The organism is Anaerotignum propionicum (assembly GCF_024461735.1).
Taxonomy (GTDB): domain Bacteria; phylum Bacillota; class Clostridia; order Lachnospirales; family Anaerotignaceae; genus Chakrabartyella.
This window is the reverse complement of the sequence record NZ_JANGAD010000007.1, coordinates 173,015-213,756: the sequence shown is the minus strand read 5'-3', so window position 1 is coordinate 213,756 and position 40,742 is coordinate 173,015. Positions and strand designations below refer to the sequence as shown.

The 40,742-nt window shown below is 39.4% G+C and carries 38 protein-coding genes (1 of these 38 cut by a window edge); 8 read left to right on the top strand and 30 right to left on the bottom strand.

Features of this window, described 5'->3' with window-relative positions; all coding sequences use genetic code 11:
* Positions 1 to 471 precede the first annotated feature (471 nt).
* From NE558_RS11000 to yneA, 5 genes are all read right to left on the bottom strand, one after another.
* Positions 472 to 633 (bottom strand): hypothetical protein, encoded by a 162-nt coding sequence (locus NE558_RS11000; RefSeq protein WP_256150109.1) that lies wholly within the window; start codon positions 631 to 633, stop codon positions 472 to 474.
* Between the two features lie 70 nt (positions 634 to 703).
* On the bottom strand, positions 704 to 1,519 hold the full coding sequence (locus NE558_RS10995; protein ID WP_256150108.1) for an EcsC family protein: 816 nt from the start codon (positions 1,517 to 1,519) through the stop codon (positions 704 to 706).
* Between the two features lie 176 nt (positions 1,520 to 1,695).
* Positions 1,696 to 2,709 (bottom strand): flotillin-like protein FloA, encoded by a 1,014-nt coding sequence (gene floA, locus NE558_RS10990; RefSeq protein ID WP_256150106.1) that lies wholly within the window; start codon positions 2,707 to 2,709, stop codon positions 1,696 to 1,698.
* Positions 2,710 to 2,732: 23 nt separating this feature from the next.
* Entirely contained in the window at positions 2,733 to 3,197 is a 465-nt protein-coding gene (locus NE558_RS10985; RefSeq protein ID WP_256150105.1) for an NfeD family protein, read from the bottom strand.
* 413 nt (positions 3,198 to 3,610) lie between these two features.
* Complete coding sequence (gene yneA / locus NE558_RS10980) at positions 3,611 to 3,916, bottom strand: cell division suppressor protein YneA (RefSeq protein ID WP_256150104.1); 306 nt, start codon at positions 3,914 to 3,916, stop codon at positions 3,611 to 3,613.
* Between the two features lie 216 nt (positions 3,917 to 4,132).
* Between yneA and lexA the strand changes: the two genes are divergently transcribed.
* Together lexA and NE558_RS10970 are read left to right on the top strand one after the other, a co-directional pair.
* Complete coding sequence (gene lexA / locus NE558_RS10975; protein WP_256150103.1) at positions 4,133 to 4,744, top strand: transcriptional repressor LexA; 612 nt, start codon at positions 4,133 to 4,135, stop codon at positions 4,742 to 4,744.
* Between the two features lie 12 nt (positions 4,745 to 4,756).
* A complete protein-coding gene (locus tag NE558_RS10970; RefSeq protein WP_256150102.1) occupies positions 4,757 to 6,697 on the top strand; it encodes an NAD(+) synthase in 1,941 nt (646 codons plus the stop codon).
* A 130-nt stretch (positions 6,698 to 6,827) separates the two neighbouring features.
* On the opposite strand, the gene NE558_RS10965 is transcribed toward NE558_RS10970, so the two are convergent.
* Complete coding sequence (locus NE558_RS10965) at positions 6,828 to 8,243, bottom strand: HAMP domain-containing sensor histidine kinase (RefSeq protein WP_256150101.1); 1,416 nt, start codon at positions 8,241 to 8,243, stop codon at positions 6,828 to 6,830.
* 113 nt (positions 8,244 to 8,356) lie between these two features.
* On the opposite strand from NE558_RS10965, the gene NE558_RS10960 reads away from it, so the two are divergent.
* On the top strand, positions 8,357 to 8,710 hold the full coding sequence (locus NE558_RS10960; RefSeq protein WP_256150100.1) for a hypothetical protein: 354 nt from the start codon (positions 8,357 to 8,359) through the stop codon (positions 8,708 to 8,710).
* Positions 8,711 to 8,811: 101 nt separating this feature from the next.
* Here the strand turns inward: NE558_RS10960 and NE558_RS10955 are convergent, their stop codons facing one another.
* From NE558_RS10955 to NE558_RS10940, 4 genes are all read right to left on the bottom strand, one after another.
* Positions 8,812 to 9,498 (bottom strand): response regulator transcription factor, encoded by a 687-nt coding sequence (locus NE558_RS10955; protein WP_256150099.1) that lies wholly within the window; start codon positions 9,496 to 9,498, stop codon positions 8,812 to 8,814.
* Positions 9,499 to 9,589: 91 nt separating this feature from the next.
* On the bottom strand, positions 9,590 to 11,959 hold the full coding sequence (locus tag NE558_RS10950) for an endonuclease MutS2 (RefSeq protein ID WP_256150098.1): 2,370 nt from the start codon (positions 11,957 to 11,959) through the stop codon (positions 9,590 to 9,592).
* A gap of 280 nt (positions 11,960 to 12,239) precedes the next feature.
* Positions 12,240 to 14,213, bottom strand: coding sequence for a fructose-1,6-bisphosphatase (locus NE558_RS10945; RefSeq protein ID WP_305145048.1), 1,974 nt, complete (start codon positions 14,211 to 14,213; stop codon positions 12,240 to 12,242).
* A gap of 321 nt (positions 14,214 to 14,534) precedes the next feature.
* Positions 14,535 to 15,353 (bottom strand): hypothetical protein, encoded by an 819-nt coding sequence (locus NE558_RS10940; RefSeq protein WP_256150097.1) that lies wholly within the window; start codon positions 15,351 to 15,353, stop codon positions 14,535 to 14,537.
* A 152-nt stretch (positions 15,354 to 15,505) separates the two neighbouring features.
* Here NE558_RS10940 and ymfI point away from each other — a divergent pair, with 152 nt between their 5' ends.
* Together ymfI and NE558_RS10930 are read left to right on the top strand one after the other, a co-directional pair.
* The gene (gene ymfI, locus NE558_RS10935; RefSeq protein ID WP_256150119.1) at positions 15,506 to 16,237 is read left to right on the top strand and encodes an elongation factor P 5-aminopentanone reductase; all 732 of its coding nucleotides are present in this window, start codon (positions 15,506 to 15,508) and stop codon (positions 16,235 to 16,237) included.
* The gene (locus tag NE558_RS10930; protein WP_256150096.1) at positions 16,237 to 16,926 is read left to right on the top strand and encodes a YjjG family noncanonical pyrimidine nucleotidase; all 690 of its coding nucleotides are present in this window, start codon (positions 16,237 to 16,239) and stop codon (positions 16,924 to 16,926) included. The genes ymfI and NE558_RS10930 overlap by 1 nt, the downstream gene beginning before the upstream one ends.
* Before the next feature lie 162 nt (positions 16,927 to 17,088).
* On the opposite strand, the gene NE558_RS10925 is transcribed toward NE558_RS10930, so the two are convergent.
* Genes NE558_RS10925 through NE558_RS10915 form a run of 3 tightly spaced genes read right to left on the bottom strand, consistent with a single transcriptional unit; the run spans position 17,089 to position 19,591 of the window.
* The gene (locus NE558_RS10925) at positions 17,089 to 17,616 is read right to left on the bottom strand and encodes a GNAT family N-acetyltransferase (RefSeq protein WP_256150095.1); all 528 of its coding nucleotides are present in this window, start codon (positions 17,614 to 17,616) and stop codon (positions 17,089 to 17,091) included.
* A gap of 15 nt (positions 17,617 to 17,631) precedes the next feature.
* Positions 17,632 to 18,660, bottom strand: coding sequence for a tRNA (adenosine(37)-N6)-threonylcarbamoyltransferase complex transferase subunit TsaD (gene tsaD, locus NE558_RS10920; RefSeq protein ID WP_256150094.1), 1,029 nt, complete (start codon positions 18,658 to 18,660; stop codon positions 17,632 to 17,634).
* Entirely contained in the window at positions 18,650 to 19,591 is a 942-nt protein-coding gene (locus NE558_RS10915) for a ribonuclease Z (protein WP_256150093.1), read from the bottom strand. Before NE558_RS10915 ends, tsaD begins: the two co-directional genes overlap by 11 nt.
* Before the next feature lie 364 nt (positions 19,592 to 19,955).
* On the opposite strand from NE558_RS10915, the gene NE558_RS10910 reads away from it, so the two are divergent.
* Entirely contained in the window at positions 19,956 to 20,126 is a 171-nt protein-coding gene (locus NE558_RS10910; RefSeq protein WP_256150092.1) for a hypothetical protein, read from the top strand.
* Between the two features lie 76 nt (positions 20,127 to 20,202).
* Here the strand turns inward: NE558_RS10910 and rpmB are convergent, their stop codons facing one another.
* From rpmB to NE558_RS10830, 16 genes are all read right to left on the bottom strand, one after another.
* Positions 20,203 to 20,406, bottom strand: a complete 204-nt coding sequence (gene rpmB, locus NE558_RS10905; RefSeq protein WP_066051717.1) for a 50S ribosomal protein L28 — start codon at positions 20,404 to 20,406, stop codon at positions 20,203 to 20,205.
* Between the two features lie 112 nt (positions 20,407 to 20,518).
* Positions 20,519 to 21,157, bottom strand: a complete 639-nt coding sequence (locus tag NE558_RS10900; protein ID WP_256150091.1) for a thiamine diphosphokinase — start codon at positions 21,155 to 21,157, stop codon at positions 20,519 to 20,521.
* Between the two features lies 1 nt (position 21,158).
* Positions 21,159 to 21,824, bottom strand: a complete 666-nt coding sequence (rpe, locus tag NE558_RS10895) for a ribulose-phosphate 3-epimerase (protein WP_256150090.1) — start codon at positions 21,822 to 21,824, stop codon at positions 21,159 to 21,161.
* Position 21,825: 1 nt separating this feature from the next.
* Positions 21,826 to 22,707: a ribosome small subunit-dependent GTPase A gene (rsgA, locus tag NE558_RS10890; RefSeq protein WP_256150089.1), complete on the bottom strand. Its 882-nt coding sequence runs from the start codon at positions 22,705 to 22,707 to the stop codon at positions 21,826 to 21,828.
* Between the two features lie 12 nt (positions 22,708 to 22,719).
* Positions 22,720 to 25,092 (bottom strand): protein kinase domain-containing protein, encoded by a 2,373-nt coding sequence (locus NE558_RS10885; RefSeq protein WP_256150088.1) that lies wholly within the window; start codon positions 25,090 to 25,092, stop codon positions 22,720 to 22,722.
* Entirely contained in the window at positions 25,092 to 25,835 is a 744-nt protein-coding gene (locus tag NE558_RS10880) for a Stp1/IreP family PP2C-type Ser/Thr phosphatase (RefSeq protein ID WP_256150086.1), read from the bottom strand. Before NE558_RS10880 ends, NE558_RS10885 begins: the two co-directional genes overlap by 1 nt.
* A gap of 75 nt (positions 25,836 to 25,910) precedes the next feature.
* Complete coding sequence (rlmN, locus tag NE558_RS10875) at positions 25,911 to 26,960, bottom strand: 23S rRNA (adenine(2503)-C(2))-methyltransferase RlmN (RefSeq protein WP_256150085.1); 1,050 nt, start codon at positions 26,958 to 26,960, stop codon at positions 25,911 to 25,913.
* A gap of 2 nt (positions 26,961 to 26,962) precedes the next feature.
* The gene (gene rsmB / locus NE558_RS10870; RefSeq protein WP_256150084.1) at positions 26,963 to 28,309 is read right to left on the bottom strand and encodes a 16S rRNA (cytosine(967)-C(5))-methyltransferase RsmB; all 1,347 of its coding nucleotides are present in this window, start codon (positions 28,307 to 28,309) and stop codon (positions 26,963 to 26,965) included.
* A 272-nt stretch (positions 28,310 to 28,581) separates the two neighbouring features.
* A complete protein-coding gene (locus NE558_RS10865) occupies positions 28,582 to 29,256 on the bottom strand; it encodes a zinc metallopeptidase (RefSeq protein WP_256150083.1) in 675 nt (224 codons plus the stop codon).
* Positions 29,257 to 29,346: 90 nt separating this feature from the next.
* Complete coding sequence (fmt, locus tag NE558_RS10860; RefSeq protein WP_256150082.1) at positions 29,347 to 30,276, bottom strand: methionyl-tRNA formyltransferase; 930 nt, start codon at positions 30,274 to 30,276, stop codon at positions 29,347 to 29,349.
* 14 nt (positions 30,277 to 30,290) lie between these two features.
* Positions 30,291 to 30,752 (bottom strand): peptide deformylase, encoded by a 462-nt coding sequence (gene def, locus NE558_RS10855; RefSeq protein ID WP_256150081.1) that lies wholly within the window; start codon positions 30,750 to 30,752, stop codon positions 30,291 to 30,293.
* A gap of 182 nt (positions 30,753 to 30,934) precedes the next feature.
* Positions 30,935 to 33,385, bottom strand: coding sequence for a primosomal protein N' (gene priA / locus NE558_RS10850; RefSeq protein ID WP_256150080.1), 2,451 nt, complete (start codon positions 33,383 to 33,385; stop codon positions 30,935 to 30,937).
* A gap of 103 nt (positions 33,386 to 33,488) precedes the next feature.
* On the bottom strand, positions 33,489 to 33,782 hold the full coding sequence (gene rpoZ, locus NE558_RS10845; protein ID WP_066051749.1) for a DNA-directed RNA polymerase subunit omega: 294 nt from the start codon (positions 33,780 to 33,782) through the stop codon (positions 33,489 to 33,491).
* Positions 33,783 to 33,784: 2 nt separating this feature from the next.
* The gene (gene gmk, locus NE558_RS10840) at positions 33,785 to 34,393 is read right to left on the bottom strand and encodes a guanylate kinase (protein WP_256150079.1); all 609 of its coding nucleotides are present in this window, start codon (positions 34,391 to 34,393) and stop codon (positions 33,785 to 33,787) included.
* Positions 34,394 to 34,395: 2 nt separating this feature from the next.
* Positions 34,396 to 34,653, bottom strand: coding sequence for a DUF370 domain-containing protein (locus NE558_RS10835; protein ID WP_066051757.1), 258 nt, complete (start codon positions 34,651 to 34,653; stop codon positions 34,396 to 34,398).
* A 13-nt stretch (positions 34,654 to 34,666) separates the two neighbouring features.
* The gene (locus NE558_RS10830) at positions 34,667 to 35,554 is read right to left on the bottom strand and encodes a YicC/YloC family endoribonuclease (protein WP_256150078.1); all 888 of its coding nucleotides are present in this window, start codon (positions 35,552 to 35,554) and stop codon (positions 34,667 to 34,669) included.
* 306 nt (positions 35,555 to 35,860) lie between these two features.
* On the opposite strand from NE558_RS10830, the gene NE558_RS10825 reads away from it, so the two are divergent.
* Together NE558_RS10825 and NE558_RS10820 are read left to right on the top strand one after the other, a co-directional pair.
* The gene (locus NE558_RS10825; RefSeq protein ID WP_256150077.1) at positions 35,861 to 37,627 is read left to right on the top strand and encodes an Rqc2 family fibronectin-binding protein; all 1,767 of its coding nucleotides are present in this window, start codon (positions 35,861 to 35,863) and stop codon (positions 37,625 to 37,627) included.
* A gap of 239 nt (positions 37,628 to 37,866) precedes the next feature.
* Positions 37,867 to 39,198: an MATE family efflux transporter gene (locus NE558_RS10820; protein ID WP_256150076.1), complete on the top strand. Its 1,332-nt coding sequence runs from the start codon at positions 37,867 to 37,869 to the stop codon at positions 39,196 to 39,198.
* A gap of 50 nt (positions 39,199 to 39,248) precedes the next feature.
* On the opposite strand, the gene rny is transcribed toward NE558_RS10820, so the two are convergent.
* Positions 39,249 to 40,742, bottom strand: partial view of a ribonuclease Y gene (gene rny / locus NE558_RS10815; RefSeq protein ID WP_334303608.1) — the 3' portion only. 45 nt of this gene lie beyond the right edge of the window; 1,494 of the gene's 1,539 nt are visible here — the last part of the coding sequence; the start codon falls outside the window, past its right edge — the gene reads right to left on this strand; the stop codon is at positions 39,249 to 39,251.

Genomic DNA, 40,742 nt, shown 5'->3' with positions numbered 1-40,742 from the left:
AATGTCTGGCTTACTTTCCGATTTTTTCGAAATCGGTAAACTCTTTGTCTTTTTTCTTTTCCGCAAAGCGGAAAAGTTGAATTGACTATGGGTTGTGTGTTTGTATCTCTACTGTTTAGTTTTCAAGGATCAAGTGTTTTTTTCTTGCTGTCGTCTTTCGTTGTCAGCGAAGATTAGTTTATCAGAACAATTCCTTTTTGTCAAGAACTTTTTTTCCAAATTTTTTATTTTTATTTGACATTTTTTTGTTCTTAGAATTTGCCTTTTTCTTTTATCTTCCTGCCTTCTAATCGGCAGTGACAGTTATTTATTATACACTGTTTTCCAATCTTGTCAACACTTTTTCGACATTTTTTTAAACAAATTATATTTTATGTCGAATTCGGTAAAAAGCCTTTTTAAGTATACATCTTAATCTATAAGAAAATCCCTTCCTTATACAAGAAGGGATTTTCTAAAGATATTTCTTAATTACTTTGTGCTGCTTGATTTGTTTGTCTTATTTGTTTTGTTTGTTTTATCACATTTGCTGTTTGTTTGAGAACCTGTATCAATGCTGTATTCCTGAGCAAACTCGGTTCTGTTCATACCCTTTTGTGTTTTTTCTGATTCTTTATTTGTTCTCTTGTCCATAGTCTATGACCTCCCTAGTTTCATTTCAGTCTTTATTAATCGAGGAATATCCTCGCAATCATAGTATGGATTATCTTTCGTTTTTTATACCCAATCTTTTTTGAAAGAGATATCTTTTTTTATATTTAAGGGATACATATTTCATAACTTTATGATAAACAATTGGATTAACCATACCGCCAACAATTCCTATCACAAAAAAGCCTTGCACAAACTTAGATAATAGTAATGCCTTAGACAGTGCATATGATGCTTTTTTTATCTCATCTTCAAAATCATAAGATATTTGACTTTCATTCATTTTCATTATCCAGAAATTAACGTTATCATTTAAATTTCTAATCTCTTCGTCTGCGCTTAAAGCTGCAGTAATCATCTTTAAAATAAGTATTTGTTCTTTTTCTTCTTTATAATTAAAGCCGTAACCAATGGCAGTTTCGTAAATACCTTTTAAAAGAACACCAAGGAAAAGTGGGATATCTGGCAAGCCAATACCTAATGCCCCTAAGCCCATTCCTTCAGCCAATGTGACGTAGCTATTAAAACGTTGTCCTTTTTTTACTTCCTTGTCCAAAAGTTTTAGTGACTTTTTATCGGGCCTTTGGTTTATTCTAAAGTCATTCACTCTAAAAGTGATATCCAGCTCTTCCTCACGAAAAGTCTTTTCTATGACCTCAATTCCTTTTGTAAAAATCAATTGAAAAGCCTTATAAAAACCTTTATCCAATGTATGAATCATTTTTTCCGGTATTTTGTTTTCTAGCTCTTGCTTCAATTCATCCAACTTAGTAAAGTTTTGATATATGTTTTTTTGCTGCTTTCTTTGGAGCATAGCTTCTTCACTTTTCAGGATTTTCTCCCACAGATCATCAAGGTCTCTTGGCATAGAATTCCTCCTTTTCAATTTTCTATTCTTCTCTTCTTTGACTTTGGTTAAACAGAAATTGTGTAAAACCGTTTGCTTAAAGCATATTTAGGTAAGATTATATTCTTAACAATTCAAATTCCTATATTTAAAAGAAAGACCGTCTAATATAGGCGGTCTTTCTTCCGTTTAACTTCTTAATTTATGCTTTTATCGTTGGGATCATTTTGAGACTTAAATATTTTGCCGATATCCGTCATGCCAATATTATTTTTCATATTAGTATCAGATTGAATATTCTGCATGCGGTAATAATCCATAACCCCCAAGTTACCATTGCGTAATGCTTCTGCCAACGCCATAGGTACTTGCGCCTCTGCTTCCACAACCTTTGATTTCATATGCTCAACTTCTGCCTTCATTTCTTGTTCCTTCGCAATAGCAGTAGCACGACGTTCCTCGGCCTTTGCCTGAGCAATTTGTTTGTCCGCCTCAGCCTGCTGAATCTGCAAGTGAGCACCAATATTTCTACCAATATCTACATCTGCAATATCAATTGATAAAATCTCAAATGCTGTTCCATTATCCAAACCTTTTGCTAAAACAGTTCTGGAAATCAAATCGGGATTTTCCAAAACGCTCTTGTGACTTTGAGACGAACCAACAGTAGTAACGATACCCTCACCAACTCTTGCAATAATGGTTTCTTCTCCTGCACCGCCGACCAATCTGGCTAGATTGGTACGAACAGTTACTTTTGCAACAACCTTTACCTCAATACCATTTATGGCCACTGCTGAAATCCATGGAGTTTCAATAATTTTAGGTGTTACGCTCATGCGAACCGCTTCAAAAACATTACGTCCCGCCAAGTCAATCGCTGCAGCTCTTTCAAATGACAGATCTAAATTGGCTCTATGCGCCGCAATCAACGCATCAACAACATTGTCTACACGTCCACCCGAAAGCAAGTGAGACTCCAACTGATTTGCATTTACATCCATGCCGGCTTTTTGTGCTTTGATTAATGGGCGAATAATTTTGTCCGCACGAACACGACGAAGTCGCATACCAATTAATGAAAAAATTCCTACTTTAACACCTGCGGATACTGCAGAAATCCATAAGCCTAAGGGTACAAAGCTTAAAAAAATCATGATGATAACAATAATGACAATGAGTGGCATAACCACCGGTATCAAATCAAACATTTATCGTTCCTCCTTATTCTGTTTTACTCTTCCCATTCCTTTACAGTCACAGTTTTCCCTGAAATCTGAACAACTTTCACTTTTGTTCCTTTGTCAATAAAATCTCCCAAAGAACAAACATCATAGTTGATTTCATCAATTTCAGCAACACCATAGGGTCTCAGTGTAGTTTGGGTAATACCAATTTTACCAATTAGTCCCTCAAGTCTGGTTTCATCGAAATCTTTAGAATCTAGTCGATCATGCAGGATTACTTTATTATACAAGCCGCTTTTTTTTGCAAGCATCAACATGATAATAAATAGAGCAACCAATGCTACAAGCAAAATCATAAATACGATAACACCATAGATTTTTGCCGCCATAATTGTGGAGCATAATAATGAGAGAATGCCAAACACGCCAAAGACACCAAAACCAGGAATAAGCATTTCTGCAAAAACCAGAATTAGTCCGAGTATGGCTAACACGACAATCCAAGGTAACATAATTTACCCTCCCTTCTCTATATCTTCTATCGATAGCGCTCGCCAGAAAATATCATACTTTTTTTAATCTTAACACAATTGAATCTGCATCACAACGAAATTCTTATAAAAGTAAAAAAGGCTTAAGAAATCCACTATGTCATTTATTTTATTTCGAAATCCATTCCTCAACAAGGTTTCTGTTTCTTTCATATACTTCCCTATTACACAATTTCAAGTTATTCAGGTTTTTGTATTTACTACATTATAATCTCCAAAAAAAACAACTATATGTTTATAAAAAATAGAGCCTTTTAGGCTCTATTTAATTAGAAAATTTGAATATTTACAAAAACTATTAACTTCTGTAAAAAGCAAATGAAATACCATTTTTGATACATATTCAGCATATTAAAATATATTACTTACAAATATCATTTTTTGATTGGAACAATTAAGCTTTCACCAGATATTATGTTCTCAGAACGCATTCCGTTAATCTTCATGATTTCTGAAATCATATGTTCTATTTTTTCATTATCCGCCTTATATTCTTTTGCTATTTGCCACAAAGTATCACCAGAATGAATAAATACAGCTTCATAGTACACTCGTTGTGCTTGCTCCCTTTGTGCCCCCAAAGCCATAGTTCCCAAGCATAATATCATTCCCAATGTAATCAATAAAAATGCCTTTCTACGTATTCTTCTCATTACTTTTGAAACCATACAATAATTCATAACAACGCCCCCAATACGAACAAACTTTCTTTTATTATCCTTTATATTAATCGAACCTATATTCTTTGTCAATATTTTTTTCGTATTTTTCCGAACGTAGGTTTGATTTTATTCTATCTCTGTGTTATACTGCAAAAAAAGGAAATACTTATTTATATGATTGTTCCGTATAAAAGTTTTTCATTTACAAAGTCTATCTGTAAAGGAGTGTTATCAATGGGCGATTTGTCACCAAAACAAAGACAAATTTTAGAATATATGAAATCCGAAGTGAGAGAAAAGGGCTACCCTCCATCGGTAAGGGAGATTTGCGAAGCAGTTGGTCTAAAGTCCACCTCAACTGTTCATGGGCATCTTGCCAGATTGGAGAAAAAAGGCCTTATTCGACGTGACCCAACCAAGCCACGAGCAATTGAAATATTGGCCCCTGATTTTTATGATTCCCCTCAAAAAGAATTGGTAAATGTACCTATTATAGGTACTATTACCGCAGGCACACCAATTCTAGCTGTAGAAAATATTGAGGATACCTTTCCCATCCCCGTGGAATACATCCATAATGATACTGTGTTTATGCTGCGGGTAAGGGGAGAAAGTATGATTGAGGCAGGAATTTTTGATAAGGATTTGATTCTTGTCAGGCAGCAAAATTCTGCCAACAATGGAGATATCGTGGTGGCTCTAATTGAAGATTTTGCTACCGTTAAAACCTTTTATCGTGAAAAAGATTTTATCCGATTACAGCCGGAAAATGCAGCCATGTCACCGATTATTGTTCGTGACGTGACAATCCTAGGTAAAGTAATTGGCTTATTCAGAAAATTCTAAGGAGTGTATATCATGTTTAACTATGTTAAAGTTGCAGTGGCCATTCCAAAATTAAAGGTTGCAGACTGCATTTATAATAAACAAGAAATGATTGCAATAATTAACAATGCGGCGGAAAAAAAGGTGAAAATCCTTACATTTCCTGAGCTATGCGTTACGGCATATACCTGTGGGGATTTGTTTTTTCAAAGCCCTTTGCTTGCTTCTGCAGAAAAAACCTTAGCAGAAATTGCGGCAGCAACAAAAGATTTAGATATGCTCATATTAATTGGCGTCCCTGTTTTGGCTGATAACCAAACTTTTAATTGTGCTGCACTCCTTCATAAAGGGAAAATATTGGGTCTTGTTCCAAAAACGTTACTTCCTAATTATAGCGAGTTTTATGAGGAACGCTGGTTTGCATCAGCCGATGATTTAATTCAGGAAGAAATCACTTATGCAGGACAAGTTGTCCCCATTAGTGGGGACCTTATTTTTACTGCAGAAAACTTCCCAAATCTTAAAGTAGGTGTGGAAATTTGTGAGGATTTGTGGGGACCAATCCCTCCAAGTTCCTATTTGAGTTTATATGGAGCCACAGTAATATTAAACCCCTCCGCCAGTAATGAATTGGCGGCAAAACCAGGATATCGCCATCAACTTGTTGCACAGCAATCCTCTCGTTGTTTGTGTGCATATGCTTATGCTTCCGCTGGGATTGGCGAATCCACACAAGATACCGTTTTTAGTGGCCATAGCCTGATTTATGAAAATGGCGTTTTGCTTGGAGAATCAGAATCTTTCTCTCGTGAAAATCAGCTAATCTATGCAGATGTAGACTTAGAGTTATTGGCGAACGAACGTCGCAAGCATACCACCTATATGTCTCATCTTTCTAGAGCCCATGCCCAAAAGTTTTATCGTGAAATTAAGTTTTCCATGGGTGAGGATGAGTTGAACGATTTTAAGCGTCCAATTTCTGCAAAACCCTTTACTCCTGCGGATGATGCCTCACTGAGCAAGCGTTGTCATGACATCTTTATGATTCAAACAACGGGTCTGGCACGTCGAATGGAACATACCAATGCCAAAACCCTAGTAATTGGAATTTCCGGTGGCTTGGACTCAACACTGGCACTTTTGGTTTGCGTAAAGGCTTGTGATTTTTTAAATATCCCTAGAGATCATGTTTTAGGTATTACCATGCCAGGCTTTGGCACTACTGATCGAACATATCAAAACGCAGTTCAGTTAATGAAATCCCTTGAAATTTCCACTAGAGAAATATCCATCCGTGCCGCATCGTTGCAGCATTTCAAAGATATCGGCCACGATGCATCTGTCCATGATATTACTTATGAAAATACACAGGCTCGTGAGCGTACCCAAATCCTGATGGATATTTCGAATCAAACAGGAGGAATCGTTGTGGGCACGGGAGATTTATCAGAGCTTGCATTGGGCTGGGCAACCTATAATGGTGACCATATGTCCATGTATGGCGTAAATGCTGGTATTCCGAAAACATTGGTTCGGGTTCTGGTAAATTGGGTTGCATCCACAGGGGAATTAGATCAAAAGGCTTCCGATATTCTTCTTGATATTTTAGATACACCTGTAAGTCCTGAGTTATTGCCTCCTGATGAGAATGGAAATATTAATCAGAAAACTGAGGATTTAGTGGGGCCTTATGAGCTTCACGACTTCTTCCTATATCAAATCATTCGATTCGGCTTTTCACCAGCCAAGGTCTTATTTTTGGCAGAGCAAGCCTTTGGAAGTGCATATTCTAAAGAGACGCTTTTGAAGTGGCTGAAAAACTTCTACCGCCGCTTCTTCATGCAGCAGTTTAAACGTTCCTGCTTGCCCGATGGGCCAAAGGTTGGTGCTTTATGTCTGTCTCCAAGAAGTGATTGGCGTATGCCAACGGATGCTTCCAGTCGAATCTGGATGGAAGAAGTGGAAAAATTATAATCTGAAGTCTAATCTTTAAAGAATAAAATAAAGACTGTATAACGTGGTTTTTTCAAGTTCCTCGTTATACAGGCTTTTCTCATATTTATAAATATTATTTTGTTTTAATACAGAACAAGTGCTATCTTGTCTATTCATCCGACATCTTAAGGGAAAAAACAAAGGTACTGCCTTCACCTGGCGTGCTTTTTACAGTAATGCCTTCATTGTGAGCCTGAAGAAACTCTCTCACGATTGCCAAGCCAATCCCGCTCCCCTGCATATCCTGATTACGGGTTCTGTCAGCCTTATAAAAACGATCAAAAATATACTTTTGATCCTCTGTACTAATGCCTATTCCATGATCTTTGATGGAAACCAAAACCTTTTTCCGATCCGTTTTTGTGGTTTCCACCTCTATCAAACCACCCGTTGGTGAAAACTTTACAGCATTACTCAATAAATTTTGTATAACTCTGGAAATCTTATCAATATCCCCATGAACCATAGTAATTTGGTCTGCAAAAATAGCCTTTATCACTGCATTCTTATCATTTAGCTGTGGTTCTAATAGATTAATGTTAACACGAATCTGCTCGTTTAAATCAAAGTCAGACTCGTCCAAAATAATTTTACTGCTTTCAGCTCGACTTAAATCAACAATTCCTTCCGTCAATCGAGTAAGTCTTAAGGTTTCCTCCAAAACAATATGCAAATATTTTTCCTGCTTTTCCAAAGGTACCGTTCCATCTAGCATGGCAGTAAGAAACCCTTGCATAGAAGTAAGGGGGGAGCGTAAATCATGAGAAACATTTGCTATAAAATCTCGTCGTGTCTTGTCGTTGTTTTGTAAACTTTCTGCCATATAATTAAAGCTTTTTGCCAATTCTCCAAACTCATCATTGCTTGTTATTTCTACTCGATGTTCAAAATTTCCGCTGGCAATTACCTTGGCAGCATCGTTCATCTCTTTAATGGGTCTCGTCATCTTTCTGGAAGTCAAATAGCTAAACAAAATTGCAAAAAGGAAAACAACAACTATGCTGGCAATACCCACTTGATACATTTGATATAGAGACTGCTCCATTTCGGGCATGGAACGGCACATAAAAATGCCTGCCATTTTCCCCACAGAAAGGGGATATCCAACCACCAGTGTAGGCACATCAAATATCGTCGTTGCTTTTCTCTCACTGGAAACAATGTTGCCTGCCTTTACACCTTCCACCAAATCTTGAAAGGCAAAAGATTGCCCAATCATCATTTCATCAAGTCCCGGTGATGCCAAAACAACAACTCCGTCAGCATTCACCATTAAAATTCCCGCACCCATATATTCCTCTAGCACTTGCAGTTCATAGCTCAAATTGCTTAAGTTCCCAGTTCGGTATGCATTTGTAAACGCCACAGAAATCTTTCGCCCTTGCTGAATCAGCTCATTGCGCTTTTCTTTCATATAATGCTGAGTATAAACTATTGATAGGATTCCCCCTAATATCAAAACACAAATAAGAATCGTAGCAATGTATTGCAGCATTTGTTTTTTTACAATTGATTCTTTGCGCATGATTTTACCTCCAAAAATCCACCAAAAAAGCTTCCAAAATTTCGGAATGATGGTATAATAAATATATTGCATCAAAAAAGAAAGGAGATAACGGTATAACCGTTTACAATCCAATGAATCTTAAAAAACCTCAATCCAATCCTGACAAAAAGAAACTCTCCACTGCTGATATTGTTTTAATCGGCGTAGGATTATATGTTTTAATCAGAACACCTTGGGGAAACATGAATAGCTTTCATTATCTCCTGTTTTTCCTTTACGTTTTCTGCATGATGATGCGCCTGACGAATATCAGAAAACAACAATCTCAGAAGGAAAAAATGGAGCAAGAAAAACAAAGGCTTGCCCTCCAAACCCATGAAGAAAACAAAAATGCAGAGGTTACTGAAATAGAAGAACCCAAAGATGGACAACTTCCGTCAGTTGAACAGGAACACATTACCTCTGAAAAAGACTCTCAATCATAATTTCATTTGATTCATAGCAGTATTTTAAATTGAAAGAATATTTATGTAAGACGACTGATAATCAGCCGTCTTATTTTTTTATATTCTGAATAATACATCTGTTACTTCTGACCAAATTTGTACCCAACACTCCAAACCGTCAAAATGCCCCATTCATCTTCTTGGTTCAACTTTTCTCGAATGCGCTTTACATGCACATCCACAGTTCTCGTATCACCAATATATTCATAACCCCAAATTTGGTCTAAAAGCTGCTCTCTCGTAAAAACCCGATTGGGATGCTCCGCCAAATAGAATAAGAGCTCAAACTCCTTTGGGGGAAATTCTAAGCTTTTTCCATGATACGTTACGGAATAGTTTGAAATATTAATTTCTAAATTGGGAAACCGTAGAATATTGGCATCATCCTGTTGTTTTGGTTCATAACGACGCAAAACTGCCTTCACTCTTGCCACCAGCTCCTTAGAATCAAAAGGCTTCACAATATAATCATCAGCTCCAAGCTCCAACCCAAGAACCTTATCAAAGGTTTCACCTTTTGCTGTCAGCATAATAATTGGGACATTGCTTGTTTTCCGAACCTCTGCACAAACCTGATATCCATCCATGCCTGGTAGCATTAAATCTAAAATAACCAAATCCGGCTTAATTGCGCCTATCTCCTTGATTGCCTCTCTTCCATCGTATGCTTCCCTGGTGTCAAAGCCCTCTTTCTCTAAGTAAAGAGAAATCAGCTCTGCAATATGCTTATCATCATCTACAATCAAAATCTTTTGTTTTCCGCTCATGAAGATCTCCCCTCTTGTTGAAAGAAATACTGAATCTATCGAAACTCATACGCTCAGCGGATGGTTTTGTTAACCCACAACGCCGATAGTATTACTTTAGCTCAACTACTGTGACACCTGCTTCACCTTCACCGTATACCCCTGGTCTTTGGCTTTTTACATGAGAGTTTGTTTTCAAATAACTCTGCACAGCTGTGCGCAAAGCCCCCGTTCCTTTTCCATGAATAATCACAATCTGCTTTAACCCAGATAAATATGCATCATCGATATATTTATCTATGTTTGCCAACGCTTCATCCACCAATTGTCCTCTGCAATCAATTTCAGCCGAAATGAATTGGCTTTTTGAAATCTTGGCCCTTGGAGCCGGCTGTTTTTGTTTCGTTTCCTTAGGTGCAGAATCATCCAACATAAGCTCAGCCAATGGAATTTTGGCTTTCATGCTGCCCATCTGTACCATAACTTCTTTGTTTTTATCAGGAGGAGAAAGGACAACACCGTTTTGATCGAAGGAAATAACATAAACACGATTGCCCGCCAGCAAATTTTCAGGCACTTTATGGCTGGGTTTAATCTTTTTAGATTTCAGAAAATCCTCTTGCACAGAAGATAACTTCTCCTTTAGCTTGCTCCTGTTTTCCAAAAGCTTTTGCTGATTTCCCTTTTCTTTTGCTTGACGGTTCATTTCTTTTATAATGCTATCCGCCTCTTCCTTGGCCTGGGCATAAATCAGCTTTGCTTCCTCTCTGGCTTTTTGCAAAATCTTTTCTTTTTGCTCTCTGGTTATTTCTTTTTGTCGTTCTACCTCAAGCTTTAAATTTTCCGCTTCTTTGCGATACTGCTCAGCTCGCTCTTGCTCAAAGGCAACAGATTTCTTGCTGATTTCCAGGTCAGTGATTACATCTTCAAACCTAGCCTCATCTTGGCTGATGAATTCCTTTGCACTATCAAGAATATACTCCTGTAAGCCTAAACGCTTAGAAATGGCAAAAGCATTACTCTTACCGGGAATACCAATTAACAAGCGGTAAGTTGGTCGAAGGGTTTCCACATCAAACTCACAACAGGCATTTTCAACACCCTGTGTAGAAAGCGCATAAACCTTAAGCTCACTGTAATGTGTTGTCACAGCTGTGCGAATTTTCCGTTCTTTTAGAGCCTGAATAATGGCAAGTGCTAAAGCAGCTCCTTCCGTGGGGTCCGTCCCTGCGCCCAATTCATCAAAAAGAACCAACGAATCGTCTGTCACTTCATCCATTATTTTTACAATATTGGTCATGTGGGAAGAGAATGTGCTTAAGCTTTGCTCAATACTCTGCTCATCTCCAATATCAGCAAATACATTATCAAAAATAGCTAATTGGGAATTGTCAAACGCAGGAATATGAAGTCCTGCCTGTCCCATCAGTGTAAACAAACCAAGGGTTTTCAGCGCAACCGTTTTCCCTCCGGTATTTGGCCCTGTAATCAATAATGTTGTAAATTCCTTGCCCAAATAGATATTGATTGGTACAACAGCCTTTGCATCTAAAAGGGGGTGTCTTGCTTTTTCAATATGAATATATCCCTTTGTGTTAAAGAAAGGTCTGGTTCCACCCATGGAAACAGATAACCCTGCCTTTGCAAAAATGAAGTCCATTTGAGTTAAAAGCTCCAGATCTGCTTCCAAAACCATGGTGTTTTCGGTAACCAGACGGGAAAGCTCAACCAAGATTTTCCGAATTTCATCTTTCTCTTTTGCTTGAAGCTCCTTTATTTTATTATTCAGCTGAATAACACTTAGGGGTTCCATAAATAACGTGGAACCTGTGTTGGATTGGTCATGTATCATACCGGGAAAGGTGTTTCTGTATTCACTTTTTACAGGAACACAATAACGGTCATTTCGAATGGTAATTACAAAATCCTGAAGCATATTGCGATATGCCGAGGAAGAAATCACTCCGTTTAAGTGATCTCTTACTTTTTCATTGGAAATTTTAATCTCCTTGCGGATGTTCCGAAGCTCCCCACTTGCATCATCAGAAATCTCTGTTTCAGAGAGGATGCATCGATTAATCTCATTTTCTAAGGAAGCTATAGGTGCCAATAATTCAAAATACTCATCCATTCGTTCATAGAATTCTGCTTTATTTTCATGCTTACCGTAATTTTTCATCTTTCGGCACACATAAAGAAACTCCCCAACCTCCATCAATTCGGAAATAGAGAGAACCCCTGCCATGCCTGCCCGCTTTAACTGGGGTCTTATTTCACGAAAACCACCAAAGGACGGTGTGCCTTTTCTTAAAATCATATCTGTCGCTTCCGTAGTTTCTTGCTGCCATAAAGCAATATCGCTCATCACCGTAGCTGGCTGCAGTTCTCTGGCTCTTTCCTTTGCCATTGGTGAAACCGCAAAAGAGGCTAATTTTTCGATAATCTTATCATATTCCAACTTGTGTAATGCTTTTTTGTTCATTTTTATCCCTCATTCATTTCATAGAGAATATCTATATTATATCTATTATCCTTTAGTATACCATAAAAGAAAGAAAGCTAATAGAATTCCTTTTAAATTTAACTTTTAAGATTTTATAAAGCTTTTTCGTTCCATTGCTTTTTTCTTAGTTCCTGTCATTGCATAGAAAATTGTATAAACCTTTGAACATACACCATTTTACTATCTAGGAGCGTGTTGTTATCATGCTAAACAAAAAGCAGACCGCCAATCCTCTTTATGAGAAACAGCGGTCTTTTCATTATTGTTCTTTGATTAAGCCATTCTTATATGCATAAAGCAACTTTTCCAACTCATCAATGCTTTCTAATAACTTTTTACCAATGTCCGTATCTCTTACACGAATACGATCCTGGGTATATTGCAATGCAACAGTTGAAGATAAAATGTCCTTTTCCTCTGCAATGGCCACTTCCGTTGAAACAAAGGGCTCATGGGAAACCAGTACCAAGCCATGGGAGTTATAAATCAATGTGTAGCCTGCAATACCCGTCACCTTCTGATACGCCTTGGCAAACCCACCATCAATAACAAACAATCTTCCCTTCGCCTTAATCGGGCTTTCTCCCTTGGATACCTTCACAGGCACATGCCCATTGATAATATGTGAAGCATCAGGGTCAAGACCAAAAGCAGATAATACCGTTTTGCAAACATTCTCTTCGTTTCGCAGTGTGTAATAAGGATTGCTGACTTCCTTATGGGTAGTTTTATCATCTATAAAATATCGCTCAAAGGTAGTCATCTTTTTCTTGCCAAACAGAGGAGAATCCTCCCCACACCATAGATACCAAATGATGTCCATACATTCACGTTTATTTTCACTATGGGGTTTGCTAAAGTAGCCCTCTCTCGCTGTTCTTTCCACTTCATCCAAGTATTCCTTACCGGAGTATTGTTTCCCTCGGAAGGTTACGGTTTTCAGTGTACCGTCTTCATTCATGGGAATACCACCGTGGAATAAAAGATTAGAGTTGAAAATGGTATACATACTGCCTTTGCTGAAAAGAACCCTTGTGTGTGCCTGTAATCTCTCGCTGTTTACAAAGGAGGATTTCACCTTGTCCATTACAATCTGTTCCTCTGGGGTCAGCTTATAGGGATCCTTGGGATCAACAGTTGGGAAATTCATATCATTCATCTGATATTCTTTTCCCTCAATTTTAATAGTTCCTTTTTCTAAATTAATTTTGTCCAAAAGCAAACGATTTTCCATCTTGAACTCTGGATGGCGCTTAATAATCTGGGCTTCCATTTTCCATTGAATAATGGAAATTGCCTTATGCATTTTGGCAATCATATTAAAATCCTTATCGCTCATTTCTTCTGTGCCCTTAGGCGCAAATTGTGCACAAGGATCATCGGCATATTTCTCCATCGCAAAGGTCGCCAATGGAATCAGGTTAATTCCATAATCCTCTTCAATGGTATCCAGATTTGCATATCTGGTCTGAATTCTCAATACGTTACAAATAAGGGCTTGGCAGCCTGCCGCAGCACCCATCCATGCAATATCATGGTTGCCCCATTGGATATCAACAGAATGATATTTTGCTAAAATATCCATAATTTGCGCCGCATTAGGCCCTCTATCATAGATATCTCCAATCACATGCAGCTGGTCAATTGCCAGTCTTTGAATTAGATTCGCAAGAGCAATAATAAAACGGTCTGCCTGATCCAAATCAATGATTGTACGAATGATTTCGTTATAATACATTTCCTTATCACGGCTGACACTGTCTTCATGAAGCAGTTCTTCAATAATATAAGCAAACTCCATGGGTAGGGCTTTTCTCACCTTTGAGCGTGTATATTTTGATGAAATCACCTTGCAAATACGCACCAGTCTATGTAACGTAATTTTATACCAATCGTCCAAATCCTCTTCCAGCTCCGTCATCATTTCCAGTTTTTTCTCCGGATAATAGATGAGGGTCGCCAAAGCCTTTTTTTCGCTTTCCCGCAGGCTGGCACCAAAGATTGCGCTGATATGGTTTTTAATAACACCGGAAGCATTTCTAAGAACATGGCTAAAGGATTCCGCTTCTCCATGAATATCTGATACAAAATGCTCTGTGCCCTTGGGTAAATTTAATATGGCTTTAAGATTCATTACCTCTGTTGCCGCACTATTAATATTTTTATATTGATTCGCCAATAATTTTAAATATTTCATTTCTTCCTTCGTAAAGGTACAATCTGTCGAGTACATTTTCTGCCACCATTCTTTCCAATTTAAAAATTGTCCTGTTTTATTATAGCAGAGGGTTTTTTCTTTTCCTAGACCTTTTTCAAAAATATTTTCTTTTTTCGGGACATTATTCGTCCCACTTCGTGAATTATTGACTTGCAATTGATTGATATTATAGTTTAGGTTTACAAACAAATCTCAGAAAAAGTAAACTAATCGATATTTCTTCTCAGTATTTATGGATTTACTTTTTAAAAAAAAGAACCTTGTTCAAAAACAAATCAGTTCAAAGAGTAAAATCTTTAAACGTCAGTCATTTTACTTGAAAAAGGCTCTCATATTTTAATTTTTCTCGTCCTCAGTAGTACTATACTCTTTTACTTGTTTTACCCCCAGTAAAACCGCCTCCCGATTCATATACAAAACAGCTAATGTCATACTGGCAAAACAAGCAACAATGTAGGACAATGTGTAAGATAATATATCGGTTGCTATGTGTCGAGGGAGAATTAATTTTACAGTGCCAAAAATCCAATCCCAACTCAGTGTGATAAGAAAAATAGTTAAAATCATCAAAACTGTTTTCCAAAACCTCCCCTTGGTCAACTTGGCACTATATTCTAGGGCTTTCCATCCCTTTTTTTGCCTTAGTCCAATGGCATAAACATAAAAAGTCCAAATCACTCCCAAATAAACTCCTGGAATGATAAAAAACATGCTTGCAATAAAAACCAGAATAAGGTATGGAATTGCTGTTATTATAACGCTCCAAAGGCAATCCATTGCCTCCCCAATGATTTCCTTCATGTGGATGGGTTCGCCACACACACTTTTCTTCGCAATTTTTGCAATAGATATGACTCCAATTGGCTCTAAAAAAAGATACAATGCAATGAGCAATAAATAATTCTCAAAAAAATTTAGAGCTGCTCCCTTAAAAGCAGGCATATTTTCTAAAATTGCTCCTGTATTATTAAAGCTGTCTAAAAGTTGCACGCCAATGTTCAAGCGGTCCATAATCATTGCATTTAAAATACTAATGGGAAAAAACAAAAAAGCTACTACAACCATTACCATAGAGAAATTATCAAAAAATAATTTCGTGGCAATAGATAAAATATCCGTCAATTTTAATTCCTTATTATTAATCGCTTCCAGCATTACTTCCACCCTTCCTGACTAAAAAGTCAACAGAACTAGTATACCGCATTCCCTAAAAAAAACCAACTGCTTTCTGCCTTGTATTTCTTAATTATTTCCGATACAATAATTAAAATATAACAATTTAGAAAGTAGTGATCATTTTGAGTCTAATGGGTAAAACCGTTTTTATAACCGGCTCCTCCCGAGGCATCGGGCAGGCAATTGCCTTTGCCTTTGCCAAAGCAGGCTGTAATATTGTTTTAAATGCATCAAAAAGCAAAGATGCTCTTTTGGAAATGGAGAAACAGCTTGCAGAAGATAACATCCCCGTGCTCGCCCTCCTTGGAGACGCTTCCGATTATGATAGCTGCAAGAAAATGTTTCAGGTGATAGAAAATACCTTCGGTAGTGTTGATATTTTAGTCAACAATGCGGGAATCTCTCATATTGGTCTGTTTTCTGATATGACACCCCAAGAGTGGCAAAAGCTCATAGCTGTGAACCTTTATTCTGTATTTAACTGCACCCATCTTGCAGTGGTTGATATGGTTCGAAAAAAAAGTGGCTCAATCATCAACATCTCCTCTATGTGGGGTGAGGCAGGGGCATCCTGTGAAGCTGTTTACTCTGCATCTAAAGGTGGCATTAACAGCTTTACAAAAGCCATGGCAAAGGAGCTTGGTCCTTCCGGAATCCGTGTGAATGCCATTGCCTGCGGTGTCATTGAAACACAAATGAATGCCACATTTGATGACGAGGAACGAAAAGCACTAGCAGAAGATATATCTCTCATGCGTTTCGGTACACCCGAGGAAGTGGCAAAATTGGCACTTTTTTTAGCCCAAGAGGCTTCCTCCTATCTTACCGGACAAATTATCACCTTAGACGGAGGCATGCTATAATGATTAAAAGATTTCTATTATTTGATATTGATCACACCCTTATGGATTTTTCAGCCACGGAAAAAAAGGGATTAAAAAAGTGCTTTGATTCTTTTGGAATCCCCTTTACCGAAGAAATTTTCTCTTGGTACCTTTCCCATAACCGTAAGCTTTGGTCACAATATGAAAGCGGTAAAATTCCTCGTGATATCATTTTTCAAAACCGCTTTACCGATACCTTTGCAGAATTTTCAATTAAAGCCGATGGAAATCTGATGGAAAAGGCGTATCGACAAGCCCTTTCAGAAGGCATTGATTTGATTGAGAATGCTCTGGAGGTAGTGAAAAAACTGCATAAAACCCATGAACTATATGTAGTAACCAACGGCCTTGCCTCTACTCAGGAGAAACGTTTAACCGACAGTGGTCTTGCACCTTACTTTAATGCAATCTTTGTTTCGGAGGTTATTGGGCTTCAAAAACCAATGCCAGAATATTTTGACTACTGCTTTGAACGTATCCCAAATTTTCAAAAGGAAGAGGCCATCATTATTGGCGATTCCCTATCCTCTGATATTCAAGGTGCCTTACATGCAGGCATAGACAGTTGCTGGTTTAATCCGAACAAGGTTGTCAATGAAACTGCCTTTCAGCCCACCTGTGAAATCCAAAGCTTGATTGAATTGCTCCCACTGTTTGAAATCCATTGACATACATAAAAATATAAACGGTATCTGCAGTTTTTTTGCAGATACCGTTTTAAGTTTTTTCACTTCTCAGATATAACAAAAACAAGTTACCTTTTGTTTTGTAAAATCCAACACCGCATTACAGAAAGAAATAAACAAGACCTACCCAAATAAATGGCTAAACTATTCGTGCATGCTCTTTTCCATACAAACCAAATTTTCCCAAATAACATTCTGAAAATGAAAAAGACACTTTCCAGCCAACTCATACCCTAAATTAGAATATAAACCAATAGCCGGTTGATTTCCCTCATATGTATCAAGTCTTATGACTTTACACCATCTTTTGCGTGCATATTCCTCAGCAAATGCAACAAATTCTCTGCCATAACCCTTCCCACTGGAATTTGGGCGGATACAAAGCGTATGAATCACTAAAACGTCGTCATTTTCAGCTGAAATCTTCCAAGGAATATTGGCGTATTCCTTGGGCTGAATATGGTTCAAAATTATGCTTCCATACAACCGCCCTGCCTCATCCTGCCCAACAAAAAGAGTGCCTTCCCTCAGAGCCTTTTCAGCATCTCCTTTTGTTGGATAAAGTCCTTTCTGCCAGTTGGTATAGCTGCCGTTTGCCGCTTCGAAATCCAAAACTTCGTGATAGATTGCTTCAACTTCATCTAAATCTTTCTCCAATGCTTTACGTATCAAAATATCACTCCCCCGTTATCGTTGTCCCAATTTCAAGCTTGGATTCGCATTCAAATCCAAACCATCCCTTACGCCTGCTAAATATTCATAATACGCCGCACACCCAATCATTGCCGCATTATCCGTGCAAAGAATAGGGGAAGGGATGCTAAGCTGAAAACCTTCCTTTTTACATGCCTCTTTCATTCTCTCTCGCAGAGCGCTGTTGGAAGCCACTCCACCAGCTAAGGCAATCTTCTGTAACCCTTTGCCCTTTGCGGCCTTAATAGCTTTTCCCACCAATACCTCCACAACGGATTGTTGAAAACTTGCTGCAATATCAAAAGGGTTGATTTCCTCACCCAACATCTTTTGCTTATTCACATAATTTAGAACGGCGGATTTTAAACCACTGAAACTAAAATCATAGCTATCTTCTTCTAAAAATACACGAGGAAATTTTATTGCATCAGGATTTCCTTGTTTTGCAGCAGCATCAATTTTAGGTCCCCCCGGGTAGCCCATTCCAATGACTCTGGCCACCTTATCATAAGCCTCACCTGCAGCATCATCTCTGGTTTTACCTAAAATTTCGTATTTGCCATAATCAGAGACATAAACCAAGTGAGAATGTCCTCCTGAAACAACCAAAGCCATATAGGGCGGTTCAAAATCCTTATTTTCAATATAGTTTGCGCAAATATGCCCTTCAATATGGTGTACACCAATCAATGGTTTATTAACCGCAAAAGCTATGGCTTTTGCCTCAGCCAAACCAACCAAAAGCGCTCCCACCAAACCAGGCCCATAGGTAACCCCAATGGCATCCACTTCTTGAAGGGTTACGCCTGCCTCTAGCAAGGCTTGGGTTATTACCCCATCGATTGCCTCTATATGTTTTCTGGATGCAATTTCAGGCACAACACCCCCATAAAGGGTATGCAGGGCAATTTGAGAGGAAATAACGTTAGACAGAACCTCCCGTCCGTTTTTCACAACAGCAGCCGCTGTCTCATCACAGGAGCTTTCAATTGCCAATATATAAATGTCTTTTTCATTTTCCATATTTATTGTCCTCCAAATTATCCTTGGGAAACAGGATGGTGGTACTCATTCTTTCCACACCCAAAACCGTATTGGGGAAAATATTCTGAGCAACCTCTAAAAATAGCTCAGGCTCGTTGAGAGATGGACTGAAGTGGGTCAGCCAAAGAGCTTCTGCTTCTCCGTCCTTAGCCAGCTGTGCCGCCTCAGAAAACAGCATATGCTTATTCTCCTTTGCTTTTTGTATTTTTTCGTCCTCGCCATACATCCCTTCGCAAATAAAAAGCTGAACACCTCGAATAAAGTTGCGTAATCTATCCGCAGGTCTGCTATCTGTACAATAAGCTACACTTATTCCCTGTCTTGGGTTCCCCAGCACCATATCAGAGGTATATGTCTTTCCTTCGAACGCTAAGATACCTTCCTTTTGCAAACTTCCCCATAAGGTTTTTGGAAGACCCAAGGCTTCTGCCTTCTTTATATCAAACTTTCCTCTGCGCTGTAAATCTATACGATACGCATAACATTTCACCATGTGATCCGCTAAGCAATGAGATATTATAAAATTGCCCACCTGAATGGGATTTGGCGTATCCTTTCCAATTTCAATATATGTTAGTGGAAATGGCAATTCAGGACAAATCCTGCAAAGTCCTTCCACAATATAAGCAAGCCCCTGTGGCCCAATGATCGTAAGAGGTTCCGTCCTCCCCGCATTGCCAATGGTCAGCAAGAGCCCAGGAAGACCTGAGATGTGATCCGCATGGAAATGGGTGATGCAAATCACGTCAATAGATTTAAAGCCCCATCCTTGCATCTTCATGGTTACCTGCGTGCCCTCGCCACAGTCAATCAGCAAAAGCCGCCCGTTTATCCTGGCCAGCATTGCCGTTAAAAATCGTCCGGGCATAGGCATCATTCCGCCTGTTCCCAGCAAACAAATATCAAGCATAACTTTCTCCTTTGAATTTAAAAATTACCGTTACTTTTCATCATATCGTATTCCTCGTTAAAATACAAGTTTTGCCACAGAAATGCGTCAATATACTTTTCCTCTTTCTAATTTCTTGAAATGCATTTCTGTTCTTTTTGGGAAATCATAAAAGATATGCAAATAATTTGTACAAAGCTCTTTCTTCCCAACACCTCTTCACCAATATTATTTTGTACAATTCAAATCAATGTCTATAGAAAAAAGGAGCTTCTAAACATCTTTTTTGGCTCCAAAACAAAATATTCAAAATAATACGAAAAAATTTTATTTTTCAGGTACAAAAACGTATTCATCGGAATAGAAATACTAAGGGGGGGTTCTTATGCGTAGGAGATTTCGATATACACCATTAAAATGGATATGCGGGGTTATTTTCGTTTCTTTAGGCATAGGAATGCTTCTGGCCGTATTGATACCCTATTGCATTCCTCTGCTAGCACTTCTGTTTATTGGTGCAGGTATTTGGCTTATCTTTAATTTCTATCAGTGTTAAGAAAAGTGCCATAATTTAATAAAACGAAAAAAAGCCTTTCTCCAAACTAGGAAAAAGGCTTTTAGCTCTCGGTCAATTAGATTGCACGTGTAACTTTATTTGCACGCATACATTTTGTGCAAACGTAAATAGATTTTACATTGCCGTTATTTTCAACGATTTTAACTTTCTTTACGTTGGGTTTCCACTTTCTATTCGCACGTCTACTAACCTGACTACGGTTAATGCTGATTCTATGACCTTTCATCTGGCCCTTTTCGCAAATTTCACATTTAGCCATGTCTGCACCTCCTCCACTACTGCTTTATGTGACATAACAAAGATATTTTAGCAGAAAAGACAAAGTTTTGCAAGGAAAATCAGTGGATAATTTGAGTTTTTTTTCCTCTGCCTCAATCCTTGGAACGAATTACATAAAGATATCCTTCTGTAAAATCAATTGTTGCCACTTCCTTTGCCAATACATTGCTCACCGCAACCATATCATCATCTAATGCCAAATCCCTGTTTATTAAGGGATATTCAAAACCCGTAAGGGTAATCCCTTTAACCATCATCGATAGTGGTATGGTAGAAACTAAGTCTCCAATCTTTCCGTATATCGTAATAGGTCTATCCACTAGCTCTACACAATTATTTTCATCCACCAGTCTTGCACGTATTCCTTTTTTCAAAAGTCCTAAAAGCAAATGAGCATTGGCAAGGGAATGATCAAATCGGGAACCCAGTCCCCCCAGTAAAATTATATCTGTAGCGCCCTTTTCCAAGGCTAAGGCAATCCCCAATTGCATGTCCGTTTCATCTTTTCTGGCAGGAAACTGACGAATAGGTATGCCTTTTTCTTTATAATAGTCCAAAACTTCTTGGCTCACCGAGTCAAAATCACCAACAATATAGTGGGGCATTAAACCCAACGCTTTGGTATGATGCAAACCGCCATCACAGCAAATAAGAACATGGGCACCTTCTAAATAATCTTTGCAAAATGCATAATTAGAAATTTTCGCTCCCGCAAAAATGACTGCCTTCATTTTACTCATACTCCTTAAAAATTTCAAAGAAATCTTTAGCAGCTTTGGCAATATCCTCTTTTCCGAATACTGCAGAACCTGCAACGATTACATTTGCTCCAGCATCTAAAACAATTTTCACATTTTCCTGAGTAATACCACCATCAACCTGAATATCATACCCCAGATTCATTTCTTTTTTCCAAATTGCCAATTGACGAATTTTAGAAACCTGATTTTCCATAAATTTCTGCCCGCCAAAGCCAGGTTCCACCGTCATAACCAGAACCATTTCCACATCGGCTAAGTATGGCTTCACTGCTTCCACAGGTGTATTTGGCTTAATGGTAATGCCAGCCTTGGCCCCTGTGCTATGAATCAAGTCAATTACCTTCTTGGGGTTCTCTGTAGCTTCCAAGTGGAAGTTTATAATATCCGCCCCAGCTTTGCCAAATTCTTCAATATATTTTTCAGGCTCAACAATCATCAAATGAGCGTCAAAAACCATATTGCTCGCCTTACGAATTCCTTTGATTACAGGAATGCCAAAGGAAATATTGGGTACAAAAACACCATCCATTACATCCAAATGAATATAAGGAGTACCTGCTTGCTCAATGATTGCCAGCTGTTCCCCGATTTTTGCAAAATCGATGGAAAGCATTGATGGAGAAAGATAAATTGCCATTTTATTTCTTCCTTTCCTCTTCCTTTTTCAGTTCATGAACTATATTTACATACCGTTCGTAGCGCATAGGATGAATTGCCTTTCCAATTTGTGCCTTTACAGCACAATCCGGCTCATTTACATGTATGCATCCATGATAATAGCATGCATGGACAAACGGTTCAAACTCTCTGAAATAGTATTGCAATTTTTCCGATGGAATATGATTTAAAAACAAGGAGGTAAATCCAGGGGAATCTACAATATAGCTGTTCTCACTAATCCGTATCAACTCTGCATGTCTGGTGGTGTGGCGTCCTCGCTGTATCTTCTGGCTGAGTTCCCCGGTATTTAGCTCTAACCCAGGAAACGCCGCATTAATTAAGCTGCTTTTCCCCACGCCTGACGGTCCTGCAAAAACAGAAATTCTATTTTCCAACGCCCCTTTCAAATCTTCCACACCACTGCCAAGCTCTGCACTGGTGCATATCACCAAATACCCTGCCTGTCTGTATATTCTTGCAGCTTCTTCATAATCCTGATTGTTATCCTTGTCAATTTTATTTAACACGATGACAATATCCAGTTCCTGCTCCTCCGCAAGGAGCAGGAACCGATCCAACAAGTCTAAGTTCATATCTGGACTTTTTGCCGCAAAAACAATAACCGCTTGATCAACATTGCTCACTCTAGGGCGAATTAGTTCAGTTCTTCTTGGCAGTATTTCATCCAAGCTGCCTTTTTTGTTTTCTTCATCCAAAACGGAAATTTTCACATGATCACCAACCGTAGGTCGGATGCCCTCTTTTCTGAAAATCCCCCTTGCACGGGTTTCAAAAACGCCTTTTTGGGTATCTATATAATAAAACCCACCGATTCCTTTTACAATTACGCCTTCAAGCATATGCCCTCCATCTTATTCCGAAAAATTCACATTTTGTGTCCATTGCAGTTCATCATCAATATAACAGCTTACGGTGCCACTACCCCTACCTGTTAAGTTAACTGTATAAGGGAATTGAGTTGAATTTCTTGTCTCATCTATGGCAGGGAAAAGACCATCCGCATCATTTTTCACAACACGAACATATAAATCTCCATCCGCACCACTGGGTGCACTGATGGTAAAGGCCTTGGTTCCTGTTGTTGCCTCACCGCCACTATTATTTCCACCACCATTGTTCATATTCCCATTATTAGCATTGCCATTATTACCATTTTGCGCTGGCTCGTTTGTTACAGCTTTGCCAGAGCTGATTACCAGGTTCACAATGCTTCCACTTGGTGCCTCTTGCCCTGCACTTAACGTTTGGGTCATAACCTTGCCCTTATCCACAGTTTGGCTTTCTGCATAAGATACACTGCCAACCGTTAATCCAACTGCCGTCAAATCTTTTTTCGCCTGCTCTTCAGAAAGCCCCATGACGCTTGGCACAGAAACACTCTGATTTTCATCACCTTTGCTTACCTTTAAAGTAATGGTAGTCTTTGCATTAATGCTTGCACCCACATTAGGAGTTTGATCTAAAACAACGCCAACTTCTTTATCCTTGTCAAAAACATACTCAATTCTAGGCGTTGTCCCTACAAGAGAGATTATTTTGCTGGTAGCTGCTTTTTCTTCCTCACCAACCAACGAAGGCATATCCTGAGAAGTCAACCCAAGGCTGGTTTTGATGCCAATCTTTGTGCCGGAGGAAGCCATTGAGCCTTCCTGAACTGACTGATAAATAATATATCCTTCATCATAATAACTGCTGTAATCTTGTCCTTCCTCCACCAACTCTAAACCCATTTGCTTTGCAGCCGCTTGGGCATCACTAAGAGGCACACCAACGAAGGCAGGAATTTCAATGTTTTTTTCTGACAAAATCAAACCGCCACTTAAAAGCTTCATCCCTAAAACGGATATTACCCCAATAATCACCAAAGCCGTTGCAATTGCAGCAATGATTACTTTCTTTTCTGCTTTACGGTCATGTTCATTTCCATAATCCCCCTCTTTTCTGGGGTTTCTACGCATTCTATTGGGCCTTTTACTTGTTTTCACAGGCTCTGCCTCCACATATTCATTTTCATAATCGTCTTCTTTGGACAAGCGCAGCTTTTTCCCATATTTTTCAAAACTTACCATGGGTTCTTTTTCAGCCTGTGCTTCCACTTCCTCTGTTTTATCCGAAAAAGTATTTCGATTCAGTCTGATAAATTCAACTTCTTTTGGATCAGCCGATTTCGTTGCCTCTAAATCTTCTTTTCCACCAGATGTTGCATCAGCAGAACCTGCCTCCGGAGCTTTTTCTTCTAAACTTTGCTGTTCTCTAAGCTCAGCTGCCACCTCTGCTCTTCTGGAACGACGTACGCCATTGGTAGTTCCACCCGCTGTTCCTGCTAAGGTTGCTGCTGTAACTGCCGCTTCAACCTCTTTTTTCACAGGTGACTCTGTATGTAAAAATCCACCCGCCGTATCTGTCCTGGCTTTCAGTAAATCTGCCAGCATCAGCTCAACGGTTGCATATCTTTCATCCGCTTTTTTCATTGTTGCCTTTTTTATAATGCCCTCAATAGCCGGGGTACAATTGGGGTTATACTGTCGAATATCAGGCAGTTCCTCGCTAATATGCTTTAGAGCAATGGAAACGGAATTATGTCCGTGAAAGGGCAAAACACCGGTTATCATTTCAAACATGGTAATACCCAAAGAGTAAATGTCACTCTTTTCATCCACATAACCGCCTCTTGCCTGCTCTGGGGAGAAATAATGTACAGACCCCGCCGCATTGGCTGTGGTAGTCATAGTAGAAACTGTGGCAGCTCTGGCAATACCGAAGTCCGTAACCTTAACCACACCATCCGTTCCCACCAAAATATTTTGTGGCTTAATATCTCTATGTATGATGTGAGCCTTATGAGCCTGAGCCAATGCAGAAGCAATCTGAATGGACACATTTAAAGTGGAACGGGAATCAAAAGGAGCCTTTTGACGAATTGCCTGCTTTAAAGTATCCCCATGAATATACTCCATAACAATATAATTTGTTTCACCGTCCTCACCAACATCGTAAACACGCACAATGTTGGGGTGAGAAAGCCTTGCCGCCGAGCATGCTTCGGAACGAAATCTTTCAATAAATTCTTCATCGCCGATGAATTCCTCACGCAAAACTTTAACGGTAACATATCTGTCCAGTTTCTTATCTTTACCCCGATATACCATAGCCATACCACCGGAGCCAATTTTTTCTATAATCTCATATCTATCCCCAAGGATAGTTCCGGGATTCAACAACATTAGTTCTTACCTCCTACATCAACCAAAATCAAGGAAATATTATCATATCCGCCTCGTTCATTGGCCATTTCAACCAATCTCTGCGCCTTTTTTTCCAAGGTAATCCGCTTTCCTATGACTTCCGCCATTTCCTTATCTGATACCATACCGGAAAGTCCATCTGTACAGAGGAGTAATATATCTCCCCTCAGTGCATTCTCCACAATTGCATCTGTTTCAACGGTTTCTTTAATCCCCACAGCACGGGTAATAATATTTCTTTTGGGATGACTTGCTGCCTCTTCCTTTGTGATGGAGCCAAGCCGAACCAATTCCATGACATAGGAATGATCTGTGGTAAGGGCACTCAGCTCTTTTTTACGAAATAAATACGCACGACTGTCCCCAACATATGCAACAAAAATTTTACCATCCTGAACAGCTGCGGCAACCATGGTTGTACCCATCTCTGCAAATTCACGCTCAGAATTGGATTTATCATACACAGCCCGATTAGACGCCGCCATGGCCTCCGCCAATAAATCAGGTATATCCTCCTCGCCGTGGGAATCTCTCTCCTTTTTGATATAATCCAAAAAAGAATCAATGGCATACTGACTAGCCACTTCTCCGGCATTGCAGCCCCCCATTCCGTCTGCAACAATAAACAGGTTTTGAATTTCATCCTCAGGCAACGGAACATAAAGGGCATCCTCATTATTTTTTCTGCATTTACCAATATCACTGATACCTATTGCTTTCAAGCAATCCACCTCCCCGGTGTACAAAATCCGAAATGAATTATCCTCAAGCATAACCTCTTTTTTAGAAATTGATAACTATGATAATTCTCTTTTGTCTTTTAAATGACTGCGTCTTAGCTGACCACATGCCGCATCAATGTCACTGCCCAGTTTTCTGCGAATGGTGGTTTCCACTCCGTTTTCCTGTAACAGTGTCGCAAATTGTTTTACTCTATCGTTAGAGCTTTTGATATAGTCTCGCTCTTTCACGTCATTCACAGGAATTAAGTTTACATGACAAAGCGTATCCCGAAGCTTTTTCGCTAACTCTTTGGCACAATCATCACTGTCATTTACTCCACGCATCATAGCATATTCAAAAGTTATCCGCCGTTTGGTTTTCTCCGCATAATCACGGCAAGCAACCAATAAACGATCCATTGAATTAGCCTTTGCCACAGGCATAATGCTCTTTCTAATTTCATCGTTGGGGGCATGAAGAGATACCGCTAGGGTTATCTGCAAATGCTCCTCTTCCAACTGATACATTTTTTCAATCAACCCGCAGGTTGAAAGGGTAATGTGTCTTTGCCCCATATTCTGCCCATCAGGATGGTTGATTAAATGTATAAATTTTACCACATTCTCGTAGTTATCCAAAGGTTCGCCGCTGCCCATCAGCACCACTCCGCTGATACGCTCACCACAATCCTTTTGTATCTCATATACTTGAGAGAGCATTTCACCTGCCGTCAAATTTCGCTCTACACCATCTAATGTAGAGGCACAAAATTTGCAACCCATACGACATCCCGCCTGGGTTGAAATGCACACAGTATTTCCATGCTCATATTTCATCAATACGCTTTCAATGACCGAATCATTCTCTAAAGCAAAAAGATATTTTCTTGTTCCATCAACCTGAGATATCAATCTACGTACCATTTCCACACCGCCAAGAACGGCATTTTGCTGTAGCTTTTCTCTCAAACTCTTAGAAAGATTTGTCATCTCATCAAAGGAAGAAACTTGTTTTTTGTGTATCCACTCGAAAACCTGTTTCCCACGAAACTTGGGTTCCTTCATGTCAGCCAAAAAAAGCTGCAATTCTTCTAAACTCATAGATTTTAAATCATTTTTTGCCATGTTTATCCCTTTCTTTTCATTTTTGCAATAAAGAATCCATCCGTATTGCTATTATGGGGTAACAGTGTAATATACCCCTTCTCAGCGGTTTCCTGCCATAGGGTCTTTGGCAAAAATTCCGTAATATCCTCAGTGATAAACTCTGGATGATTATTTAAAAACCACTCCACGTTTTTTTCATTTTCTTTTTTACATAAGGTACAGGTGCTATAAATCAGGGTTCCTCCCTGCTTCACATATTTTGCCCCATTTTCTAGGATTTGACGCTGAATGGGAACCAATTGATCAATTTCCTCCCCATTTTTCTTTAATCGAATATCCGGCTTTTTCCCCATCAGTCCTAAGCCTGAGCAAGGTGCATCCACCAAAACACGGTCGAAGGCATCTGCATAATTTTCGTTAAATTCAGTGGCATCCTGCTGTATCGTTTCGATCATTGTAATTCCAAGCCGCTGGGCGCCTTGGGCAATTAATTCTATTTTATGCTCATAGATATCTCCGCATACAAGCCGACCTGCATTTTCCATCTTTTCTGCAATGGTAAAGCTTTTTCCCCCAGGTGCAGCACAAAGATCTAAAATACGCTCTCCCTTTTTGGGAGCCATCATTTCAATTGCAAGCTGAGAGCTTTCATCCTGCACATGAAACAAACCATCGGTAAAGGCTTTGAGTCGTCCTATATCTGCTGTTTTCTTTAAATGCAAAGCAGATAAAACCAGTCTACCATCGGTTACGGTTGTACCCAGCTTTTCCAACTCTTTTCTCAAGGATTCCTTTTTCGTTTTTAATGTATTCACACGAATGGTTACATCAGGAGAGCAATTATTTGCTTTGCAAAGATTTTCTGTCTCTTCATACCCAAAATAGGCAATCCACATTTTAATCAACCAAAGGGGGTGAGAATATTGGATATGCAAAAAATCTGGCGTACCCTTCTGGGGCAAAACAATATTTTCTTTTTCCCGTCCCACGGTGCGTAAAACACCATTTACAAAACCCTTTAACGGTTCCAGCCCTCTTTCAGAAACCAACTTTACGCCTTCATTACAGGCAGCAGAATCAGGTACCTTCATAAAGTACATCTGATAGACAGCAGTACGCATCACCGCCAAAATCCATGGCTTCATTTTTTCTGTTTTTGTCTTAGAAAATTGATTAATGACATGGTCAATATAGTATAAATTTCGTAATGTACCATTTACAATTTCTGTTACCATGGCTCTATCCTTAGCAGGCATTGCCCCATTCTGTCGCAAAAGCCTTCTTAAAGCCATATTGTTATATGCGCCCTCTTCCATAATCTCCATTATGGCTTCGGCAGCAATCTCTCTTGGGTTTATCTGTATCATTCTATTTTCCCCTTCATCAGGAATGTGATTCAAGCAGATTTCATCTGCCTTACTAATCACTAATTCATATAACCGTTATTATCTTATGTCCAATAAAGTTTATCCCCCACACAACATAAATAATCCGTTAAATCTAATCCACTAAATTATTATTATAAAGTATTCGCTGCCATAGAGCAACATTTTTCGCCATTTCTCCGAGTATTTCATTCTTTCACAAGAAATGGCAAAAGGCCGATTTTCAAAATGAAAAATCAGCCTTCTTATGATATTTAGTCGCTTCTTCTTCCAAAAATCCCAATCAATCGTAATAACTGAAGGACTGCCACAATGGCCGCCGCAACATAGGTTAATGCAGCTGCCCGCAATACCTTTTTTGAACCTTCAACTTCGCTTTCATCCAAAAAGTTCTGCTCAACCAAAAGATCAGTTGCTCTAGCCGATGCATCAAATTCCACAGGTAATGTGATTAATGTAAACACTACCGATGCGGCAAAGAAAAGAATGCCTATCTGAATCATCCAATAACCACTGTTCCTGGAAAAAAGCATTCCAATAAAAATTAGTGGCATAGCCAACCTCGATCCTAAATTCGCAATGGGATAAAAAAGACTCCTTAGTGCAAGAGGACCATATCCAACATCATGCTGAATGGCATGGCCTGTTTCATGGGCTGCTACACCCAAAGCCGCTACCGATGGACTATCATAAACATTCTGGGAGAGACGTAGTGTTTTTGTACGAGGGTCATAGTGATCTGTAAGATTTCCGCCCACTCTCTCTACACTTACATCATGTATCCCTGCATTTTGCAGCATCATGGTTGCTACCTGTGCGCCTGTATAACCTCGTTTGTTACGAACATTGGCGTATTTGTTGTATGTTCCAGTTACATTCGCCTGTGCATACAGGGTGAGTATCATAGCCAAAATTAATAAAATAAACATAATTGGTTCCTCCTTTTTGTTTTCTAAATTTTAAGGAAATCTGTTTACATAAGTGTGCTGTTGCGAACACGAAGTTTTTCCTTAAAAAGACTACTGTAAAAGGACGCCCTGATTGATAGCATGACCTCTCAAATACGCATCCGCCGGCATTCTCTTTTTGCCTGTGGCTTGCAATTCCGTTATAGTCAATGCCCCATCGCCGCATTTTACGACGAACCCCTTCTTGTTAATATCAACAACCTCACCGTATTTCCCCCAGTGATAGTCACCTTCCGTTTTTGTTCCTTTAAAAAGCTTTAGAGGTTCCTCTTCATACATTGCATATGCTCCCGGTGCCGGATCCAGCCCCCGCATAAGATTCAAAATTTCCTCTGCACTTTTTGACCAATCAATATGCCCAGTTTCCTTTGTAATCATTGCGGCATAAGTTGCCTCCTCATGATTCTGGGGAATTCTTTCCACTGTTCCTGCCTGCAAAGCAGTTAAGGTTTCTAGAAGCAAATCTGCACCTGCCAATGCCATTTTATCATGAACAGAGGCAAAATTGTCCTCAGGTGTAATTGGCACTTCCGTCTTTAAAAGCATATCCCCCGTATCCATGCCCTTAGCCATAAACATAGTGGTAATTCCCGTTACCTTTTCCCCATTTATAATAGACCACTGCATTGGCGCCGCCCCTCTATACTTAGGAAGTAAAGAGCCATGTACGTTAATACAGCCATATTGGGGAATATTCAAAATACTTTCTGGCAATATCTGTCCGAAAGCCGTTACTGCTATCACATCAGGATTCAAATCTTTCAACAATGCAACAAATTCAGGGTCTCTTGCCTTTTCAGGCTGATAAACCTGAATCCCTTGTTCCAGCGCATACTCCTTAACAGGAGTTGGTGCCAGTTTTTTCCCTCTGCCTTTTGGCTTATCCGGCTGGCTGACAACAGCAATCACTTCATGCTGTGTCAATAGAGCCTTCAAAGAATACACCGCAAAATCCGGTGTACCCATAAAAATCACTCTCACGGGCTTATTCCTCCTTAAACCTCTTCCACATCTTCTGGTGGAATGGCTTTGTCAATATATAAAACTCCGTCCAGATGATCTGTTTCGTGGCAAATAGCCACAGCCATCAGCTCTTCTCCTTCCACAATAATCTTCTCACCATTGCGGTTTAAGGCCTCCACACGAACATATTCGGGACGATCTACCAATTCACTTCTTCCAGGAACACTTAAGCATGCCTCATAATCAATTTGTGAACCCCTTCTTTCCACAACAACGGGGTTAATCAGCTCAATCAGACCATCCCCAATATCAATGGTAACGATTCTTTTCAAAATACCCACTTGGGGTGCAGCAAGACCAACACCATTTGCGGCATACATGGTTTCTGCCATATCATCCAATAATGTAAGTGTATTCTGATTTATTTCCTTTACCGGCTTACAAACTTTTCTCAAAATTTCATCGGTACTCAAGCGTATTTCTCTTGTTGCCATTTATCTTACCTCCTACAATTACTATCCATACAAAAACATTTCTTCTTAAATTCCAATATTATTGGCTTTAACTTTAAGATTTTAGCTTCATTAATCTACTCTAAATTTCTAAAAAACCAACTATCTATCCATATCACAATAAAAAACAGGGTTTACCCTATATTTTAACATAAAGTTTTCTATTATACAATATTCAAGGGATTTCGTGTTAATTGAAAGTGTATTCCCTTCCCCACATTTTGTTGTCCTTTTTCAACACACCTGCCTACAAACCCCACTAATGCATCTTCTTCCGGCCCTTGAATCAAAATCCGTTGTCGATACTCTCCTCTAAATTTAAACAACATGGCCGGCACAGGCCCCATAATAAAAAAGCCTTTTTCTCTATTTTCCACCTGCAGGATTTCACCTAAAACATCAGCGGCTTTTACTGTTTCTATCTCATCTTCACCACTTATTACAACAGAACAAAAGGCTCCAAAGGGAGGATATCCCATCATCTCACGCAATAATACTTCTTCTTCATAAAAGCCCTTATAATCCTGCTCCGCAGCATGAGTAATGCAGTAATGCTTGGGCTGATAGGTTTGGATATAAACCCTTCCCCTGTCATCAGCTCTACCTGCCCGCCCCCCAGCTTGAGTAATTAATTGAAAGGTGTTTTCAGAAGCATAAAAACTGCCTGTATTTAAAGAAGTGTCTGCCGCCATTACTCCAACCAAAGTTACATTGGGGAAATCATGTCCCTTTGCAATCATTTGAGTCCCAACAAGTATATCAGCTTGTCCCTTGCGAAACGCCTCTAATATCTGATTATGGCTGTTTTTACCCATAGTGGTATCTAAATCCATACGAAGAACATTGGCTCTTGGAAAAAGCCGTCTTACCTCTTCTTCAATTTTTTGTGTCCCTGTTCCGAAGTAACGAATGTATTTTGAACCGCATATAGGGCAATTTCGGGGGCTTTCCACCGTCTTGCCACAATAATGGCACATCAGTGCATCTTCTTTTGCATGATATGTATAAGAAATACCACACTCAGGGCAACGCATTACATGACCACAGCTACGGCAGGAAACAAAGGTTGCAAATCCCCTTCTATTTAAAAACAGCATGGTTTGCTGACCTTTTTCTAAATTTATTGCTATCTCCTGCTGTAAAATCCGACTAAAAGAAGATCGATTTCCCTCCTCCAACTCTTTGCACATATCCACAATGTGCATCCGGGGAAGGGTTCCTCCCCCCGTTCTTTCTTTCAATTCCAGCAGTAGATATTCTCCTTTTCTGGCTTTGTGGTAGCTGACCAAATCAGGAGTCGCACTACCCATTAATAAAACTGCACCTGTGTCCTCAGCAAGTATCTTGGCCGCTTCCCTTGCATCATACTTCGGGGTAATATCGGAGATATAGCTGTTATCATGCACCTCATCAATGATAATCATTCCCAAATCAGAAAAGGGCATAAACAGTGCTGATCTGGGCCCAATCATAACAGAAATCTCTCCGTCTCTGGCTTTTTTCCATTGATCTAACCGCTCTCCCGCCGAGAGCCTGCTATGAGTTATGGATACAGCCTGACCAAAACGAGAAATAAATCTCTCCATCATTTGGGGTGTCAAAGAAATTTCAGGAACCAACACCACCGCCTGTTTCCCCATATCAAGTATTTTGGCAATGCTTTGCATATAAATTTCTGTTTTTCCGCTTCCTGTAACTCCATGAAGGAGAATGGGTTTACCCTTTTCCAAATTTATTTGATGTTCAATTTCCTCAATTGCCGCTCTTTGTTCTGCTGTCGGATAAAATGGCGTGGTTTTTTCATAATCCTCCAGAGAAAAAACTGCTCTTTTTTTCTGTACTCTACGCTCCAGTAGTATTCCTTTTTTCAAAAGGGTTTTTAATGGGGATTCACTAATTCCAATATTTTTAATTTCTTCAAGGGTAACCTCACCCTTTTCTTGTAATAAATATAAAAGTTTTTTTTGCCCCAAAAGACGCTTGTCCGTCTCTGCTTTTTTCATGGTATCTTCCAACAAAGAAGATTGATCATTGAAGGAATAATAACACTGCTCCATTTTATATTCTGAGCGAGTCATCTTTTGCTTCAGATGAATAATATTCTTTTTTTGCAGTTGTTGTATTGCATGATTACTGCCACTCCCCAACAATTTCTCCAGTTCACTCAAAGCGCCGGAACCGCCCATTTCCTTCAAGGCCTCTAAAACCGCTAATTCCCCACCTTTACAATCAGAAACATCAGCTGTTTCATTGAAAAGCACCTGCCATATGCTTTTGGTTTTAATTCCTGTAGGCATAATGGCTTGCAAGCATTGATTTAACGTGCAAAAATAGTGCTCCTTCATCCATTGTGCTAAATGAAGCATTTGAGGTGTAAAAATTGGTATGCCATCATCCAGAATTTCAAGGAGGTCTTTTAGCTTTTCCGAGGCAATCTCGCTCTCCTCAGCCAAAGAAAGTATGTATCCCTCAGTTTTAGTATTTCTCCGCCCAAAAGGCACAATCACTCGAACACCTACTTTAGCATCTTCCTGAAAGGCATCGGGAACTTTGTAGTCAAAAACCCTATCCGTTTGAGGATGGTTCATTCCAACAATAACTCTGGCATAACGCATTTTTTCCACCTCCTTCTAAATCAAAATACTGTCAAAAAGGCGATAAACAAAATTTCTTCGCAAAATCCTGCGTAAGATACCTAATGTTTATCGCCCTCAATTCTTAGTCTTCCGTTGGTTCCATAAATTCCGCAGTGTCATCTCTGAGAATCATTTCACCCTCATAAATAACTTCTTTGGCTTGGCGCACCTTGATTCGCCCTTCGTAAAGCTCATTCACTGCAATAGAAACGGGTTTATCTACTTTAATCTTACTTACCAAAGGCTCTGCATGATCCACAAGCTGTCTTGCTCTTTTTGCTGCTGCAATCACGATGGTATATCTGCTGCCTAAAGTAATATCGTCGGTTTCTTCATTGATAACTTCCAATAAATCTGTATAAGAAGGTCTTAACATTCCTACATCTCTCCTTTAAATATCTTTTTTATGTTGGGATTTCTGCTGCATTTCATCCTTTCAGCCTGAACAATTGCAAGCAAATCCTCCGTAGCCTCTTCAACGGTATCGTTAATCACCACATAATCGTATTCTTGAGCCAATTCCATTTCTTCCAATGCTCTATGAATTCTGCGGTTTATGGTATCTTTATCTTCAGTGCCCCGATTGGTGAGTCGTCTGCCCAATTCTTCTAAATTTGGAGGCATTAAAAAAACCAAAACCCCATCAGGATAAATTTTCTTCACCTGAAGTGCACCTTGTACTTCAATCTCAAGGATCACATTTTTCCCTTGTGTCAACTGCTCTACCACATATTTACGAGGTGTTCCATAATAGTTCCCGCAAAATTCTGCCCACTCCAAAAGCTCTTTATGCTCCTGCATGCGCAAAAACTCTTCTCTTGTATGGAAGAAATAATGCACCCCATCAATTTCATAATCTCTGGGTGTTCTTGTCGTTGCCGAAATAGATAGCGAAAAATTATCTCTTTTGCAAAGCTGTTCCACCACCGTCCCCTTGCCTGAACCGGAAGGCCCGGAAATAATTAGCAATACACCTTGTTTCTTCATTGTTAATTCCCCTTCTGCTCTGATAAAAGCCTGCCGCCCACTGTTTCAGGCATATTGGGTGAAAGCACCAAATGCCCGTTATCCATTATAATCACGCAACGGGTTTTTCTGCCATAGGTTGCATCGATTAAATTTCCTTTTTCTTTCCCTTCTTGCACAATACGCTTAATTGGGGCAGAATCAGGGCTGACAATGGCAATTACCCGATTTGCAGATACTACATTTCCATACCCGATATTTAAAAATTGAATTTTTTCCATGCCGCCACCCCAACTACTCTAAATTTTGAATCTGTTCGCGAATTTTTTCAATTTCACTTTTTAGTTCGATGGTTGCCTGCACAATTTGTATATCATTTGCCTTAGAAGCAATGGTATTGGATTCTCTGTTCATTTCTTGCACAAGGAAATCAAGCTTTCTCCCCACCTGTCCGCCTCTTTCCAAAATATCAGCAAGCTGAACCAAGTGACTTTCCAAACGGGTAATTTCCTCATCTACACAACCTCTGTCGGCAAAAACCGCAACCTCCGTTGCAATGCGCTGGGGGTCAACGTCAATACCACCCAATAAATCCTTCAAACGGTTATTCAATTTTTCCCTATATTCCTCAACAACCAAAGGGGAACGCAACTTTACTTCTTGAACCAAAGTCTGAATTCGTTTTCCCTTTGCCAAAATATCTTTTTTCAAAGCTTCCCCTTCTGTTTGACGCATGGAAGCAAAACGAGTTACCGCTTCATCTAAAGCAGGTAGTAATGCATCCCAAATAACAGATTCATCCTTTTGAGGTTTTTCCACTGTAATTACGTCAGGAAACTTTGCTGTCAAATCCAAAAGGTTGCCGCCTTCAAAGCCAATGCTATCCTGCAACACCTTAAGCTTCTCATAGTACGCCTTTGCTAAGGCTTCATTTAGCTTTACCTCAACATCATCCGATGCAAAGGTTTCAAAGCTGACATATACATCCGTCTTTCCACGAAAAACCTGTTGCATAATATGCTTTTTAATTTTGTCTTCAAGGCTAGCCAAAGAACGGGGTAATTTAATACTTATATCATTATATCTATGATTTACGGATTTTAGTTCTATGGTAAATTTTCTGTCCTCAGCAATGTGTTCACCTCGGCCGTATCCCGTCATACTTCTAACATTTGTACCCATATCCTTTTTCCTCTCTGTGCGTTCACTTCAATTTTCATTACAAAATCGAGGCTTCTTTTGTTGACCGGTGTATTTTACCACCAAACTCAAAAAAGCCTGCAAAAGACCAAAAACCCATATGACGTGAGTCGATCCTTCAGACATACATTGTTCCCCATTATAGCCTATGAACACATAAATATCAAGAAAAACCTAGAAAATAGCCTTTTATTTTTAATCAAATTTTAATTTTTCTCCTTCGTGTAATATTCTTCCTGCTATGTTATACTATACCGACACATAAAAACAATAAAGGAGGAACGTCCCATGGCTTTAGACGGTATCACCGCAGCAGCTATCGTACACGAACTGAAAACGAACCTTATCGGCGGCAGAATTGACAAAATTCATCAACCTGTGGCAGATGAAATACGTTTTTCAGTAAGAGGTGCGGGCGTTGTCCATAAAATATTAGCTTCCGCAAATTCCAGTAATCCAAGAATACATTTTACCGAAACGGCAAGGGAAAACCCTATGACAGCGCCTTTGTTCTGCATGGTTTTGCGTAAGCACATTGCAGGGGGCAAAATTATGGATATTTGTCAGCCTAATTTTGAGCGTATTATTATGATAAAAATTGAATCCGCAAATGAAATGGGCGATATGACTGTAAAAAATTTAATATTAGAAATTATGGGGAAGCACAGCAATCTTATTTTGACCGACGAAAACGGACGAATCTTAGATTCCATCAAGCGGGTTTCCCACGAAAAAAGCTCGGTGAGAGAAGTATTGCCCGGGAAAGATTATGTTCTCCCTCCCTCACAAAACAAAAAAAATCCTCTTTTGGCAGAGCAAGGTGACTTTTTATTCTCTCTCGCTCTACAGGCTGGACAAAAGCTGCAAGAATTTTTATATAAAACCTACACAGGAATCAGCCCCATTATGGCAGGAGAGATTTGCTTCCGTGCCGATTTAGAGCCCTCCGATACCTGCCAGCAAATAACACCTGAGAAGGGTGAAGCCTTATTTACAGCCTTTCAGGCTGTTATGGAGGAAGTTAAGCTTTCAAACTTTACACCAAAACTGTATTACCATCCCAATTCCAATCGTGTTTTGGATTTCGGTGTAATAGATATGATAGAATTTAAAGCCTTCCAGCAAAAAACTTTTCCTTCTATATCGGCACTTTTGGAAAGCTTTTATCAAGAACGGGATCATGCTTCCCATATCAAGCAAAAAGCCCACGATATGCGTCGGTTGGTTAGCTCGAACATTGAACGTTGTATAAAGAAAAAGGAAATACAGTTAAAAACCCGCAAAGATGTGGCAGCAATGGAAAGCTGGCGCAAAAAGGGCGAGCTTCTAACTGCCAATATTTATGCCATCCCTCAAGGGGCTACTACCTTCCGAACTATAGATTTTTATGACGAGACCATGGGTGAAATCGAGATTTCCTTAGACCCTACAAAAACTCCTTCAGAGAACGCCCAAAAATATTTCTCCCGTTACAATAAAGCAAAAAGGACTCTTACTGCTTTAGAAATACAGGAAAAACAAAATGATGAAGAGCTTGTTTATTTAGAAAGTGTACTAAATGCACTGGAAAACGCCTCTGATGAAGCAGATTTGGCGGAAATCAGAACAGAATTGGCGGAAAGTGGGTTTGTACGTCGCCAAGCACCAAAAAAAGGTGCCCCTAAGGCAAAAAAAGCAAAACCTTTGCATTTTACCTCCTCAGATGGCTATGAAATATATGTGGGGAAGAGCAATCTGCAAAATGATGAGCTTACACTACGCTTTGCAGACAGCATGGATATCTGGCTGCATACCAAAGAAATTCCCGGTTCCCATGTCATCATTCGCACAAATGGTACAGGCATCGCCAGCGATACTGCATTGGAAGAAGCTTCAAATTTAGCCGCCTTCTATAGCAAAGCCAAAAACAGCAGCATGGTTCCTGTTGACTATACACAACGAAAAAATGTGAAAAAGCCTAACGGAGCCAAGCCGGGTATGGTCATTTATTTGACCAATCGTACCATTTACGTAACGCCCGATGAAGAAAAAGTGAACTCTATACAATCTATATGAGGAATCGCATTTGCAATGTAATTGCTCGTTAAAGTATAGGCGGAAAATTTCCGCCTATTTTTACGAATTTTCTAACCATTAAATTCAGTCATGCAAATATGCTAGATACTAATATGAAACAATTATAATGCAAAATAATAACTGGATTATTTGTGAGATGCTAACAGATAGACGTATGGCATTGAAAAGGAATTATGGGTGTTATTTTAGAACTACTTATATTGAATTGAGGTTTATTTATGCAAAACGAATTAGCAAAAGATTTTAACTTGTCCTCCCTTTTGCGTTTTACCCTGCCAACCATTACTATGCTGGTGTTTGTGGCGACCTATACGATTGTAGATGGTATCTTTGTTTCCCGCTACGTGGGCACAGAAGCTCTATCTGCCACAAATATTGTGTTTCCCCTTATTAATATATTAATGGGTGTGGGCATTATGCTTGGTACAGGAGGCAGTGCGGTCATTGGTCGTACATTAGGAGAAGGACGAATTGACGACGCACGAAGCAGCTTTACATTAATTGTTGCCTTTAGTGCAATATTGGGACTTATTCTTTCCAGTATTGCTTTTATCTTTATCATCCCTTTATGCCGCTTTTTAGGGGCAAATGATGCCCTTTTGCCTTATTGTGTTGACTACGGCAAAATTCTTATGTCGCTATATTTTGTTTCCGTGATTCAAGTACTGTTTCAAACCTTATTTGTAACAGCAGGTAAACCAAAACTGGGCTTATGGCTTAATGTAGTCTCCGGTATTTCGAATATCTTCTTAGACTATTTATTTATTGTAGTGCTGAATTGGGGCATAGCCGGTGCTGCTTGGGGTACTGCCGCAAGCTTCCTTATTGGAGGGTTATTCCCCCTTTGGTACTTCTCCAAACCAAGAGCAATTCTATATTTTGTAAAACCAAAATGGGATGGAAAAGCGATTCTCTCCAGCATTCTTAACGGTTCCTCAGAAATGGTAACCTCAGGCGCAGCAGCAGTGACTACATTTCTGTTTAATCTAACCATGATGAAAACACTCGGTCAAAATGGTGTTGCCGCAATCACCATCATCCTATATGCGCAATTTTTATTTTCAGCAGCTTATATGGGTTTTTCCAATGGGGCTGCGCCGATTTTCAGTTTCATTTACGGAAATCATAACAACGTAAAACTGAAAAAGATGTTTAGATTATGTGTTCAAATTATTTTGGTGTCATCAGTTGTTATCTCCGTTTTTTCATTTTTTATGGCAACGCCAACCATTTCTATTTTTTCGTCTCGAAATAGCGAGACCTATAAAATTGCACTCCACGGGTATCATATTTTTGCCTGGGCCTTCCTGTTTTCAGGTATCAATATCTTTACCTCATCATTTTTTACGGCATTGTCCAATGGATTGCTGTCAGCTATTATTTCTTTTTTAAGAACCTTCTTTTTCGTTACCGTTTGTATACTCTTCTTGCCTAATGTATTCGGCATCAATGGAATCTGGCTTGCCATTCCCATTGCAGAAGGTATGACCTCTATTTTAGCAATCAGTTTGCTCTATTTTGGTAATAAGCAATATCATTATTTGCACTAATAATTAAATTAACAAAAAATAAAGTCCACCAAAAATGGTGGACTTTATGCTTATTTTGCGTATTCAATTGCTCTGGTTTCTCGAATTAGATTAACCTTAATCTGTCCGGGATATTCCAGTTCTTCTTCGATCTTCTTGGCAATTTCTCTTGCAAGAAGCGTCATTCCCTCGTCATTTACATCCTCGGGTATTATCACAATTCGCAATTCACGGCCCGCTTGAATTGCAAAGGATTTTTCAACACCTTTGAAGTTGTCAGCAATTTCTTCCAACTTCTGTAATCTTTTAATATAAGATTCCAAAGTTTCACGTCTTGCACCAGGTCTAGCCGCAGAAATAGCATCTGCTGCCTGTACCAAAACAGCCACAATACTTTGGGGCTCCACATCACCGTGGTGTGCCTCTACCGCATTGATAATCAGCTGATTTTCCTTGTAGCGCTTCAACAGCCCTACACCGATGCTAACATGGGAACCTTCCATCTCATGATCCACACTTTTACCGATATCATGAAGCAAACCTGCTCTTTTTGCCAATGTTGTATCAACACCCAGCTCCGCAGCCATGAGTCCTGCCAAATGAGCAACCTCAATGGAATGCTTTAAAACATTCTGACCGTAACTGGTTCTATACTTCAATTTGCCCAATAGTCTAACAAGCTCTGGATGCAAACCGTTCACACCGGTTTCAAACGTAGCAGCCTCGCCCTCATCGCGCACGATAACTTCTACTTCTTTTCTAGCTTTTTCTACCATTTCCTCAATACGGGATGGATGAACACGCCCGTCTACAATGAGTTTTTCCAATGCAAGTCTAGCAATTTCCCTACGGATAGGATCGAAACCGGAAAGAATAACTGCTTCCGGCGTATCGTCAATAATTAAGTCAATACCCGTCAAAGTTTCCAAAGCACGGATATTTCTGCCTTCACGACCGATAATACGTCCCTTCATCTCATCATTTGGAAGCTGAACTACAGAAACTGTTGTCTCTGCCACGTGGTCAACCGCACATCTTTGAATTGCGTTGGCAACAATCTCTCTGGAGCGTCTGTCCGCCTCCAGCTTTGCCTTGCCTTCAATCTCTTTAATCATTAATGTTGCTTCATGTTTTACATCATTTTCTACCATAGCAAGAATATAATTCTTCGCTTCCTCGGTAGTTAAACCGGAGATGCGCTCCAATTCCTGCAATTGTTTTGCATGAAGTGCTTTTGTTTCTTCTTTTTGTTTTTCAAGATCTTCCATCTTTTTTGACATCTGCTCATCTTTTCTTTCCAAAGCTTCTGTCTTTTTGTCCAGAGTTTCTTCCTTCTGGAACAGTCTTCTTTCATTTCTCTGAAGCTCGTTTCTTCTGTCACGAACTTCCTTTTCTAACTCGTTTTTAGTTCTGATACTGTCTTCTTTGGCTTCCAGTAAAATTTCTTTTTTACGCCCTTCTGCTTCTTTTGCCGCATCCTCTACAATCTTCTTGGCTCTTTCTTCAGCCACACCGACCTTTGCTTCCGCAATACGTTTACGATAAAAGACACCACAGATGGCGCC

Excerpts from the sequence above, each read along its gene's own strand:
- NE558_RS11000 (WP_256150109.1), bottom strand. The coding sequence starts at position 633 with ATGGACAAGAGAACAAATAAAGAATCAGAAAAAACACAAAAGGGTATG.
- NE558_RS10995 (WP_256150108.1), bottom strand. The coding sequence starts at position 1,519 with ATGCCAAGAGACCTTGATGATCTGTGGGAGAAAATCCTGAAAAGTGAA.
- floA (WP_256150106.1), bottom strand. The coding sequence starts at position 2,709 with ATGTTTGATTTGATACCGGTGGTTATGCCACTCATTGTCATTATTGTT.
- NE558_RS10985 (WP_256150105.1), bottom strand. The coding sequence starts at position 3,197 with ATGTTACCTTGGATTGTCGTGTTAGCCATACTCGGACTAATTCTGGTT.
- yneA (WP_256150104.1), bottom strand. The coding sequence starts at position 3,916 with ATGAATTATTGTATGGTTTCAAAAGTAATGAGAAGAATACGTAGAAAG.
- lexA (WP_256150103.1), top strand. The coding sequence starts at position 4,133 with ATGGGCGATTTGTCACCAAAACAAAGACAAATTTTAGAATATATGAAA.
- NE558_RS10970 (WP_256150102.1), top strand. The coding sequence starts at position 4,757 with ATGTTTAACTATGTTAAAGTTGCAGTGGCCATTCCAAAATTAAAGGTT.
- NE558_RS10965 (WP_256150101.1), bottom strand. The coding sequence starts at position 8,243 with ATGCGCAAAGAATCAATTGTAAAAAAACAAATGCTGCAATACATTGCT.
- NE558_RS10960 (WP_256150100.1), top strand. The coding sequence starts at position 8,357 with ATGAATCTTAAAAAACCTCAATCCAATCCTGACAAAAAGAAACTCTCC.
- NE558_RS10955 (WP_256150099.1), bottom strand. The coding sequence starts at position 9,498 with ATGAGCGGAAAACAAAAGATTTTGATTGTAGATGATGATAAGCATATT.
- NE558_RS10950 (WP_256150098.1), bottom strand. The coding sequence starts at position 11,959 with ATGAACAAAAAAGCATTACACAAGTTGGAATATGATAAGATTATCGAA.
- NE558_RS10945 (WP_305145048.1), bottom strand. The coding sequence starts at position 14,213 with ATGTACTCGACAGATTGTACCTTTACGAAGGAAGAAATGAAATATTTA.
- NE558_RS10940 (WP_256150097.1), bottom strand. The coding sequence starts at position 15,353 with ATGCTGGAAGCGATTAATAATAAGGAATTAAAATTGACGGATATTTTA.
- ymfI (WP_256150119.1), top strand. The coding sequence starts at position 15,506 with ATGGGTAAAACCGTTTTTATAACCGGCTCCTCCCGAGGCATCGGGCAG.
- NE558_RS10930 (WP_256150096.1), top strand. The coding sequence starts at position 16,237 with ATGATTAAAAGATTTCTATTATTTGATATTGATCACACCCTTATGGAT.
- tsaD (WP_256150094.1), bottom strand. The coding sequence starts at position 18,660 with ATGGAAAATGAAAAAGACATTTATATATTGGCAATTGAAAGCTCCTGT.
- NE558_RS10915 (WP_256150093.1), bottom strand. The coding sequence starts at position 19,591 with ATGCTTGATATTTGTTTGCTGGGAACAGGCGGAATGATGCCTATGCCC.
- NE558_RS10910 (WP_256150092.1), top strand. The coding sequence starts at position 19,956 with ATGCGTAGGAGATTTCGATATACACCATTAAAATGGATATGCGGGGTT.
- rpmB (WP_066051717.1), bottom strand. The coding sequence starts at position 20,406 with ATGGCTAAATGTGAAATTTGCGAAAAGGGCCAGATGAAAGGTCATAGA.
- NE558_RS10900 (WP_256150091.1), bottom strand. The coding sequence starts at position 21,157 with ATGAAGGCAGTCATTTTTGCGGGAGCGAAAATTTCTAATTATGCATTT.
- rpe (WP_256150090.1), bottom strand. The coding sequence starts at position 21,824 with ATGGCAATTTATCTTTCTCCATCAATGCTTTCCATCGATTTTGCAAAA.
- rsgA (WP_256150089.1), bottom strand. The coding sequence starts at position 22,707 with ATGCTTGAAGGCGTAATTGTAAAAGGAATCGGTGGGTTTTATTATATA.
- NE558_RS10885 (WP_256150088.1), bottom strand. The coding sequence starts at position 25,092 with ATGTTGTTGAATCCCGGAACTATCCTTGGGGATAGATATGAGATTATA.
- rlmN (WP_256150085.1), bottom strand. The coding sequence starts at position 26,960 with ATGGCAAAAAATGATTTAAAATCTATGAGTTTAGAAGAATTGCAGCTT.
- rsmB (WP_256150084.1), bottom strand. The coding sequence starts at position 28,309 with ATGATACAGATAAACCCAAGAGAGATTGCTGCCGAAGCCATAATGGAG.
- NE558_RS10865 (WP_256150083.1), bottom strand. The coding sequence starts at position 29,256 with ATGTTTATTTTATTAATTTTGGCTATGATACTCACCCTGTATGCACAG.
- def (WP_256150081.1), bottom strand. The coding sequence starts at position 30,752 with ATGGCAACAAGAGAAATACGCTTGAGTACCGATGAAATTTTGAGAAAA.
- priA (WP_256150080.1), bottom strand. The coding sequence starts at position 33,385 with ATGCGTTATGCCAGAGTTATTGTTGGAATGAACCATCCTCAAACGGAT.
- rpoZ (WP_066051749.1), bottom strand. The coding sequence starts at position 33,782 with ATGTTAAGACCTTCTTATACAGATTTATTGGAAGTTATCAATGAAGAA.
- gmk (WP_256150079.1), bottom strand. The coding sequence starts at position 34,393 with ATGAAGAAACAAGGTGTATTGCTAATTATTTCCGGGCCTTCCGGTTCA.
- NE558_RS10835 (WP_066051757.1), bottom strand. The coding sequence starts at position 34,653 with ATGGAAAAAATTCAATTTTTAAATATCGGGTATGGAAATGTAGTATCT.
- NE558_RS10830 (WP_256150078.1), bottom strand. The coding sequence starts at position 35,554 with ATGGGTACAAATGTTAGAAGTATGACGGGATACGGCCGAGGTGAACAC.
- NE558_RS10825 (WP_256150077.1), top strand. The coding sequence starts at position 35,861 with ATGGCTTTAGACGGTATCACCGCAGCAGCTATCGTACACGAACTGAAA.
- NE558_RS10820 (WP_256150076.1), top strand. The coding sequence starts at position 37,867 with ATGCAAAACGAATTAGCAAAAGATTTTAACTTGTCCTCCCTTTTGCGT.